This window comes from Paraburkholderia sp. J69-1 (assembly GCF_905220255.1).
GTDB lineage: Bacteria > Pseudomonadota > Gammaproteobacteria > Burkholderiales > Burkholderiaceae > Paraburkholderia.
Window position 1 is genome coordinate 284,702 of record NZ_CAJMZG010000009.1, and the last position, 56,779, is coordinate 341,480.

The window sequence follows — 56,779 nt, forward strand, 5'->3', positions numbered from 1 at the left end:
GACCAGAACCATCCAGTCGACTTTCGAGTTCGGCATCGTCGCACGCGCCATGCCCGCGACGATGGCGGGTTCCGAGCGCAATTGCTCTGAAGCCGGCTTGAGTTTGCCGGCTGACGCATGAACCATCGACATCGAATCTTCGACCGTAATGGATTGACGCCCGGTGCTCTGCATGTCGAGTTCCGTGCGGCCGAGGCACGGAAACAGATACGTTTCCCTGGCGACCAGCAGATGCGTGCGATTGAGTTTGGTGCCGATATGCACGGCCACGTCGAGAGCCGCCATCGCCGGGAACGCCTGTTCAGGATCGGGCAGGGCGACCGCGAAATTGCCGCCCAGGCAAAGCAGCGCTTTCGCCTTGCCTTCGATCATTGCCTGCATGGCTTGCACCGCGTCGTGCCCGTGGGCGGCCGGCGGCGTGAATCCGCAGGCGTCTTCAATCAGTTTCAGAAAAGCGGCCGAGGGCTTTTCGGTAATCCCTACCGTGCGATTCCCCTGCACATTGGAATGGCCGCGCAAAGGGCAGATACCGGCGCCCGGTTTGCCGATGTTGCCGCGCATCAGCAACAGATCGGCAATCAGGCGCACATTCGCGGTGCCCTTGTTGTGCTGTGTCACGCCCATGCCATAGGTGACGATGGTGGCGTTCGATTTCGCGTAGGCGATGGCCACGTGTTCGAGATCGGCGCGCGCGAGTCCGCTGGCCTTTTCGATATCGTCCCATGATGTGGCTTCCAGATCGGCGGCGAAGGCGTCGAAGCCTTTCGTATGGGCGGCAATGAACGCCTTGTCGAGCACGCCGCCTTGTTCCGACTCCATTTGCAGCAGCGATTTCATCACGCCTTTGATCGCGGCGGCATCGCCGCCCGCATCGATCTGGAAATACGTGGAGGCAATGCGCGTCGAGCCGAAGGTCGCCATTTCCATCATGCTTTGAGGATCGGCGAAGCGTTCGAGCGCACGCTCGCGTAGCGGATTGAATACGATGATCGGCACATTGCGTCGGGCCGCTTCGTGCAGCGTGCCCATCATGCGCGGATGATTGGTGCCCGGATTATGGCCAATCGCGATGATCAATTCGGTCGAATCGAAATCGTCTAACGAGACCGTGCCTTTGCCGATGCCGATCGATTGCGGCAGTCCCACGCTGGTGGGTTCGTGACACATGTTCGAGCAATCGGGGAAATTATTGGTGCCGAATTCGCGGGCGAACAATTGATAGAGAAATGCGGCTTCGTTGGACGCGCGCCCGGACGTATAAAACTCCACCTGATCGGGCGAGAGCGAGCGCAGAATCTCGCCGATACGCGCAAAGGCGTCTTCCCAATCCACCGGGCGCAGCGTATCGGTTGCGCGGTCGTACACCATGGGATGCGTGAGGCGGCCCATGTCTTCCAGTTCGTAATCGCTCTTCTGCAATAGCGAGGCGACCGTGTTCGCGGCGAAGAACTCCGGCGTGACGCGTTTCGTGGTCGCTTCCCAGGTGACGGCTTTCGCGCCGTTTTCGCAGAACTGGAAAGTCGAACGATGCTCCTTGTCCGGCCACGCGCAGCCTGGGCAATCGAAGCCGTCGGGCTGGTTGGTACGCATCAGCGTGATGGGCGCCTCGATGCTTTCCATCTGGTCATGCACGGCCTGCGCGGTGGCCTTGAGTGCGCCCCATCCGCCTGCGGGACCGGTGTAGGTATGAACGCCGGGCACATCACGTAGTTTCGTCATGGGAAACTCCTTGGGTCCTCCGCACGCCTGGCGGAGTGTCGGCTATGCGCTGCACCGCGATTGGGCACAAGCGTGGAATGGCAGCGCGGGCGTCAGGGTTTCAGTGTAGATAGTCAATAGATAGAGACAAGCAATAAATGAAAGGAATTTAAATGGGTTCACGCGCTGTGCTTTTTTGAATATATTGGCAATATGTTTATTGAAATATATCGAAATCGGGTTTCGCAAAAGCGATAAGGCCGTGAATCGTCAGTGGAATGCCGCGTGGTGTTGCATGTAAAAAACCGCCACTTCGTTTCATGAAGTGGCGGTTCGCCGTGAGTCTTTTTTGAACCGATACACGGTATCGGCTTCGGCATGAAGCGCCTTAGTGCTTGACCGGTACGACCTTGCCGCGGAACAGGTGATACTGATAGAAGTTGTAGCCAATCATGATCGGAAACACGATGCCGATGCCGAACAACATGAAGGTGAGCGTCGTGGCATCCGAAGCCGCAGCGGCTACCGTGAGTTGTCCCGGCACGATATAGGGGAACATGCTCAGCGCGAGGCCCGCGAATGACAGCACGAACAGCAGCGTTGCGCCCACGAATGGCCCGTGCTCGCCACGCATATGAATCGAATAGAGCACATAGACAAACGCCAGTGCCGCGAGTACGCCGAGCGCGATCAGCAGATGGAACACGCCTTGATCCTGCCAGCGCGTCATGCCAACCGGGCTCAGTTTGAGTGTGGCGATCGACACTACGAGTGCCGCGGCCACGGTCGTGAAGACGGCCACAATGGCGTGACGGCGCGAACGGTTTTCAATCTCGCCGGTTGTCTTTTTCACGAGCCAGGTGGCGCCCAGCAGACAGTAGCCCGACACCACGCCAATGGCAGTTACCACCACAAAGCCGGTGCTGGCGAGGCCCGGCACGAAACCCGTGAGTATCTTGCCAAGCACAATGCCTTGCGAAATCGCCGCAAGCAGGCTGCCGATGCCGAAAACGCGGTCCCACACCGTCTTGCTGGTGCGAGCGGCGTGGCGGAATTCGATTGCCGCGCCGCGCATGATGAAACTGGCGATCAGCATCATCACGGGCACATAGAGATCGGAGAGGATCATCGCGTAAGCGGCGGGGAAGGCGCCGAACAGCGCGCCGCCAAGCGCAACGAGCCAGGTTTCGTTGGCGTCCCAGACGTGACCGATCGACTGGATCATGAGGTCGCGGTCGCCTTCGCGGCGGCGCAGCAGCGTGAGAATGCCGACGCCCAGATCGAAGCCGTCGGTGACGACGTACAACACGAGCATCAGGCCGATAAGCCCGAACCACGCATGGTTGAGCAGGTCCTGAGTTGAAGCGGGATTCATGATGACTTCCTGTGCGATGAATGCGCCAGAGGCGTATTGAATGGAGCGGCGCTCAATAGTCGACGGTGTGGGGCACGGCGCGATGAGCGGTCTCCACCGGCGGCATCAGCGTGAGGTCCGGGCCATTGCGCAGCCAGCGGCGCGCGAATACGAAGAACGACGTAATGAGCACGACAAAGAAGCCGGCGAACATGATCATGCTGCCCGTGATCGCGCCTGCGGGAATGGCGGAGGCGGCGTGATCGGTGCGCAGCAGGCCATACACGACCCACGGCTGACGTCCCACTTCGCGCACGATCCAGCCGCATTCCACGGCGATATACGGCAGCGGAATCGCCAGCACCCAGGCGAGCAGTAGTTTGCGTTGTGCGAGCAGGGCGTCCAGATGGCCACGCGATTTACGCAGTGCATAGAGTGTCCAGAATGCGAGCGCCATGAACAGGAAGCCGATGCCCGCCATCGCGCGGAAGGCATAGTAGAGCAGCGGCAACATGGGCGGCTGGTCGGCCAGGGGAATGTCTTTCATGCCCGTGACTTTGCCGTGCAGGCTGTGCGTGCCCAGAATGCTCAGCATGCCCGGCACTTCGAGCGACCAGTCGTTGCGCTGCTTCGCGGCGTCCGGCCATGCAAGCAGCGACCAGCTCGCGCCGGTGCCCGGCGCATTGGTTTGCCAATGGCCTTCGATGGCTGCGCCCTTGGCAGGTTGCGTTTCGAAAACATCCACACCGCTCGAATCGCCGAGCCAGATCTGCACAGGCGCGACAAAGGCGAGCAGCAGCAGTGCGAGCTTGAACGAACGTACGAAAAACTCTGGGTTACGGCGCCTGAAAAGGTAGTACGCCGAAATACCTGCGATCACGACCAGACCGGTTTCCAGCGCCGCGAACCACATATGCGAGACGCCCCATGCCATATCGGGATTGAAGATCGCTTTCACATAATCGGTCACGACGAGTTTGTCGCCCACAACGGCCACGCCGCGCGGCGTTTGCAGCCACGAATTCGCGACCATGATCCAGAACGCGGAAATCGACGAACCGAGCGCCACCATCGAGGTGGCGAACAGATGCACGCCCTTGGGCACGCGGCCCCAGCCGAGCATCATGATGCCGACAAAACCCGCTTCCAGCATGAAGGCCATTGCGCCTTCAAAGCCCAGAATATTGCCGAAGAACTGGCCGGTGTATTGCGAAAACGGTCCCCAGTTGGTGCCGAACTGGAATTCCATCGGAATGCCGCTTACCACGCCTACGGCGAAATTGAGAATCAGCAGCTTGCTCCAGAAACGCGCGTGGCGATACCAGATTACGTTGCTGGTTTTGACCCAGAGCGTTTCGACGACCAGCAGAAATGCGGAAAGGCTGATCGTTAAAATCGGCCAGAGTATATGGAAGATCGCGGTCATGGCAAATTGACCGCGCGCCAGATTGAGCGCTTCGAAAGACATGGTGATGACCAGGCAAAGGAGAATATCGGCCGCGCGGGTGCGTAGGTGCGCTACGCGCGGCAATGAGGCGTCGAGCGATGCAGCCTTAGAAAACGGGCAGTTCGAGCGGCTCGGAAGAAGCGTGCAACAGCACCGGAATCGACTTTGAAGTCGGCGTATTGCAGACGTCGCCGACGCTGGAAAGCGGCACGAGCGGATTGGTCTCGGGATAATAGGCACCAATGCAGCCACGCGGAATGTCGTATTCCACGAGGCGGAAGTGATCGGCGCGGCGCTTGATGCCGTCTTCCCATACGGTGCTCATATCGACCCAGTCGCCGTTCTTGAAGCCGAGCATGGCGATATCGGCGGGATTGATAAAAACCACGCGGCGCTGACCGAATACGCCGCGATAACGATCGTCGAGCGCGTAGATCGTGGTGTTGTACTGGTCGTGCGAGCGCGTCGTCATGAGCGTCATGAGGCGGTCGCCGTGCTGCGCTTTTGCGCGCGCAATAGGCGTGTCCTGCTGCACCGCATGTACCATGAAATTCGCCTTGCCGGTATCGGTTTTCCAGTCGCGTTCGCGCGAAGCCACACGCAGATGGAAGCCGCCGGGATGCTTGATGCGCTCGTTGTATTGATCGAAACCTTCGATCGTCTGTTCGATGGCATCGCGAACCTTCGCGTAATCGCCTGAATGCGCGAGCCAGTCCACTTTATCGTCGCCGAGCGTGGCGTGCGCAATGTTCGCGACGATGGCGGTTTCCGACATCAGATTCGGCGAGGCCGGCTTGTTCATGCCGTACGAGATGTGCACCATACTCATCGAATCTTCAACGGTCACGCCTTGCGCGACGCCGTTCTGTACGTCGATTTCGGTGCGCCCGAGCGTCGGCAGGATCAGTGCATTTTCGCCGTGGACAAGATGGCTGCGATTGAGTTTGGTGGTGATGTGCACGGTGAGCTTGCACGAACGCAGGCCATCGAAGGTGCGCAGCGTGTCGGGCGTGGCCATGGCGAAATTGCCGCCCAGACCCATAAACACTTTCACGTGGCCTTCGATCATGTGCTCGACGGTTTCGACCACGTCCAGACCGTGTTCGCGCGGCGGTTCGAAATCGAATACCTTGCCGAGGCGATCCAGAAAGGCTTGCGAGGGCTTTTCTTCGATGCCGACCGTGCGATTGCCCTGTACGTTCGAATGGCCGCGCACGGGGCACAGGCCCGCGCCTTCGCGGCCGATATTGCCACGCATCAGCAGCAGATTGGAAAGCATATGTACGGTCTGCACCGAATGCTTGTGTTGCGTAATGCCCATGCCCCATGTTGCGATCACGCGCTTGCCGTTCGCATAGATGCGCGCGAGCCCTTCGATATCTTCGCGCGCCACGCCGGATTCCGTTTCCAGCAGCGGCCAGCTTTCGTTACGCAGGTCTTCGGCGAAAGCGGTAAAGCCCTGCGTGTGCTGCTGGATGAAGTCGAGATCGAGCAGGCGTTCGGTGCCATTTTCGATGGCTTCGTCGTCGAGTTCGATCAGGCGTTTCGCCACGCCTTTGATCAGCGCAAAGTCGCCGCCGAGTTTCGGCTGAATGAAAGTCGAGGCAATCTTCGTGCTGCCGAAGGTAATCATTTCCAGCGGATGCTGTGGGCTGGTGAAGCGTTCGAGACCGCGTTCGCGCAGCGGATTCACCGAAACAATCGTCGCGCCGCGCCGGGCAGCTTCGCGCAGTTCGCCAAGCATACGCGGATGGTTGGTGGCCGGATTCTGGCCGAAGATGATGATGGTGTCGGCCAGTTCGAAATCTTCGAGCGTCACCGTGCCCTTGCCGATGCCGACTGTCGTGGGCAGCCCGCGGCTCGTCGCTTCGTGGCACATGTTGGAGCAGTCGGGGAAGTTATTGGTGCCGTACATGCGCACGAACAACTGGTACAGAAAGGCGGCTTCATTGCTCGCGCGGCCCGAGGTATAGAACGCGGCTTCGTCGGGCGAATCGAGTTCCTTGAGGTGCTTCGCAATCAATGCGAAGGCGTCGTCCCATGCAATCGGCAGATAGCGGTCGGTCATGGCGTCGTACACCATCGGGTCGGTGAGGCGGCCATGCTGTTCGAGTTCGTAGTCGGTCTGCTTCATCAGCGACTCGACGGTATTCGCCTCGAAAAATGCGGGCGTGACGCGCTTGGTGGTCGCTTCGGCGGCCACGGCTTTCACGCCGTTTTCGCAGAACTCGAACGTGGAGGCGTGCTCGCGGTCGGGCCACGCGCAACCGGGGCAGTCGAAGCCGTCGGGCTGGTTCTGTTTGAACAGCGTGCGGTAATTGCCGCCCGACACCCGTTCCTTGATCAGATTGATGGCGACGTATTTGAGCGCGCCCCAGCCCGCGGCGGGATGATGATAGGCCTCGATTTTGCCCTTTGGTTTCAGCTTGTCCATTACGCCTGGCTCCGTTGTCGTTCGCGCGGCCCCGGGAGGGTTCCACAGGGCGTGCCGCGCTCAGTGCTTGGTTATGCGCAAGCGTAAAAGTTAAGGGCTGCGCGCATGACACACAGAATCCGGCGATCACTTAGAGTACAGTTTCGCGCGCCGCAGTACACTGCGCTGGCAGTGCTGTGAGAACGGGGAGAAAGCAGTGAAACTCTATGAAAAGCTCGCGGACGACATTGAAACGTTGATCCATAAGGGCGTATTCCGGCCAGGCGACCGTGTGCCTTCGGTACGCCAGGCCAGCCAGCAGCACCGCATCAGCATTACCACCGTGATTCGCGCCTATCTGCTGCTGGAAAGCCGTGGCGTGCTGGAAAGCCGCCCGCAGTCGGGCTATTTCGTGAGCGCGCGCGTGAGCGAAAGCGCAGTGCATTCGGACGAATTGCGCCCGAGCCGCCCGGTGGCGGCATCGGCGGAAGTGGATGTGAGCCGGCTCGTGCTGTCCACGCTGCGCTCGATTGGCGCTGACGATGCCGTGCCATTGGGTTCGCCCTATCCCGATCCGCAGTTATTTCCTTACGAAAAACTTAATCGTTATGGGGCTGCGGTTGGGCGCAAGAAATCATTGTGGGGTGTAACCAACGCTTTGCCGCCGGGTAGCCCGGAATTGCTGCGACAAATTGCCCGACGTTACCTGGAAAACGGCATGGCCGTGGACCCGAACGAGATCATCGTGACGGTAGGCGCAACCGAGGCGATCAATCTGTGTCTGCAGGCGGTCGCCAAACCCGGCGATGTGATTGCCGTGGAGTCGCCGACGTTCTACGCGATGTTGCACGCCATCGAGCGTTCGGGCATGAAGGCGATCGAGGTGGCGACGCACCCGGAATACGGCATGGATATCGACGCGCTCGCGAGCATCATCAAGGCGCAGCCGGTTGCGGCCTGCATGGCGATGCCGAACTTCCAGAATCCGCTGGGTTTCCAGATGCCGGATGAACGCAAGCGCGAACTGGTCGATCTGCTCGCGAAAGCCAATATTCCGATCATCGAAAATGGTGTGTATAACGAACTGTATTTTGGCGAGTCCCATCCCACTACGCTCAAATCGTATGACAAAAAGGGACTCGTACTGCATTGCGGATCGTTTTCCAAAAGCCTCACAGCCGCTTACCGCATTGGCTGGGCATTGCCGGGCCGCTTTCGCGATCAGGTCGAAAAGCTCAAATTTCTGAATACGCTGACCACCTCGGTAATTCCGCAACTGGCGATCGCCGAATTTCTCGAACGCGATGGCTATGAGCATCACTTGCGACGCCTTCGCAAAAGCTACGCGCAGCAGGCCAATCTGATGAAGGCGATGGTCACGCGCTTCTTCCCCGCAGGCACGCGCATGTCGAGTCCTGCGGGCGGTTACGTGCTGTGGATCGAGTTGCCGGCCAAGGTCGATTCGATGAAACTCTATCAGCTTGCGCTAGCACGCGGCATTACGATTGGGCCGGGGTATATGTTTTCGGTGACGGATAGTTATCGAAATTTTATCCGTCTGAATTACAGCATGCCGTGGTCGCCTGAAATCGAGCAGGCGATCATCACGGTTGGCAAGCTTGCGGCGTCGTGCGCGCGATAGACGCGTTGGGCGCGATGTATTCGACAAAGCCATCGCCACGGCAAAAACTCAGCAGACGGATGCCGGCTTCCTGGGCCACATTGATCGCAAGCGAGGTGGGCGCGGAAATGGTCGCGAGCGTATGCACGCGCACGCGCGCTGCCTTGCGAACCAGCTCGTAGCTTGCGCGGCTGGAGAGAAAGACAAAGCCCTGCACGGTGTCAATGCGCGTGCGCGCAAGCCAGCCGATGAGTTTATCCAGCGCGTTGTGCCGCCCGACATCCTCGAATACCTGCCTGATTTTCCCATCGACATTGCACCACGCCGCGGCGTGAATGCCGCCGGTTTCATGCATCAGGTGCTGATGGTCGCGCAGTTCACGTGAGGCTCGTTCGACCGCGATGCTCGCGATCGTGGGCGTGTTGCAGGACGATGCAACGGGTGCGGGATGCAGATCGAGCAATTCGATGCTTTCGATTCCACAGACGCCGCAGCCCGAGCGACCCGCAAGCGCGCGACGCTTGCCCTTGAGCGCCATAAACGCTTCCTGGGAAACCCGCAAATGCACTTCCGCGCTTTCGGCGTGTAGCAAGCTGTCGATTTCGAACACATCGCTCGCACGTTCGACGATGCCTTCGCTCAAGGCAAAACCCAATGCGAAATCGTCCAGATCAATGGGCGTCGCCATCATGACAGCATGCGAGATGCCGTTGAATACCAGTGCAACCGGGCACTCTTCTACGACATGATCGACGGCCGCAGTGGTTTCGTCACGCCGATGACGCAGTACGTTTCGAACGACGCTGCCGGTTCTATCGGCGCTCACGGGGCTGAACATCATGGTCACTCCGTTCTGTTTCAGGTCAGTTGAAAGTGCGGGCCGGGTTGGACGGGCGGCGGCATGGCTTCGTCGCACAGTTCGAGCACGGCGCGCTCGATCGTGCAGGTCATGGAATCGAGCGCGAGATTATTCGGTGCGAGGCCAAAGGGATCGGAAATCTGGCCGGCGATGGCTTCGAGCGCTAGCAGCGTATAAGAGACGAATACGCAGATGAGTGGCGTGGCAAAACCAATCGAATCGATTAACCCGAAAGGCAGCAGCGCGCAATAGGCATAGACGGTGCGATGCAGCAGCACGCCGTAGGCAAACGGAATCGGCGTGGACAGAATGCGTTCGCAGCCGCCAACCGCTGCGCCCAGATCATTCAGCTGGCGATCCAGCATCCAGAGTTTCGTATCGGAAAGCGCGCCCGAGCGATTGAGTGCGGCCAGATGGCGGCGGGCTTCGTCGAGTAACACAATGGGCTGAAATACGCGTGCCGTGAGATTTGCAGCCTGTTCGAAGCCGAGCAGGCGGTCGAGATCAGCACGCGGATCGGAGTGACGCAACTGGTGTTTCAATGCATAGGCGAACGCAATGAGCAGGCGCGGAATCCGGCGGTTTTCGTACGGCGCGGAACTTGCGGGGACGTAATTGCGAAACTGTGAAATGAGTGCGCGAGCCGCAATCAACACATTGCCCCACAGGCGGCGCGCTTCCCAATAGCGTTCGTAACTGGCGTTATTGCGAAACGCCAGAAAGATCGTTAGCGCTACGCCGCACAACGTAAAAGGCGTCGTATTCAGCGGGATTTTCTCGCCGAAAATGCGGCCGTGCGAGTACATCGCGAGCACGCTTACGAGTGTCATAAACGCCAGTTGGGGAATGATCGCCTTTAGCACGGAGCCGTGCCAGACAAAGAGCATACGAAACCAGTTCGGCGTGGGGCGAATAATCATGAAAGGGCGGTCGAATCAATCGTCGGTACGAGCGGAGTGTGAGTACGAAGCGTACTGGTGCTCGCGTGGCCCGAGGACGCACACTTTGCTGGCGATTCGAAGAGTACAGTTCCGGCGTGCACGGCGCGGCCGCGATCGATTGCCGCTCAGGGCTGGATCGGGATGTGAAGCGCGTAGGCGAGGGATGCCTACTTATGTCACCACCATTCCAGGCGTCCGCCGCCCATGCAGGGACTTGAGGGTGGTGCGAGTGAGTATGCAGTCCACGATCGGTGGACCGCACGCGAATGAATCGGCTTCAGAAAATCACATAGATCTTGCGCAACGTTTCGTCGATCTGCCAAAGGCCTTCGGTATTGGCTTCGAAGAACATCGTGTCGCCGCCCTTGAAATGCAGCGTCTCTTCGCCGTCGGGCGTGAAGCTGCCCGATCCCGCGAGAAAATGCATGACTTCGGCCTCTTTCACCGAGCGGCGATACGTGCCCGGCGAACATTCGAATACACCGGTATCCACGGCTTCGGCACCGGGAATGACCACCTGACGACCGGTGACGCGTGCGGGCTCCGTATCGGGCAAGCCTGCCGTACCCCAATCTTCGAGTCCCGTGATATGCACGGATTGCTGGATCTGCTGAACTTTCACTGAATGAATTCCTGTTGACGTGAAGTGTGATCGAGACGTTGTTCGATGCGGCCGAGTCGCACCACGGTCACGCCGGGCCGCAATTGACGCAGTGAAGGCATGACGAGCATGCAGTCGTCGTAAGGCGTGGTGACAGGCTCGCCATTCGACCAGCCGATGATCGTGCCGGCCTTGTCGAAAGTTTCAAGGCCCGTATAAGGCCCGGCGAAGCGGAAATCCATGCTGGTCGCGACCACCGGTTCGGTTACGCGTACAACCGTCATCTGCGCGGGCAGAGGGGCGAGCCATCCGGCGGGCAGATCATGCACGTCGATGACGCCTGCGTTCAGCAGAAATCGCGCAGTACTGTCGCGCGCGACATCGACGGCACGCTTCTCCCAATGCTGCCCGCACTCGATCAGCAGTGCGTTCTTTGGGCTGTGTTTGTCGCCGAAACCTTCGTAGTCGCGCATGCGCCGGCCTTCAGGATGGCCTTCGTCGCAGATCACGGTCGCGGGCACGCCAAGCTGCGCAGAAAGCGCAATGCCTTTGTCGAGCGGTCCGGCAACGATCAGCGGCGCGCTCTTTTCATGCATCGAATGGAGGTCGAGCAGCAGATCGACGCTGTCGATCACGGGGCGCATCACGCGCGCGCGATCGAGTTCGACTGAACGCCGCGAGGTATCGTCGAGCGTTGCGGCGGTCCAGACGCGGTTGAAATCCTGATCGACAAAGCGGGCCTTGTCGGGGGAGTCGGGATCGAATCGCGCGTAGGCGTCGACGTTCGCGAAGGCCAGCGTGAGACGGCCTCGGCGCGGACGTAGTTGCGCGCGCAACAAGGCATCGACGACGATCGCGCCACAGACCTCATTACCGTGTGTGAGCGCGTTCACCATCACATGCGGGCCGGCCACGCCCGAATCGAACGTATGCACATAGGCGATGCCCGTGCTGCCTTCGGCATGCGCGGAAATATCGGGGAACGCGACTTCGATCGGATAGGCGTCCATGCTCATGCGAGAGTTCTCTGGGAAGGATTTTCAGTCGATAAATGCGCGGCAATGCTGCGCATCAGGCCATGGCCTGATTGATGATGCCGTAGGCGCGCCAGGCGGCGTCGGGCTCGCCACTGTGCTGGGCGGCGCTGGCGTTGCGCACCATCTTGACGACAGCGTCGACCGGCACGAGGCCAACGGTGGGCAGCCAGGCTTCAATACCGGCTCCGCCCGGCACGTCGATACGCACGAAATTGCCCACATGTTGTGCGAGCCAGTGCGAGACGAGTGCTTTGGCGCGCGTATGGTCCGCTGAAGGTGCCGCAACCACGGGGCCAATGGCGTAACCGCGTCCGAAGCGGCGCGCGAGTGCAAAGCCGGTGATTTCGCCGTTGCGCTCGAGCACGACGCCGCCTTGCGCCACATCGAGCAGGGCAGGCAAGGTCGCGCTGCGATCGAGACCACAGCCGCGCGAAGCGAGATCGATTAGCGCGGGCAGATCGGCGGCCGTCGCGGTGCGCAGCGTTTCGCCTTCTGGCAGCACGGGTTCGGGTGCCTGTTCGACGGTGCCTTGATGTTGCGTGAGCGTGCCGCAGGCCGTAAAGCCGAGCTTTTCGTAAAGCGGCTGGCCAGCGGGCGTGGCATGCAGGAAGGTCACGCGCTCACCCAGTTCCTCCACTACGAGTTCCATCAGCTTGCGGCCGATGCCGCGCCCCTGCTCGTCGGGCGAAACGATCACCATGCCCAGCGTTGCGCGGTCCACGCCGAACTTCCAGCACAGCGCCGTGCCGATCACGACGCCATTTTCCTCGGCAACGAAACCGGTACCCGCATCTACGGCGAAGCGCCAGTCTTCCCGGCGATGCGGCCAGCGCACTGCCACGGACAGGCCGTGGGCAGCGTCGATGTCGTCGACAGTGAAGCGGCGGTATTGAGGGGCGGGCTTGACGGCGGTTTCGGACACAGCGGACTCCTGTAGGGCGGCCTGGACGGCTTGTTCAGATTCGACTGTCGCATGGGGCCTGGGGCGCTTCATAGGACAATCTTCCTGTCTTGCGCGAGCGCAACGATTCACGTCGCGCGGCTTTTTTATTGTTCATCGCATTGCGAGAAGTTTCAATATAATGAGTGACATTGTGCGCGCTTTCAATGTTGCGCGCAGGACGCGCCATTGCATTGCCGTGCACCGCGCCGTGCACCGGAATCGTGCGCGAGCGATGGGGCACGAACCGCTTTCGCGCGTCCGGCACCGAATTCAACAGGAATCTCATGCGAACCCAGTCCAGCAAGAAAGTCGCCGCGCTGCCGAGCCATGCCGATGTCGGCGCGCGCCTGAAGGCGCTGCGCAACGCGCGCGGCCTGTCCGTGAATGAACTCGCGTTGCGCGCCGGCGTGTCGGTCGGCACCGTAAGCCAGGTCGAGCGCAATAAGGCCAATCCGTCCGTGCGCATTCTGGAGCGCCTGCGTCAGGCGCTCGATGTGCCGCTGAGCGCGCTGCTGGAAGAGGACGACGCGCCGTCCGATCCGCTCACGGGCGATTTCGTGCGGCGCTCGGCGGAACGGCCGCTTTTCGAAGTCGGCAAGAACGGCATGCAGAAAGAGTTGCTTTCGCCGCATGGCGAGCACGATCTGCAGATGATGGTCATCATGCTGCCGGCTGGGTCGGGGTCGGAAGAAGTGCTGGTGGGCGTTGGCGAGAAATGCGGCCTCGTGATGGAGGGCACGGTCATTCTGAACGTCGGCGATCAACGCGCGGAACTGCGTGCTGGCGATAGCTTCCAGTTCAAGAGCACGGTCCCCCATAGCGTGAAGAATGAAAGCAGCAAGACCGCGCGGCTGTTGTGGATCATGAATACGCGCCCGCCGGTTATCCATCTCTAAGTCGCTTGCCGGCGCTGGCTTTGTGCTTTGCCAGCGCCGCGTCCCTGCTGTTTCTCCCGCGCCGCCTCGCGCTGTTTCTCCGTTCGTTCATTCTTGTAGCCGCAATGCCTGAATGCATTGCGCGACTGCATTCGTCTGCCTATTCCAGTCGCTCGCCAATGAGTTACGGGTAAGCCCTGGCCCGATTCTCGCGTAAGCATCACGCATGAAAATGCAATTCGCAGAATTATTTTTGATCACTAGCCAAGCATCGCTTGTTCACTATAATGAACTTCATCGCGTGGTTGTTCATTCTGCCGCTTGGGCAGAACAGCGCCACTTGCTGAAGCGGCGAAGCCGCACTCGCTGAACATCGCGAGCGCTCCTGCGCCGATATAACCGGGTTTTCGAACAGGCTGAGCATGACTACTCCGTCGCTGGATTTCGATCCGTCCGCCATCGCGCTGCCCCAAGGCCATTTCATTGGCGGCGCGTATTACCAGACCGATGAAACGCCGATCGCCGTGCATCGTCCCTCGGATGGGCGTCTGCTTGGTTACGTGCCCGACGGCACGGCGCAGACGGTCGATTACGCCGTGTCGAATGCGCTGCAGGCATGGAAGACCAGTGGCTGGGGCACGCGTTCGCCGCGCGAGCGTGCTCGTGTGCTGACGCGCTGGGCGCAACTGATCGATGAAAACGTCGTGGCGCTGGCGCAACTCGAAGCGGTTAGTTCGACGCGTCCGGTCGCGGAAGCGTATGCCTCCGACGTTCCGTTCACGGCCGAAGCCATTCGCTTCTTCGCTGAACTCGCCGACAAACTCGGCGGCGATATTGCAGCGACGCGTCAAGGCAGCCTCGGCTTTGTCGCCTCGGAGCCCTACGGTGTGATCGGCGCGATTACACCGTGGAATTTCCCGCTTTCGATGTGCTCGTGGAAATGCGGTCCCGCACTCGCGGCCGGCAACGCCGTTGTGCTGAAAGCCTCGGAAATGACGCCGTTTTCCACGCTGCGTCTCGCGGAACTCGCGATCGAAGCAGGCATGCCGCCGGGCATTTTCAATGTCGTGAACGGATGCGGCGCGACGACAGGTTCGGCCATCACTCGTCACCCCGATATTTCGAAGGTCAGTTTCACTGGATCGACGCGCACCGGTGCGGCGATCATGAGTGAAGCGGCGTTTCATGGCACCAAGCCGGTCACGCTCGAACTGGGCGGCAAGAGCCCGCAACTCGTGTTCGCCCAGGTGCCGGACCTCGCGCATACGGCGCGCTGCGTGGCGCGTGGCTTTATCGCCAATGGCGGTCAGGCCTGCGTGGCCGGCACGCGGCTGATCGTTCACCGCCAGATCGCCGAGCCGTTGATCGACGCGATCCAGAATGAACTCGCGGGCATTGAGCCCGGCGCAATGTGGTCGAGCGCGACGCGCTATTCACCGATCATCAGCGGCGCTCAGGCAAAGCGTATTGAAACGCTGATCGACGAAAGCCGTGCGCAAGGTGCAGAAGTGCTGTGCGGCGGCGGTTTTTTCGAAGGCACCGACGATGGCTGGTTCCATCGCCCGACGCTGCTTGGCAACGTCAGCCAGGACACGCCTGCGGTGCGCGAGGAACTATTTGGCCCGGTGCTCACGGTGCAGACCTTCGAAGACGAAGACGAGGGCATTGCGCTCGCGGCGCATCCGACCTACGGGCTCGCGGCGGGCGTGCATACCAGCGATATCGGTCAGGCCATGCGGGCGATGCGCCGCATTGCAGCGGGCACGGTCTGGATCAATCGCTATGGCCGCAGCGGCGACATGATTATCCCGACCGGTGGTTTCAAGCAGTCGGGCATCGGCAAGGATCTTGGCCGCCAGGCGCTGGAAGCCAGCCTGCGCCATAAGAGCGTGCTGATCGATTTCGACACCGTCTGAGTTTCAATTTCGCCTCAATGGCGCGCAATCCGTACTGGGTTCATTTCAATGAACACGGGTTGAGCGCAGCGCTTCACCGAAACCCCGGGCCGCGCTGATTTCGTCAGCATGACTTATCAGTTGGCATTCATACGCAGCTCGCCGTTCTCACTTGAATAGAACCTGAAAGCAGGTTCGCCACGACGACAGGATGCAGACCATGATCGATTTCGAGCCGAAGTACATCACCTTCGACTGCTACGGCACGCTGACCAACTTCCAGATGGGCGAGACCGCACGCCAGCTTTACGGCGACAAGCTCGACCCGGCGAAGATGAATGAATTCGTCGAATTCTTCCGTGGTTATCGTCTGGATGAAGTGCTCGGCGCATGGAAGCCATATCGCGATGTGGTCGTCAATTCGATTCGCCGTACCTGCGAACGCACCGGCGTGCCGTTCGAAGAAGCCACCGCGTTGAAGATCTACGACGCCGTGCCCACGTGGGGCCCGCACGCCGACGTGCCGGAAGGTCTTGCGCGTCTGGCCACGAAGTACAAGCTGGTGATTCTTTCCAATGCCGCCGATGAGCAGATCGACAGCAATGTGGCGAAGCTTGGCGCGCCGTTCCACAAGGTTTATACCGCCCAGCAGGCTCAGGCATACAAGCCGCTGCGCAAGGCGTTCGAATACATGTTCGACCAGCTCGACTGCAATCCTGAAGACGTGCTGCACGTGTCGTCGAGTTTCCGCTACGACCTCATGACCGCCTACGACATGGGTATCAAGCACAAGGCTTTTGTGAACCGCAATCACGAACCGCTCACGCCGTATTACCAGGTCAACGAAGTGAAGAGCCTGCCGCATCTCGCGGAACAACTCGGCCTGTAAGCGTCGCCACTGTCCGTCATCAGGAACCCATCACGATGAAGCTCGAATCGTACTGGCTCGATACCGCGCCGCGCTTGACGAAGCCCGTCCAGCAGCCGCTAGCCGGCCGCGTGGACGTGGCGGTGGTGGGCGGCGGCTTCACCGGGCTTTCGGCGGCGCTGGCGCTGGCAAAGCGCGGTTTGTCGGTGACAGTGCTGGAAGCGGGGCGCATCGCGGGCCAGGCGTCGGGCCGCAACGGCGGGCACTGCAATACCGGCGTCGCGCAGGATTACGCGGCGCTCAGCGCGAAGCTCGGCAAGGAGAGCGCGTCGATGTTCTATCGCGCTTATGCCGAAGCCGTGAAGTCGGTCGCGCAGATCGTCGCGGAAGAACAGATTGACTGCGATCTGCGCAAGAGCGGCAAGATCAAGCTCGCCGCCAAGCCGCATCACTATGAATCGCTGGCGAGGACGTTCGAAGCGCTCAAGCGCGATGTCGATCAGGATATCGAACTGATTTCTCCTGATCGCATTCGCGACGAGATTGCATCGGACGGCTTTTACGGTGGCCTTGTGCAGCGCGACGGCATGCAGATGCATATGGGCAAATTCGGCGTGGGTCTGGCTGAAGCCGCCGCCCGTCACGGCGCACAGATTTACGAAGAAACCGCGGTTGTAGGCCTCAAACCGCTGGGCGGTCACGCCTATGAAGTGCAGTGCGAAAGCGGCAGCGTGCGTGCCGATCGCGTGCTGCTCGCGACGGGCGCCTCGCAGACCGGTCCGCTGCAATGGTTTCGCCGCCGCATCGCGCCGGTGGGCAGTTTTATCGTCGTAACGGAGCCGCTGGGCAAAGACCGGCTCGATGCGCTGTTGCCCACGCGCCGTTCGTACGTGACGACGCGCCAGATCGGCAATTACTTCCGGCCGACTCATGACGATCGTTTGCTGTTTGGCGGCCGCGCGCGCTTTGCGATGTCGAATCCGCGCTCCGATGCAAAGAGCGGCCGCATTCTGCGTGACGGCATGCTCCAGTATTTCCCGCAACTCGCCGACGTGCGCCTCGATTATTGCTGGGGCGGTCTTGTCGATATGACGGCCGACCGGTTGCCGCGCGCGGGCGAGCATGAAGGTTTGTTTTATTCGATGGGCTACAGCGGCCATGGTGTGCAGATGTCGGTGCACATGGGCCGCGTGATGGCCGATGTAATGTTCGGCGCCGCCTCGCGCAACCCGTGGCGAACGCTTGAATGGCCTGCGATTCCCGGACATTTCGGGCGCGCGTGGTTTCTGCCGCTCGTCGGCGCGTATTACCGGTTGCAGGATGTGCTTCATTGAGCCGATGCCATGCGCCGTATTCATTACGGCGCGACCGCAGAGATAGTCCAGATAGTCCCCAAGGAAACCAGACCATGTCGCGTAACAAATTTGCATTCGCTTCCGCCGCTGCTATTGCTGCTGCAACGTTCTCGCTGCTGAGTGCCGCCGCCCACGCCGATACCCCGACGGTGACCGCCGGCTCGCCGCCGTCGAGCGCACCGACCACCTTCCTCGACGTCAAGACGCAGAAGATCGAAGGCATCATGCCGGATGTCGTGCGCGAGATCGGCAAGCGCGAAGGCTTCGATGTGTCGTATCAGGCCGTGCCGTTTTCGGCGCTGATTCCGGCCGTGACCTCGGGCAAGATCGACATCATCGTGGCGGGCATGACGCCCACGCCCAAGCGCGCCGAAGTGGTGGACTTCTCGCAGCCGGTCACGGCATTCGGCGAAGGCATCATCGTCAAGGAATCGAACAAGACCAACTACAAGTCGGTGCAGGACATGAAGGGTATGTCGGTGGGTGCGCCCACGGGCACCGATTACGGCGACCAGCTCGTCAAGCTCGGCATTTTCAAGGAAGTGAAGATGTACGACAGCCCGGCCGATATGACGCGTGACGTTGCGATCGGCCGCATTGTGGCGGGCTTCAACGATTATCCGATTCTCAAGGCGCAGGAAGCCGCGGGCGCGATGGCCGGCACGCGTGTGGACGACGATTATGTGCCGATGGAGAAGTTCGATATCGCCGTGGGCGTGAAGAAGGGCAACACGGCGCTGCTCGGCAAAGTGAACGATGCGCTCACGAAGATGAAGGCCGACGGCACGCTCGACAAGATCCTGAAGAAGTGGCACCTGGCGGGTTGATCCGCGAGTGAATGACTGGAACGCCGCGCGGGCTGCACTTTCCCGCCGCTGCGTTCCGGCCCGGCCCGCCTTCGTGGCGCGGCGTATGTCCCCGCGAACGCTCCCGCGTTGGCGAACGAAAGCATAAGGCACACCATGCGTTGGCACGACATAGTCGATTTTGTACCGATCCTGCTGCAAGGCGCCGTGATGAGTATCGTCATCACGCTCGGCTGCCTGCTGCTGAGCACCGCCCTGGGTCTTGTCTGGGCGCTGCTCAAGATGTCGCGCTATCCCGCGGTGGTGACGGCGGTCAGCGCGATGATCAATGTGGTGCGCGGCCTGCCGATGATCGTCCTGCTGTTCTATATTTATTTCGTCTTGCCGGACTTTCATATCGAAGTGTCGGCGCTGCAGGCGAGCATTATCGGCTTGAGTTTCGGTTATTCGACCTATGTGGCGGAAATCATCCGCTCGGGCATCGAGGCGGTCGATCCGGGTCAGTATGAAGCGGCGCAATCGATCGGCATGGGCCGCGTGAAAACGATGGTGCGCGTGATTCTTCCGCAGGCGGTGAAAGTGGCGCTGCCGCCGTACAGCAATACGCTGGTGATGATGCTCAAGGATTCGTCGCTCGCTTCGACCATCACGGTGGCGGAAATGACGCGGCAAGGGCAGCTGATTGCAGCCTCGACGTTCCAGAACATCACCGTTTATACGCTCGTGGCAATTGGCTATCTGTTGATGAGCTTGCCGCTCATGAGCATGACGCGTCATCTCGAGCGCCGTTTTGGCAAGCACAAGGCGAAGAAGTGAGGTTGCGATGATCGAAATTACCGATGTCCACAAGAGCTTCGGCACGACGCCCGTGCTCAACGGCATCTCGCTCAAGATCGAACAGGGCGAGGTGGTGTGTCTGATCGGCGCGTCCGGGTCCGGCAAATCGACGCTGCTGCGTTGTATCAATGCGCTGGAATCGTACGATGCGGGCGAGATTAGATTGCTCGACCAGCGTGTCGAACAGCGCTCGCGCAATATCAACCATCTGCGCACGCAGGTGGGGATGGTATTCCAGCGCTTCAATCTGTTTCCGCATCGCACGGCGCTTGAGAACGTGATGGAAGGGCCGCTGCATGTAAAGAAGGAGCCGCTGCATATCGCGAAGCGCGAAGCCGAAGAACTGCTCAACAAGGTGGGGCTCGGCCACAAGCTTCATTACTATCCGCATCAGCTTTCGGGCGGTCAGCAACAGCGCGTGGCCATTGCGCGTTCGCTTGCGATGAAACCCAAGGCGATTCTTTTCGATGAGCCGACTTCGGCGCTCGATCCCGAACTCGTCGGCGAAGTGCTCAATGTGATGCGCACGCTCGCGAAGGAAGGCATGACGATGCTGGTGGTCACGCACGAAATGGGTTTTGCGCGCGAAGTTGCGGATCGTGTGTGCTTTTTGCACGGCGGCCACATCATCGAACAGGGCAGCGCAAAGCAGGTGCTGTGTACGCCGCGTGAGGCGCGCACGCGCGAATTCCTGCGCCATGTACTGGGCAATCACAGCAGCGAAACGGCGCAGAGCGCACCCGAAGGCGCAGCGGGAGCGGCCGCATGAACGGGCGATTCGTGCGGCTTGGCGAAACCGGGCGCGCCAAAGTCGATATCGTGATTGACGGTCAAGCCGTGCAAGCGCTGGAAGGCGATACGCTGCTGACCGCCATGCTGTGCAGCGTGCGCCATGTGCGCCAATCGGAATTCGGCGAGGAAAAGCGCGCCGGTTATTGCCTGATGGGCGCGTGCCAGGACTGCTGGGTCTGGACCGATGCAGGCGAGCGTCTGCGTGCCTGCACGACCGTGGTTGAATCCGGTATGCGCCTTGTGACCACTCAACCGGAGGCGCAATGGGCGAACCTCGCATTGTGATCGTCGGCGCGGGGCCGGCAGGCGTGCGCTGCGCGCAGACGCTGCTGGCCGCCGGTATTCGCCCAACGCTCATCGACGAAAGCCGCCGCGATGGCGGGCAGATTTATCGCCGTCAGCCAGAGGGTTTTACGCGTCCTTATGCAAAACTCTATGGCACGGAGGCGGCGCGCGCTCAGGATCTGCACGAGACTTTCGCACGTGTGCGCACGCAAATCGATTATCGCCCGCATACGCTGGCGTGGAATATCTGGGATCGCAAGCTGCATATCGTGCGCGACGGTCATGCGAGCGCACTCGATTACGACGCGCTCATTTTGTGTCCCGGCGCTACCGATCGTTTGATACCCGTGAAAGGCTGGCAATTCGCCGGGACGTATAGCCTGGGCGCGGCGCAGATCGCGCTGAAATCGCAGGCCTGTTCGATTGGGCGTCGCGTGGTGTTCATGGGTACCGGGCCGCTGCTATATCTCGTCGCGAGCCAGTATGTGCAGGCCGGCGCACAGGTTGCGGCCGTGCTCGATACGTCGGTGACCAGCGCGCGCTTTCGCGCACTGCCGAAGCTGCTTGCGCGTTTCGACGTTTTGCGAAAAGGCAGTGCACTCGTTGCATCGCTCAAACAGGCGGGCGTGAAGCTGTATAACGGCATCGAGCCGGTCGAAATTATCGGCACGCCGGATGAAGGCGTGCAAGCCGTGCGTTTTCGCAATGCGAGCGGCGCGATCGAGCAGATCGAATGCGACGCCATCGGCATGGGTTATCACCTGCGCCCAGAAACGCAGCTTGCCGATCTCGCGCGCTGCGCATTTCGATTCGACGCGCAAACGCGTCAATGGCTGCCGAAAATCGACGAGCTTGGCCGCAGCAGCGAACCCGGTGTTTATCTCGCGGGTGACGGCGTGCGCGTGCTGGGCGCGGACGGTGCGGAAAACGCGGGGCGTCTCGCGGCTTATGCGGCGCTGACCGATCTGGGGCATTCGCCCGATCCCGCCGTGATCGAAGCGCTCAAGCGCGAACAGCGTCGCATGGACCGCTTTCGCGAAGGGCTTGCGCAGGCTTTTGTCTGGCCCGCGCAGCAGGCCGCAAAGCTGCCCGACGAAACGATTGTGTGCCGTTGCGAAGGCATTACTGCTGGCGAATTGCGCCGCGTGATTCGCGACGAAGGCGCGCAGGAAGCCAATCGCGCGAAAGCGTTGAGCCGTGTCGGCATGGGCCGGTGTCAAGGGCGATATTGCGGCCATGCCGGGGCGGAAATCATCGCCGCGGCTGCGTGCGTGCCGCTCGAGCAGGTTGGCCGTTTGCGCGGCCAGGCGCCCGTGAAGCCACTGGCAATTGCGACTGTGGAGGATAGCGAGTGAAACGCGCTCAAGCCGATGTATTGATCGTGGGTGGCGGTTTCATGGGTTCCGCCGCTGCGTTTTTTCTGCGTCGCCGTGGCAAGTCGGTGATTCTGCTTGAACGCCAGTTGATTGGTCAGCAGGCGAGCGGCACCAATTTCGGCAATGTGCGCCGCCAGGGGCGTTTGCTCGCGCAATTGCCACTGGCGAATCGCTCGCGCGAAATCTGGCTGCGAATGCCCGAATTGATCGGGCACGATGCCGAGTTTTTGATGTCGGGACATTTGCGTGTCTGTTACCGCTCCGAACAGGCCGATATGTTCGAGACCTACGCTCAGGACGCGAAGCATTACGGTCTCGATCTGGAGATGCTGCACGGCGATGCCTTGCGCAAGCGCTTTCCGTTTATCGGCCCTGAAGTGCTGGCCGGTTCCTATGCGCCGATCGACGGACATGCAAACCCGCGACTCGCGGCGCCGGCTTTCGGGCGCGCGGCCGCAAAGATGGGCGCGCAGATCTTCGAGAATACGGATATCGTTGCGGTCGAAAAAGAAGGCAATGAGTTTCGCGCAACCAGCGCCGATGGCCGCACGTTTCACGCGCCGGTTCTATTGATTACGGCGGGCGCGTGGGGCAGTACCTTGAGCGAGCAATTTGGCGAGCCGGTGCCGATTGCCGTGCACGGTCCGCAAATGGCCGTGACCGAGCCGGTGCCTTATAGCATTGCGCCAGCCGTGGGTGTGTCGTCGCCGCAAATTGCGGAAGTGGTGTATTTCCGCCAGGTGGCGCGCGGCAATATCGTGATTGGCGGTTGCGCGCGGGGTCCCGCGTTTCTTGATGCACGTCGCGCGAAAGTGCTGCCACAAAGCACGTTGCTGCAGTTTCGTCAGGCGCAGCGCGTCGCGCCCGCGCTCAAGCGGCTCAATATCATTCGCGTCTGGAGTGGCGTGGAAGGCTATATGCCCGACGATCGGCCGATCATGGGCGCGAGCGGTACGACGAGCGGACTGTTCTACGCATTCGGTTTCTGCGGGCATGGATTCCAGCTTGGGCCGGGCGTGGGCGATACGATGGCCGAATTGATCGATACGGGCGCGACATCCACGCCCATCGACCTGTTCGATATCCGGCGCTTTGCGGCGTTCCAATCGCCTGCAGGCGATGCGCAAGCGGTGCCGCAGTCCGTACCGGCGACCTGATTGCCATGCATGCGATGCTGACTGCTTCGGGCTTGCACGGTTTGCCAACGGCGCGCCGCGCCGACGATCCGACTACCGCCACGCAGGATGCCGGCACGACGCGCGCTGTCCAGCGCGCGCTCGATTTTATCGACGCCAGCTTCGCGGAGACGATCAGCCTGACCGATCTCGCCGATGTTGCGGGCCTTAGCGTCTCGCGTTTTGCGGCACGCTTCAGTCAGGAAGTGGGCATTTCGCCGCAGCAATATGTGCGCATCGTGCGCGTGCGTCATGCGCAGCGTCTGTTGCGACGCGGCGTTTCGCCTTCGCTCGTGGCCGCTGAAGTGGGCTTCTTCGATCAAAGTCATTTGTGCCGCCATTTCAAGCGCGTGCTGGGGCAAACGCCAGTCGAATGGCTCAATGCACGCGCACCTAACGCGTAAATCGGCCGGGCACATCGCCACCTCAAACTCAATTTGCTCGATTCAAAAACGCCGCGAAACTCTTAGAGAATTTCGCGGCGTTCGGCATTTTATTTCGAAAGCGCGGCGCGCACTTCGCTATCTTCGAGAACGTCGTCGAGTGTGCGCTTCAGGCGCGTAAAGAGTTGCTCGAATTCGTCCTCGCCATAGCAGAGCGCGGGCGCGAAACCCAAGATGTTGTCGCCGAATGCGCGGAATACCAGGCGGTTTTTATATGCCGCAGCGGCAATACGATCCGAAAGCTTGAGCGTCGCATCGAAACGTGCGCGGGTGTGTTTATTCGCCACGAGTTCGAGCGCACCGAGCAATCCGCGATGACGCGAATCGCCCACCAGCGGATGATCGAGCAAGGCGTCGAGTCCAGCGGAAAAGCGCGGTGCAAACGCCTGCGCATTCGCGAGCAAACCGCCTTCGTGATATAGACGCAGCACTTCAAGGCCAATCGCTGCACTCACCGGATGTGCCGAATAGGTTTGGCCGTGACCGACAATCGCCGTATCGCTTTTGTCGCCCGCGATGCCTTGATAAATGGCATCGGACATCAGCACGGCGCCCATTGGCGCATAACCCGCAGTGAGTCCTTTGGCGACCGTCATCAGATCCGGTTCGACGTGCTCCGCTTCGCAGGCGAACAGCGGGCCCGTTCGGCCAAAACCGGTAATGACTTCATCGGCGACAAACAGGATATCGAGGCGGCGGCACGCATCACGCATCGCCTTGAGCCAGCCGCGCGGCGGCACGATCACACCGCCGGAGCCTTGAATCGGCTCGCAAAAGAACGCGGCGACGTTTTCCGCACCGAGTTGCGCCACCTTCGCTTCGAGTGCGGCAACTGATGCGGCGATGAGAGCGGCATCATCGGCACCCTCTTCGCGACGATAGGCATAAGGCGAGGGCAGGTGATGCTGGTTCGGCAGCGGCAGATCGAAATTGCGGTGGAATGCGGGCAATGCGGTCAGTCCCGCTCCCACCGACGACGAACCGTGATACCCGCGTTCGAGCGCAATCATCTGCTTCTTGGCCGGGCGGCCGGTGGCATTGAAATAGTGCGTGATAAAGCGGATGGCCGAATCGATTGCGTCCGATCCGCCTAGCGTGAAATAGACGTGCTGCAGCGAGGCCGGCGCCACATCGACCAGTTTCTGCGCCAGTTCGATGGCCGGTTCGGAGGAAAAGTGAAAATAGGTTGTTGCGTACGGCAGGCGCGTCATCTGGCGCGTGGCGGCTTCCACGATGCTCTGCTGGCCATAGCCGACATTCACGCACCAGAGCCCGGAAAACGCATCGAGCAATTCATGACCGTCGATATCGCGAAGCCACGCACCGTGCCCCGATTCGAGCACGGTGGCGCCGCGCGCCTCGTGAGCGCGGTAATTGATGACGGGGTGAATCAGATGCTTACGATCGGCTTCGATGAGCGGTGAGCTGGACATGGCGTAATGGCCCTGTTGAGTGACGTGAGAGATGAGTGGATTCAGCGTTGAATCCTTCAAGGACTGTCGCTCGATAGTAGCCATACACATGGCGCAACGCACAGCGATTTGCGCGTCCAAACAGCACGTAGACGTTATTTTTGACGCGCGGACAGCATCTTCTACCGCTTATTTTTCGCGCATGAAAAGGCCCGCCTGCGTAGCTGGAAATCAGGCGCGACAAACCGCCTGATCGATCGTGCCGAATGGCGTAACGCCATGTTCGGTTCGTGCCGCCATGCGTACCCGGTCGCCGAATTGCATGAAAGATGTGACAGGTGCGCCGCGGTCGAGAATTTCAATAACACGACGCTCGGCAATACATGCCGAACCGGCCGTGCGATCGGCATTGGAAACCGTTCCCGAACCGATAATCGTCCCTGCCGACAGCCGGCGCGTGCGGGCCGCGTGAGCAACCAGCGCACCGAAATCGAAATTCATTTCGGCTCCCGACGGATTGCCGAACCATTGCCCATTCCATTCGACGTGCAGGTCCAGCGTGACGCGCCCGCTTTGCCAGTTCGCGCCCAATTCATCGGGCGTAATGGCAACAGGCGCAAAACTGGTTGACGGCTTTGCCTGCAAAAAACCAAAGCCCGTCTTCATTTCACGCGGACCGAGTGCACGCAAACTCCAGTCGTTCAATTGCACGATCAGACGGATATGGGTCAGCGCGGCGCTTGAATCGATTGCCATGGGCACCGCGCCGGTCACCACGCCGAATTCGCCTTCGAAATCGATACCGTGCGCCTCGTCGGGCAAAGGCACCGCTTCATGCGGCCCGAGAAAGTCGTCGCTCGCGCCCTGGTACATCACCGGAATCGTATCGAAATCGGGAATGGGTTCGGTATTGAATGCGCGCTCCATCAGGCGCCCATGATTGAGAAAGGCCGATGCATCGCACCATTGCGGGCAGCGCGGCAAAGGCGCGGCACAAGCGTGCGGATCGAACGCAAACGCATCTTGCGCGCGGTTTGCGTTCAATGCGTCATAGCGGGCGGCGAGTTGCGGCTCGACTGCATCCCAGCGTTCGAGCGCGTCGAGTAGCGTCGGCGCGATATCCTGCGCCGAAACGGCTCGTGTGAGGTCGCGCGAAACGATCAGCAATTCGCCGTCGCGGTGTGCGTTGCGTCGGGTGGCGAACTTCATGCTGCATCCTCTTCGACGATGGCAACGGCGCGCGTCCAGCCCGCCGACGCCTTGCGGATCTTGTGCGGAAAACAACTGATCGTGAAGCCGTGTGGCGGCAACGCTTCGAGGTTGTGCAGTTTCTCCAGATGGCAATAGCCGATTTCGCGGCCCGCCTTGTGACCTTCCCAGATCAGCGAGGCGTCGCCGTTTTCGGCTACGCGCTGTGCCGTGTACGAGAACGGCGCGTCCCAGCTCCATGCGTCGGTGCCCGTGAGGCGCACACCGCGTTCGAGCAGATAGAGCGTCGCTTCGCGGCCCATGCCGCAACCCGCGCCGAGGTAATCGTTATGGCCATAGCGCGAGCCCGCGCGCGTATTGACCACGACGATATCGAGCGGCTCCAGCGTGTGACCGATGCGCGCGAGTTCGGCTTCGACATCGGCGGCAGTCGCGACGTAGCCATCGGGAAAGTGGCGGAAATCGAGCTTCACACCGGATTGAAAGCACCATTCGAGCGGCACTTCGTCGATGGTGATCGAGGGACGCGGCTCGCCGAAACGGGCATCCATCGTCGAATGAAAATGCCAGGGCGCGTCCAGGTGGGTGCCGCTGTGCGTCGTGAGCGTGACCCACTCGGCGGCTGCCGCTTCGCCATCGGGATAATCTTCCGCACGTGTGCCAGGCAGCATGGCCATGAATTCGGGCAGCGTATCGGCGTGATTTTGATAGGTGATTTTGGGCGCGAGCGGCGGCGGATCGGAAAGAACGTCGTTCTCAAGATAGATCGACAGATCGATAAAGCGGCGCACGGGTTTCATCAGGCATGTCCTTTGGTATGCGAAGTATTGTTCGCAGTTAAGTCGATTGCGCGCGGTACGCGCGCGAAGCAGAGGCAGGCGAGCGCGCTGACCGCGAGCGCCGCGCAGCCCAGGCTGCCATAGCCGAGGTGCTTGACCAGTGCGCCGCCAAGCAGCGGGCCAGCGGCCGCACCGGCCATCACCATCGCGGGCGTGGCGGCTGCGGCGCGCCCGCTCGAGTCGAGACGCGCGAGCAGGCCGAATGCATAGGTGTGGCAGAAGATCATCACGGCGGGGAACATCGCGGTGGCCGCAGCGTAGGGCGCAAAGCCGCTGCCGAACGTGATCGTGAGCGCCAGTGCGGATTGCGCAAGCGGTCCGACAAGCACGACGCTGCGCGCATTCAGGCGGCGCTGCGTGAGCACAGCGAGCGGCGCGGGCAACAGATTGACGAGGCCCAGCGCGATCAGCACGGCTGTGACCGCCTCAAGCCCAAAGCCGCGTTCGACGCCGATGCGCGCCACGAAGCTGGCGATCATCGCCTGCGTGAGCGCCATGCAGATCACGCCTGCAATCGCGAAGTACACCGGCGCAGCGAGACGCGTTTTCGCGGCATGGTGCGCGCTTGCCTGCGCGGCGCGCAAGGTGGGAAACGCCACTGCACTGATCAACGCCGCCACCGCCATCACGGCCGCCACGATCGTGAAGAATGCGCGCGCGCCGTAGGCCGCGACTGCGTGCGGCGTGCCACCGAGAAACGCAATCGAGAACACGCCGAGCGCGAAGCCCGCGAAAGCGAACAGCCGGTGCGGATTCGCGCTGCGCCCGATCGTGCCGTGTGCGATGCTCAGGCTGCAGCCCACCGCAAGACCGGCCAGCAGATGCAGTCCCGCCATCGCGGCGTAACTGGATGCCGCGCCCGCGTTGTAGAAGGCGAGCGCCGCCAGTGCAAAGCCGGCCGCCACCCATGCGCGCGCGGAAAAACGCGCCGAAAGCCGCAGCAGCAACGGCGAGCACATCGCGCTGCTCGCCACCACGCCCGCAAGAAATAGCGTGGGCAAGGCACCCGCGTGCTGCGCGTCGAGTTGCATGCCGCCGATCAGCGTCGCGACCCAGACCGGCAGCGCGACGAGATCGACCATGCCCGCGCAATGCGCCACCATCAGCGCGGCCAGGGCTGAACGGCCGTAGCCGGTGCGCGTTCGCGCCGAAGCGGATGCAGCGACTTCGGGCGTCAGCATGGCGTCATGATCCATGGCTGGTCTCCGCTCAGATCGCGCGCGCGAGATAGTGATGCGTCTCGTGCATGATGCGCGCATGTTCGGCGCGGTCGCCGTTGGCGATTTCAATCTCGCCCAGACGCCCCGAATTCTCGACCACCACGCGGCAGCGCTCGAAGCGGCGCGACTCGAACGCCGCAAGGGCTTCGGCGAGGGTGTCGTGACGCGCGATCTCTTCTGCCAGCACGATGCCATCCTCGATGCCGATACCCGCGCCCGAGGCCATATGCGGCGTAGTCGCGTGCACGGCGTCGCCGACCAGCACGATGCGTCCGTTCGACCACGGGCGTTGCATCAAGAGACTTTCGAGCGGGCGATAGATCACGCTCGACTGCGCGCCGATCTGCGCACGCACCGTTTGCAGCACCGGTGCGCTGAATCCCGCGAGCAGGTCGCGCAGCATCTCCGGCGCATTGGCGGCTTCCACGTATGCGCGTGTGGGGCGGTCTTCGGTGACGAACAGATACATCTCATCATCGGAAACGGGATTCAGGCCGGCCTTGACCTTATGGCCGAGCCACATCGAGGCGCACACGATTTCCTGCGGACGCGGCAACACCGCGCGCCAGACCCCCTGGCCCGTATAGCGCGGCGTGGGCGCGTCGGCGAAGGTGGCGGCACGGACCTTGGAGTAGAGACCATCGGCGCCTACAACGAGGTCATAGCGCGCTTCGCTGCCATCGGTGAGCGTGACGTCGACGTGATCGGCGTGTGCGTCCAGACGCTCGAACGTATAGCCGAGCTTGACGTTGACGCCCGCCGCGCGCGTGGCCTGCGCGAGGATATCCGCAAGCACGGGGCGCATGATCGCACCGCCGCCGGGCACATCGTCGCCGGCCACGCGCGGTGTCGGCAGGGTGCCGAGCGGCGTGCCGTCGGGCGCGAACAGATTGACGCCGTCACCCGCAAAGCCGCGCGTGAGAAAGGTATCGAGTACGCCCACGGTGCGCAGCGCGCGCAGCGTCGGGCCGCCGATGCTGATGCCCGCGCCGTACGAGCGCCAGCCCGCGTCGATTTCGACGAGATCGACTTCGAAGCCGCGTTTTGCGCATTCGATTGCGGTCGTCATGCCGGAAAATCCGCCGCCCACGACGAGTACGCGACGCATTGGCTGGTTCATGATGATGTCTCCTGGTCTTGCTGTTTAATGTTCGATATTGATTCGGCATCGTGCATAAAAACGCGACCTTGCGCGTCGATATGCAGTGCGACCGGCGTCAGTCGCTGGCCCATGCAGGGGCCTTTCACGCACACGCCGCTCTCGATGTCGAACCATGCGCCGTGCGCATGGCACACGATGCGCGTGCCGCCCGCATCGAGCCAGGCGTCCTTGCGCCAGGCCATCGGCGTATCGCCGTAATGCGGGCAGGCATCGCGCCAGGCGCGCACGCCGCTCGCGTGACGCACGACAAAAATCGTCGCGCGGCCCGTGTTATGCGGGTCGAATCCGCGCGAGCACGGTTCGGGCAGCGCGTCGAGATCGGTCAGATAGATCACGCCGGCGGGCCGCCCGGCGCCCACTTTTCGCGATGCTGCAGCAGGAAAAGCTGCGAAGCATCCGCGCCCATCGGTGCCGAGCGGGCCTGCCAGGCGTCGTCGTGCAGGTCCATATCGGCGTCGTATTCCACGTGGCAACCGAGCGGGCTGTTGAAGTACCAGAACCAGTTCGAACCAAAGCGATGACGACCCGGACCCCAGAACGACTGATAGCCCTTTTCGACGAAGCGCGTGCCTGCCTGCACGACTTCGCTCGGCCCGCCCATATGGAACGTGAAGTGCTCGCAGCCCTTCATGAACGGCGGCGTTTCGATCAGGAACAGCGTGTGATGATCGAGCGTGCCGGCAGGGCGCAGGAAGGGGCCAACGCCTGCGAAGCGGTCGGTGCAGCGAAAGCCCAGACGTTCGACGTAGAACGCTTCGGCGCGTGCGGCATCAGGTACGAAGTACACGACATGCGAGAGCGTGCGCGGCGTGAGCACGGCCGCGTCGTTCGCGGCGACCACGTTGGGCGCGCGCTGTGCAGGCGCGCCGGGCGCGTTGATGGTTTCGGCGGCGAGATCGAGCGGGCGGCGCACGCTGATCTGAAAACCGAGCGTGAACCCCATGTCGTCGGTACTTTCGATCGAACCGTCGGCGAGCGTGCGGACTTCGCGATCCTTGCGCAGTTCCGCGGCGATCTGTTCGAGCGCCGCTGCATCGGCCACGCCGTAAATCGTTTTGCGCAGCATGCTCGCGGTCCCGAGCGGAGGCGGCAGGCGTGCGTCGTCAGCGCGGCGGATCTCGATGGATGTCCCATCGAGCGCTTCGAATCGACCGCCTGCGCTGGCGCCATCGGTGTCCTTCGCGTCCGTCACGACCGGCAGCAGGCCGTAATCGACGAGATACTGGCTGCATGCAGCGACATCGTCCACGCCAAAGACCAGTCGATCCGGGCCAATAATATTCATTTCGTAATCCTTTGTATTTAATTTTATGAATGGCGGAATTTAAAGGCGGGTATTGCCGCCAAGCGTTTCCGCCACCCAATCGGCGATGTAATGGCCGGCGTTGATCGAGTTATCGAAACTCGCGTGCTGCGCGCCGCCTTCGCGATCGGTGAAAATCTTCAGTTCGCGTTGCGGACTATTGATCAACTGCTCATAGGTGCGATGGGCCCAGGCGAGCGGAATCTGCGTATCCTTTTCACCGTGCGTGACCAGGAAGGGCACGCGAATGCGATCGAGCACACCGTCCAGATGCACGTCTTCGGCAATGCGCATGAAATCGTCGATATCTTTTGCGCCCCAGACCCAGCACACGTGCTTCCAGTAATGCGGAACCGGGAAATCGCCTTCGCGTTGCAGGCGTTTTTTCTGCACGTCGCGCCAGTCGTGATTTGCGCCCCAGACTACGCCGCAAGCAAAGCGCGGTTCGAAGGCCACCGCGCGCGGGCAGTAGTAGCCGCCGAGCGACACGCCTTCCATGCCGATACGCTTCGGGTCCACGTCGTCGCGCGTTTCCAGCCAGTCGACGATGCGACTCGCCCAGCGCTCGCTGTCATAGACGGCGGTCAGATCGTGCAGACGCAGCGCTTCGCCCGTGCCCGGTTGATCGACGATCAGCGACGATACGCCGCGTTCCGCGAGCCACGCGGGCAGGCCGACGAAATATTTCATCTCCTTGGTCGAATCGAGGCCATTCACCTGGACTAGCAGCGGCGCACGTGCCGGGGCATTTTTTGCGCGGACATAGAGCGCTGAGAGATGGCCATCGCCGTATGGAATCTCCACGCGTTCGCAGTTGTCGCCGGCCAGTGCAATGCCTTTTGCAAACAGATCGAGTTCGCGGCGATACAGGTCCATGCGTCCCGGCGAATCGTGCGCGAGCATGCGTTCGCTCGTGATCAGATAGGCGCTCGCTCGTTTGTATTTCGCACCGGCGGACAGCAATCGCCCATGTGATTCGTCATCCTGAGCAAGTTCGCAGAGTGTGTCGGCCATCTTGACCCAGGCTTCGCGGAACGCGCGCGTACCCTCGGCATCGGGTTGCTTTGCGGCTTCATGAAGCGGGGCGCACATCGCCTCGATTTCGCCGATGCGCGCACCCATTTCGATCGCGAGATCGATCGACAGATTCCAGACGTAATTGGTGGGGAAATAACGGAACATATCTTCAACGTTTCCTTGCTGACGGTTGAAACTCTGCGGCACGTCTTGCGACGGGTATCACATCAACGGGACCGCGATGTTGAGCCAGACGTTGTTGCTCTTCGAGGTATTGGCCGCGTAGAGGCCTTGCTGGTAATTCAGATTGATCTTCACGGGACCGGCGTCGTACACGATCGACGGACCGAAACCGAAGCTGCGCGTGCGGTAGCCGGCGCTCACAGTTGCGCCGTTCTGGGTGTCGTCGCTGTATTGATTGAGGTAGGAGCCCACCACGCCGAGCTTCCAGCGGCCGAGATGCCAGCCGGCTTCGAATTCGCCGAGCCAGGCATCGCCGGACGTGTAATTCGTCGTCGAATTGCGCTGGTTGAGCAGGAAGCGGTTCGAGATGCCGATATCGAGTCCGCCGGGCTGGTCGTAACGTACGGCGAATACCGGCTGCAAGGACGTGTAACCCACGGCCACGCTGGCTTTGGTCGCGCTGTACGAGCCGGTTTCGAGCGCGATGTCGAGACCCGCGGCGAACGAGAGTTCGCGCGTCGGCCGCCAGTCGACGATCACCGGCGAGACCGTGATATTCGACAAGCCGTTTTGCGACGAATGCTGGCCGGCCACGGTCGTATGCAGCGAGACCACCGGAATCACGACCTGCGAATAAAAGCGCGCGCCGTAGATCTCGAACGGATAGGACGCAAGCAGACGCGTCACCGATGTCACAACCGACGAGTGAAACGGCACCGCCAGTTTCTGGCCGTCGTTGCCGTAGAGGCCATTCGAAAAGCTGTAATTGAACTGCTGCAGCGCAAACAGGCCCGGGAACGGCGGCATCGACGCGATGTTGTCGCCGGTCGCGCTCGCGGGATAAGGCGAAATGCCGCCTTCGAATGCCTGCGCGTGCTGCGGCATCGACATGATCGCCGCGAGCGTTGCCAGCGCGCACGCGCCGCCGATGCGTTGGATAGTGCCTTGCATGGTGTCTCCTGAGCGATTCTGTGAACCGCTTCGTGTTGGTTTTTGTTGTGGGTGCGGCTAGGTTAAGATGCGTCGATCTATATGAAAAATGGATTCGATCCATTCGGCGAATCGATTTGCTGAATACCAAGGGTGAACCCTGGTCGAATCGGGAAGACTATTCGGAGACGGAACGCATGCGTTTCAACAAGCTGGATCTCAACCTGCTGGTGGCGCTGGACGCGCTGCTCAGCGAGCGCAGCATCAGCCGCGCGGCGGAACGCGTGCATCTGAGCCAGTCGGCGATGAGCAATGCGCTCGCGCGTCTGCGCGAGTATTTCGACGACGAACTGCTCGTGCAGGTCGGTCGCAAGATGGAGCCGACGCCGCGCGCGGAAGGACTCGCCGATGCGGTGCGTGACGTGCTGGTGCGCGTGGAGGCGACGATCTCGACGCAGCCCGCGTTCGTGCCCGCCGAGTCGACGCGCGCATTCCGGCTACTGGTGTCGGACTACACCTTGACCACGCTGATGCCGCATGTGCTGGCGCGTGTGTATGAAGCGGCGCCGCATATCCGCATCGATCTACGGCCGCAGGTTCAGCATCCCGAGCGTGCGCTCGAACGCGCGGACGCCGATCTGCTGATCATTCCGCGCGAGTATTGCTCGGCGGATCATCCAGCGGAGACGCTGCTCGACGAGGCGTTTTGTTGTGTGCTGTGGGAGGGTTCGCCGCTTGCCGACGTGCCGCTCACGCGCGAGGCTTATCTGGATGCTGGGCATATCGTGGTGCTCCCCGGCCAGGGGCAGCCGGCGCTGGAGGACTGGTTCGTGCAGCGGCTAGGCGTTGCGCGGCGTGTCGAGGTGACGACGTATAGTTTTGCGGCCGCGGCGCAACTGGTGGTGGGGACGCAGCGGATCGCTACGGTGCATCGCAGGCTGGCGAAGCTCGCGCAAAGGCATGAGCCAATTGTGATTCGCGATGTGCCGCTGCATATGCCGGAAATGCATCAGACGGTGCAGTGGCATAAGCATCGATCGGCGGATGCGGGGCTGGTGTGGCTGCGGGAGCAGTTGATGGCAGCGGTGGGGGGGATGGATGGGGTGATCAGCGCGGTGGGGTCATGCTGACTGGTTGCGCTAGCAACGTTATGTGGGCTTCATGCAGATGTAGACGAGCTGCCGTGATCGACGAAATCGACGCACGATTGCGGCCAGCGCTGTCACATCGATCGGACGATACACCAGCGTCTGGAAGCGCGGGTTGAAAGTGCGCCACGAGTTGCGGGTGAATGGCTTCCTGAAGCGCAGACTGGGCGATGTCCGGCCTATCGTTCGTGACTTCGTCTATCACCGCACTGCCGAGATTCGACGTCATGAGAATCACGCAGTTGCGAAAATCGATCTCTCTGCCTTCTCCGTCACGCATCGCGCCACGGTCGAACACCTGATAAAAGATGTCCAGCACATCGCGGTGGGCCTTTTCCACTTCGTCGAGCAGCACGACACTATACGGTCGCTGACGTACCGCTTCGGTCAGCACGCCGCCGCGGCCGTAGCCTACGTAGCCCGGTGGCGAGCCTTTGAGCTGCGAAACCGTGACGATCGTCCCGTTGCAAGTAATGGCTCGCCCGAAGGGCAGGCCCGCAACAGGCGCACCGAGATTGTGATCGTTGGCGAAACAGAAGATCGCATTCTCGGAAAATAGTGCCGTGCGGCTGATCGTGCGCCCATTGCGGCCACAGTCAGATTGGGATTCGATAGATCGGATTACGGCAGTCCAGCGTCGACTGCATCACCCGCTCATTTACCGATCCCGATCTCTACTGCCTACGCTTTAAACCAGCTCCCTCAGCGCCCCAGGCTCAAACCCCTTCAACCCATCAACATCCCCATCCCGCACTTTCGTGACCCAGTGCGAATCGGTGATCAGCGCGCGGCCCACAGCGATCAGATCGAACTCATCGCGCTCCATGCGTTCGAGCAAACGATCGAGGCCAACGCTCTTCGACGTTTCCCCACCAAACGCCGCCATAAAATCGCCGGAAAGCCCGACCGAGCCCACGCTGATCGTCGCCGCGCCGGTCAGCTTCTTCGCCCAGCCTGCAAAATTCAGCCCGGATTCACCGTCGATTTCAGGAAACTCCGGCTCCCAGAAGCGGCGCTGCGAGCAATGCAGCACGTTTGCGCCGGCCCCGACGAGCGGCTCGAGCCACTGCGCCATTTCCTGCGGCGTATGCGCGAGGCGCGCCTTGTAATCCTGCTGTTTCCACTGGCTCACGCGAATGACGATCGGGAAATCCGGCCCAACCGCCGCCCGCACGGCAGCCACGATTTCCGCCGCAAAGCGCGCGCGCTCACCGATGCTCGGGCCGCCATAACGATCGTCACGCTGATTGCTGCCGGCCCAGAAAAACTGGTCGATCAGATAGCCATGCGCGCCGTGCAGTTCGATCGTGTCGAAACCGAGCCGTTTGGCGTCGGCGGCCGCCTGGGCGAAAGCGGCGATGGTATCGGCGATATCGGCATCGGCCATTGCGACGCCGCGTTCCACGCCAGGCGCATCGAAACCCGACGGGCTTTCGAGCGGCGCATCGGGCGTCCAGTCGCTCATGAAGCTCTTGACCGCGCCCGTGTGCCAGAGCTGCGGCCCCATCTTGCCGCCCGCTGCATGCACTTCGTCGATCACGTGCTTCCAGCCCGACAGCGCTTCGTCGCCGTGGAAGAACGGAATGCCGGGATCGTTGCGCGAGGCCGGGCGATTCACAACCGTGCCCTCGGAAAGGATCAGGCCCACGCCGCCTTCCGCGCGTCGGCGATAGTAGGCGGCGTTGTGCGCGCCGGGAATGCCTTCAGGCGCGAACGAGCGCGTCATCGGTGCCATGACGATGCGGTTCGGCAAGGTCAGCGAGCCAACCTTGAACGGTTGAAACAGGATATCGGTCGAAAACGACGGCATGGAAAAGTGGACTCCGTGTCGATTGAATCGGGTTGAATCGGGTTGTATCGAGTGGAATTGGCTGAAATCCAGCGGAATTCCGTGAAATTCAGCCAGAACCCGAATGGTATATTCTGGATACCAGACGTCAATAACGCACTTTGTTTCGCCCAGGTATCTTTGAGGAAACCATGCCCGACTGCCGAGAGCATTTTTCTGTGAATTGTCCAAGCCGGTTGCTGTTCGACCAGATAGCCGACAAGTGGTCGATGATGATCCTGACCGTGCTCGATGGCGGTCCGATGCGCTTCAATGCCATCAAGCGCCATCTGGAAGGCGTGACGCAAAAGGCGCTCACGCAATGTCTGCGTCGGCTGGAGCGCAATGGGCTGGTCTCGCGCCGCGTGATTCCGGTGTCGCCGGTTGCGGTCGAGTATGAGATCACGCCGCTCGGGCGTTCGTTGCAGGCGCCGTTCAAGGCGCTGTATGGCTGGACGCTGCGCAATATGGACGCCGTCGAGGCCGCGCGCGCCGAGTTCGATGCGCGGATGGAAAGCGCCGCTTAGTGCCGTGTGATGCCGCGTCGCGTCCCAGAAACATGCGTAATGCGGCAAGCGGTTTTTCTGTCCACGAGCGCCATCGGCATGCGTGCTGATCGCACGGGAAGACTCTTACGGCAACATCCTCAAATTCCGGCCTTCGCCGGTGTTCCGGCGCGCTGGGCCCCAAGCGAAGGCACGCTTGATCCGCTTAGCGCGCAATCCCTTCGCACAGAACCGTGAACACCTTGCGCATGTACTCGCCATGCGCGGCCATATCCGGCTCGTCCTGCGCAGCGAGGCGGACAAACGCGATGTTCGCCCAGTCGTTGATCATGCGCGCGACCAGTTCGACATCGAGATCCTTACGTAGGACGCCATTCGCGCAGAAGTGCTTAAGCAGCACCTGCGCGCCCGCCACGACCGCATCGTTCCACGCACGGAACACCTCGGGCGCGTCGCCGTTGAGCCAGATCGGGATGATCTCGCGCCAGAGCGAGGCGGGCATCGACTTGACCTGATTGCCCGTGACCGTCATTTCGAGATCGCACAAGGCATCGACCGGGTTGGTGAAGTCGCGCACACGCAGGCTGGATTCCTCGATCGAACGATGGTCCGGCTCCTGGAGCAGCGCGAGCAGCACGCCCTGTTTGCTGCCGAAGTAGTTCACCACGGTCGGCGGGGAAACGCCCGCTGCATTGGCGATGTTCTCGACCGTCGTCGCGGCAAAACCGTTCGACTTGAATTCCGCAAGCGCCGCGCCGGCAATCAACGCCCGGCGTTCCTGCTTCTGTCTTTCTCGCAGACCGCTCATCGGTCCCTCTGCAAAGTTTCCTGAAGCGTAAGGATAAGGGAGGGGCTTGCGTCGAACAAATATTTCATTGACAAAAATATTTTAGAAGTAAAAACTTATCGACATTCAAGGAGACAGTCTTGCAGGCGGGCCATGGTTCGGTGCGGCTGCGGGCTTCGCGCGATTTCCATCAAAACACTTCAGGATGCTTTATGAACGCTCCCCAGGCCGGGCTTCGTACGACCCGTGATTTCCAGCGCGCCGACGCGGCGCACCACATCCACGCGTTCGTCGACCAGAAGGCGCTCAATGCCGAAGGCCCGCGCGTGATGGTGCGCGGCGAGGGCAGTCATCTTTGGGATTCCGATGGCAACCGCTATCTCGATGGCATGTCGGGTCTGTGGTGCACGAACGTGGGCTATGGCCGTCCCGAACTGATCGAAGCCGCCGCGCGCCAGATGAAGGAACTGTCGTACTACAACATGTTCTTCCATACGACACATCCTTCGGTCATCGAGTTGTCGGAGCGGCTGTTCGGTCTGCTGGGCGATCCGTTCAGCCACGTCGTCTATACGAACTCGGGTTCCGAGTCCAACGAAGTGCTGATCCGCACCGTGCGCCGTTTCTGGGACGTCGTCGGCAAGCCGAACAAGAAAGTCCTGATTGGCCGCGTCAATGGTTATCACGGCTCGACGGTGGGCAGCGCGTCGCTGGGCGGCATGAGTTTCATGCATGAAATGGGCGATCTGCCGATTCCGAACATCACCCACGTGGACGAACCGTACTGGTTCGCCAACGGCGGCGATCTCACGCCCGAAGCGTTCGGTCTGAAAGCTGCGCAATCGCTCGAGCGCAAGATTCTGGAACTGGGCGCGGATAACGTCGGCGCTTTCGTTGCGGAGCCGTTCCAGGGCGCGGGCGGCATGATTTTCCCGCCCAAGGGCTACTGGCAGGAAATTGAGCGCATCTGCCGTCAGTACGACGTGCTGCTGTGCGCCGACGAAGTGATCGGCGGTTTTGGCCGCACCGGCGAATGGTTCGCGCATCGCTATTTCGGCTTCACGCCCGATCTGATCTGCGTCGCCAAGGGCTTGACGTCCGGCTATGTGCCGATGGGCGGCCTGATCATGAGCCGCCGCATCGGCGAAGCGCTGGTCGAGAAGGGCGGCGTCTTCGCGCACGGCCTGACGTATTCGGGGCACCCGGTTGCCGCAGCCGTGGCGCTGGCCAATCTGGACGTGCTGCAGAACGAGCAACTGGTCGAGCGCACGAAAACGGATACCGGTCCTTACCTGCAAAAGCTGCTCGAAGAAACCTTCGCGGATCATCCGCTGATCGGCGAAATCCAGGGCGGTGGGGCGGTCGCGGCGATCCAGTTCGTCAAGGACAAGAGCACGCGCGAGCGTTACGCCAATGAAGCCGATATCACCTGGCATAGCCGCTCGGTGGCGTTCGAGCAGGGCGCGATCGTGCGCTCGACCAATGGCCGCCTGATCGTGGCGCCGCCGCTGGTGATGACGCATGCGCAGATCGACGAACTGGTCGCAACGATGCGCAAGGCCGTCGATGCAACGGCGGACTGGATCGTGCAGCAGGGTTTCTGAGCGACCGAGTCGACGTTCTAGCCATTTAGCCGCGCCCATAGCGCGCGGTTTTCGCCGCTATTTCTCCGGCGTTTTGCAATTGAGCCCATCTCGTCATCGACGTCGTGTTCTGGAATTGCTCGAACGCGCACGCCGATGCCTTATCCGCATGGCGGTCTGCGCCATGTCTCGCAACCTTGCAGGTGCCAGTCAATGTCAGACACGATCTACCACAATGCCCGGGTGTACACGGTGAACGACGACCAGCCGTGGGCCGAAGCCATCCATGTGCGGGACGGCAAGATTCTCGCGATCGGCAGCAGCGCGGAGGTGCTCAAGGCGGCGGGTAACGCGCAGACGATCGATCTCGCCGGGCGCATGGTCATGCCCGGCATCCACGATGCGCATTCGCACCTGATCTGGGCCGCGCGCCGGCAACTGGAACATTCGTGTCAGCTCGACGATCCGCAGACGCTGGACGAACTCGCCGCCCAACTGCGCGCTTACTGGCACAAACGCGGGGACAAACACGGGGGCAAACACGGACATAAGCATGCGGATCGCGGCTGGCTGTTCGGCAGCGTGTATAACCCGCTGGTGTTCACCGCCGATGTGCTGACGCGGCAATGGCTGGACGACGTGCTGCCGGGCGTGCCCATCGTCATCCACGATTTTTCGTATCACAACGTCATGGCCAACAGCCTGGCGCTGGCGGCGGCGGGCATCGATCGCGACACGCCGAGCACACCGCGCGGCACCGTCGTCAAGGACGCGGTGAGCGGCGAACCTACCGGCGTGCTGCGCGAGCAGGCGTGGGCGCCGCTCTACATGGTGGCGCCGGAATTCACGGCGCAGGAGAACGCGCTCGCGCTGCACAAGGCCGCGGCCATCTGCAACGCTTATGGGATTACGTCGGTGCAGGAGGCCTCGGCGAACCGGCCGTTTCTGGCGGCGGCGAAATGCCTCGACGATGCCGGCAATCTCAACCTGAACCTGACCTGCCATATCCCCTGGGGCTCGCTGATCCTCGCGCAATGCGAGCGCGACGAACAGGAGCGCGTGATTGCCGAACGCGCGCAGTACGCGGGCAAGCGCGTCAACGTGAACGCGATCAAGGTCGCGCTGGACGGCACCTCGATGGCGCCCACCTTCAGCCACGTGCCGCTCGATCCGCACACCGATGTGCCCATCACCTACAACCTGCTGCTCGATTCTGACGAACTGAGCGCGAAGATCAGGGAGTGGACGGCGGACGGCATGATCGTGAAGTCGCACTGCACCGGTTACGGTTCGGTGCGTATCGGGCTCGATAACTACGAGCGCGCCAGCAGCGTCGAACGCAAGCCGGGCCAGATGCACGATATCGCGCACGCGCACTACGTTTCGAACGCCGACCGCGAACGCTTTGCCGAACTCGGCGTGATCGCCGAAATGTCGCCGGCGATCTGGCACATCCCCGAGTATCAGGAAGCGCTGGGCCGCGCCTATGACTTTCGCACCTTGCACGCGCATGGCGCGACCATGACAGTGGGATCGGACTGGCTGCTGCCGCCCACGCCGAACCTCTTCCCGGCGCTGGCGGGCATGCTCGAACACGGCGACGAAAGCGTGCCCTTGTCGGTGGGCGTGCGCATGCTCACGCACAACGGCGCGATTGCCGTGGGCCGCAGCGCGCAGTGCGGCAGTCTCGAACCCGGCAAGGACGCCACTTTCATCGTGCTCGATCGCAACATTTTCGAGGCGTCGCCGGAGCAGATCGCTGGCACGCAGGTGCTGACCACCGTGCTGCAGGGGCAGCGCGTGTTCGAACGCAACCAGGCCTGCCAAGCCTGATTAGGGCCACCGATCGTCTGGAGCCCACGAACATGTTCGCCAATCGCGTTCCCGTCACCTTGCTGACGGGCTTTCTGGGCAGCGGCAAAACGACCTTGCTCAGCCGCCTGCTCGCCGATCCGCGCATGCAGCGCACCGCCGTCGTCATCAACGAGATTGGCGAAATCGGCCTCGATCATCTGCTGGTCGGCCGTCCGGACGACGACACCTATCTGCTCAAAAGCGGCTGCGTGTGCTGCAACATGAAAAGCGATCTGTCGGAAACGCTGAAGTCGCTGCGCCGCCGGGCGGCCAGCGGCGAGTTGCCTGCGTTCGATCGCATCGTGGTCGAAACCACCGGTCTCGCCGATCCGGTGCCGATGCTGCGCCATCTGCTGGCGGACGAAACGTTGAACGCCGCGTTCCGCCTGCAGACCGTGCTGGCGACCGTCGACAGCGTGCTGCCGCTCGATGCATCGCGCGACCGGCCGGAGCGCCATCGGCAGATCGGCGTCGCCGACAAGCTCATCGTGACCAAGACGGACCTGTCCGGCAGGTTCGAGGTGATGAGAGCGGCACTGGAAGCGCTGAATCCCGGCGCGCAGATTCTGGATTCGCAGAATCTGGATGCGGTCATGCAGGCGATTTTCGATCACGAACGTTATGCGGTCGTGCGCCATTTGCCCGATGTGTGCTGGGAAAAGCCCACGAAGGGTTTCGGGCGCGAAGGGCAGGCGCCGCACGATTCGGTTTCCACGCTCGCGCTGCGCGTGGACGAGCCGCTTTCCTGGCCCGACGTGGCGGCGTTCCTGCAGCAACTCGCGCGGCGGCATGGCGAAAAATTGCTGCGTACGAAGGGCATTCTCAACGTAAAAGAGTCATCGAAGCCCATCATCATTCACGGCGTACAACAGTATCTGTACCCGGAAACGTATCTCGACGCGCACGAAGCAGGCGATACGACTTCGCGCATCGTCTTTATCTTCGAAGGCTCCATCGAAGCGGAAATCCGCGAACTGTTCGCGCGCTGCGTGTCTCGATCGGCCGAAATCATGCCCGCGTAAACCGATGCTGCCCGATAAAAAACGTACTACAACGGCGCGCTTAGTCAGTCATCCTGTTTAAGGAGGTTTATGGAGGATACGAAAAAGTCCTCTGGCCGGCGGCACAAGTTCCAGCCGATGCCGGTCGGGCGCACCGACCGTCAGGCAGCCGACCGCTTACCCAGCGCCTCTTCGACAATGCGACGCCCCACGCTATAACCGCGCATCAACGCATCGACTTCCGTCCTGAACCAGCGGTCGCCGAGATCCATCAGGCGCATGTCGGGAAAGCAGGGCGTCGCGCTGTCCGGCTTGAAAATCGAAACCATGGCGATATAACCGCTATCGCTCATCCGCATTTGTCTGAGCACAGGTTCCGAAATCGAATCCGTGCTGACGCGAATCGCATAGCCCATGTAGTCGTAATTGCGTTCCATGCCTGTTTGCTCCCCGTGAAGCGAATATCAGCCAACGATTGAGTCCCGTTCCCCGGACTGGGGAGCGCTATTGACCTCGCGGCGGCCATGCCCTGTTGGGTCTTGCCATGGTTAACGAGCGCCGCCAGCAAAAATTAAGAGCAAGGACCGTGCCCTGATATTTGTTTTTCTTGAGTTGTCCCTTGCGGGCAAGCCGATATTGGGGAACGGGCCGCAACGCGATGCTAGTATGTGCGCCGAAATCGTAACTTCGACGTACTCATGAGCCACGAAAGCATCGACCGCGCCGAGGGTCTGGCGCGCGCATCGAATTCTCCGCGTTTCCTGCTGATCCTGATCTGCCTCTTCGCCTCGGCCGGCCAGTTCGCCATCGACGTTTATGTGCCCGCGCTCCCCGCGATGGCGCATTACTTCTCCACCTCGTCACAGGCCATCCAGTCCAGCGTGTCCGGCTATATGGCGGCCTACGCGCTCGGCCAGCTGATTTTCGGCCCGATCGCCGATGCCTACGGGCGCAAGCGCGTGCTGGCCGGCGGCCTCGTGATCTACACGATCGGCTGCGTGCTGTCGCTCGCCGCGCCCAATATCGGCCTGTTTCTCGCGGCCCGCTGCCTGCAGGGCTTCGGGATCGCCACCACCAATCTGCTGGCAAAAGCGATCATCACCGATTCCTTTACCGGCCTCGCGCTGATGCACGCCTTCACCTATATGTCGATCGCGTGGGGCCTCGCGCCGATCGTCGCGCCGGTGATTGGCGCGCATCTGCAGACGTGGTTCGGCTGGCAGGCGTGCCTCGTTTTCCTGCTCGCCTGTTCGGTGGTGATGTGGGTGTTTTTGTGGCGCTACCGCGAAACCCTGCGCCAGCCCGTGCACCTGGAACCGCGCTCGCTGATGCACAACGCAGGCAAGGTGCTGTCGAGCCCGGTGTTTCAAAGCTGCTTTCTCGCCCAGGGACTTTGCTACAGCATCCTGCTCGTTTTCAACATCGTCGGCCCCTTTATGGTGCAAAACACGCTCCACAAACCGCCGACCTTTTTCGGCTACCTCGCACTGGGCATCGGCATGATGTACTTTCTGGGCGGACTGTCGAACCGCCTGCATGGCCCGCGCCTGCCGACGCCGGAGCAGCGCCTGCGCATCGGCACGCGCGTGATGGCCGGCGCGGCGATCGCCATGCTGATGCTCGCGCTCACGGTCGGACTGAAGGTCTGGACGCTCGCCGTGCCCGTTCTGGTGATGGGTCTGTGCGCCGGCGCGATGTATCCCACGCTGATGGCCAAAGGCAATTCACTGTTTCCGCACATTGCCGGGCTGACCAGCGCCATCCTGGGCTGCGCGCTCCTGCTGGTTTCATCGGCGATGATGGGGCTGGCCGGTTTCGTGTCCGTGCAAACCTTGACGCCGCTCGCGATATTTTTTGTGATTCTCTCGCTCGTCGTCTCCGTCATGGTGACCAAACTGCTGCGGCATCTCGCGCAGATGCAGGCCGCGGCCTGAGCGCGGAAATAATCAGTAAGCCAGCCTGGCAGTCTTTGTCGCATCATCGGTCGCTCGGTCGATGATGCGATCGCCATCGATCGGCAAGCCGGACGCTTTCCGACATCAAGCAGTCAACAATAACTTCTCGCACCCTTGGCATTCTTATGAAGGCAAATCACTCTCTGCGGCAAAGGGCAGCGCGGCCACGCGTTGCCATCAGGACGTGCGCCATCCTCGTTGGCGCGTGCATTGCGGCGCTGGCCGGCTGCAGCAAGCAGCAGGCGCCCATGGCGGCTCCGGCTGCCGAAGTCGGCGTGCAGACCGTGCAGCCGACCCATATCGTGCTGACCACCGAACTTTCTGGGCGGCTCTCGTCGCTCAAGGTGTCGGACGTGCGCCCGCAGATCAGCGGCATCGTGCAGAAGCGACTGTTCGTCGAAGGCTCCGACGTGAAGGCCGGGCAGCAGCTTTATCAGATCGATCCGGCCTCCTATCAGGCGAGCTACGACGAAGCGCGCGGCACGCTGGCCAAGGCAAAGGCGACGCTGGCATCGGCGAAAACCAAGGCCGACCGCTACGTCGATCTCGTCAAGATCAAGGCCGTGAGCCAGCAGGACTATGACGACGCGATCGCCGCCGTGCGCGAAGACGAAGCCGATGTGATCGCCGACCAGGCCTCGCTGGAGTCGGCGCGCGTCAATCTCGACCGCACGCGCATTACCGCGCCGATTTCCGGGCGCATCGGCGCCTCGTCGGTCACGGAAGGCGCGCTCGTCACCTCCGATCAAACCACGGCGCTGGCAACCATTCACGCCTTCGACCAGATGTATCTGGACGTCACGCGCTCGAGCGCGGAGTGGCTGAAGCTGCGCCGGGCGCTGGCGTCCGGCAAGCTCAAGCGCTCGGGCGAGAACGGCGCGGAAGTCAGCCTCGTGCTGGAAGACGGCACGGCTTACGCACACATGGGCACGCTGCAGTTCTCCGGCATTTCGGTCGATACGACTACGGGTTCGGTCACGCTGCGCGCGATCTTCCCGAATCCCGAACGCGAATTGCTGCCGGGCATGTTCGTGCGCGCGAAGCTCGAAGAGGGCGCCGACGACAACGCGATCCTCGTACCGCAGATCGCCGTCACGCGTGGCTCGGACGGGCAGGCGAGCGTCTATGTGGTCGATGCATCGTCGACCGTGCGCCAGGCCAGCGTCAAGGCCGACGATGCGTACGGCGATCAATGGATCGTCACCGACGGCCTGCACAGCGGCGAGCGCGTCGTGGTGAGCGGCCTGCAGGGCGTGAGCGTGGGCGCGAAGGTGAAGGTCGCGGCAGATACGGCTTCGGCTTCTGCTGTGCCTGCGGCTTCCTCCGCATCGGCGGCATCGGCAGCCTCGGCAGCCGCCGCCCCGGCAGCCCAATAAGGAGCGGCGCATGGCGGACTTCTTTATCAAGCGGCCGATCCTCGCATGGGTGATCGCCATCGTCATCATGCTGGTGGGCGCGGCGGCCCTGACCACGCTGCCCATCCAGCAATATCCGACGATCGCGCCACCTTCCGTGCAGGTGACGGCGACCTATCCTGGCGCCTCGGCCGACACCGTTGCGGCCACCGTCACGCAGGTGATCGAGCAGAAACTGAGCGGCATCGACAACCTGCTCTATATGTCGTCGACCAGCAGTTCGGCCGGGCAGGCGACCATCACGCTCACCTTCAATGCGGGCACCGATCCCGACATCGCCCAGGTCCAGGTGCAGAACAAGGTGAGCCAGGCGACGTCCTCGCTGCCCGAGACCGTGCAGGAGCAGGGCATTCAGGTTGCGAAGGCGTCGAACAACTTCATGATGATCGTCGCGCTGTCCTCGCCTGGCGGCAGCTATAACTCGATCGACCTGGGCAATATCATCGCCACGCAGATCGAAGATCCGATCTCGCAGTTGAACGGCGTGGGCGACGTGACGCTGTTCGGCGCGCAGCATGCGATGCGCATCTGGCTCAATCCGGTCAAGCTGCGCAGCTTCGGGCTGATGACTTCGGACGTCACCACCGCGATCACCAATCAGAACATCCAGCTTTCGGTGGGTCAGGTGGGCGGCGCGCCCGCGACGGACTCGCAGGCGATCAACGCGACGATCCGCTCGTCCAGTCTGCTGACCACGGCCGACCAGTTCAGCGACATCCTGCTGCGCGTGAATACCGACGGCTCGAAAGTGCGCCTGAAGGACGTCGCGCGCGTGGAAGTGGGCGGCGACAGCTATGACACCTCGTCGCGCTACAACGGCCAGCCGTCCTCGGCAGTGGCGATCAAGCTCGCGACCGGTGCGAACGCCATGGAAGTGGCGCGCGAAGTGCGCGCGAAGCTCGCGGAAATCCAGCCGCAACTGCCGCACGACGTAAAGATCAATTACCCGTACGACACGACGCCGTTCGTGCGTATCTCCATCGAGGAAGTCGTCAAGACGCTCTTCGAGGCGATCGTGCTGGTGTTCATCGTCATGTATCTGTTCCTGCAGAACGTGCGCTCGACGCTGATTCCGACCATCGTCGTGCCGGTCGCGCTGCTGGGCACGTTCGGCGTGATGGCGGTGATTGGCTTCTCGATCAACGTGCTGTCGATGTTCGCGATGGTGCTGGCCATCGGCCTGCTGGTCGACGATGCGATCGTGGTGGTGGAAAACGTCGAACGCCTGATGAGCGAGGAACGGCTTTCGCCGCGCGAAGCCACCCAGAAGGCGATGAAACAGATCACCAGCGCGCTGGTGGGCGTGACCACGGTGCTGACCGCCGTGTTCGTGCCGATGGCGTTCTTCTCCGGCTCGACCGGCGCGATCTATCGCCAGTTCTCGATCACGATCGTTTCGGCGATGGTGCTTTCGGTGCTGCTCGCGCTGACGCTCACGCCCGCCCTGTGCGCGACGCTGCTGCGTCCGGTCGAGGAAGGCGAACACGAGAAACGCGGCTTCTTCGGCTGGTTCAACCGCAAGTTTGCTTCGGGCAACGACCGTTACAGCAGCGTCGTCGGGCGGGCGATTTCGCGGCCGGTGCGCTGGATGCTGGTCTATGCGTGCATGGGCGGCCTCGTCGCGTTGCTGTACGTGACGCTGCCTTCGTCGTATCTGCCCGATGAGGATCAGGGTTACTTCCTCGTGTCGATCAGCACGCCGGTAGGCACGCCTGCATCGCGCACGCTCAAGGCTGTGGAAGCGGCGGAAAACTACTTCCTGCACGACGAGCCCGGCGTCGCCCAGATGATTACCGTGAACGGCTTCAGCTTCAACGGGCAAGGGCAGAACAACGCGCTGGCCTTCGTCGCGCTGAAGGACTGGAGCGAGCGCGGCGCGCACGATAGCGCGGCCGAGATCATCGCGCGTGCCAATCGCAAGCTGGGCGCGAATCGCGATGCGCAGACGTTCGTGCTGAATCCGCCCGCGATTCAGGAACTCGGCACGCAAAGCGGTCTGGACTTCGAAATCGAGGATCGCGCGGGGCAGGGCCACGACAAGCTGCTGGCCGCGCGCAACCAGTTCATGGCGCTGGCCGCGAAGAACGGCGCGCTGGCGATGGTGCGGCCTTCGGGGCTGGAGGACACGCCGGAACTCACGGTCGATATCGATCGTGAAAAGGCTTCCGCGCTGGGGCTTTCGGTATCGGATATCAACGACACCCTGCAAACGGCGTTCGGCTCCTCGTATGTCAATAACTACATCGACACGGGGCGTATCCAGAAGGTCTATGTGCAGGGCGAGGCGCAGTACCGCATGATGCCGTCCGATATCAACAACTGGTTCGTGCGCGCGAGTTCGTCTTCATCTTCTTCGTCGAGTTCGTCGTCCTCTTCGACGTCTTCTTCGAGCAGTTCGTCGACTTCGGATTCGTCGAGCAGCACGTCGAGCTACGACGGCCAGATGGTGCCGTTCTCGGCGTTCGCGACCAGCCGCTGGTCGTTCGGCCCGCCGCAGATCGAGCGCTATAACCGGCAACTCGCGATGGAAATGTCGGCGCAGGCCGGCGGCAGTTCGAGTACCGGCGAGGCGATGACCGCCGTGAAGGAGATCGCGAAGAAGTTGCCGGCCGGTTTCGGCGTGGAGTGGACCGGGCAATCGTTCCAGGAAGTGGAGGCGGGTTCGCAGGCGGCGTATCTCTATGCCATCTCGATCGTCGTCGTGTTCCTGTGCCTGGCCGGTCTCTACGAGAGCTGGTCGGTGCCGCTTGCGGTGATTCTGGTGGTGCCGCTCGGCGCGCTCGGCGCACTGGCGGCGGCGCATCTGCGCGGGCTCGACAACGATATCTACTTCAAGGTGGGCCTGCTTGCGACCATCGGCCTGTCGACCAAGAACGCGATTCTGATCGTCGAATTCGCCAAGGATCTGCAGGACGAAGGGCACTCGTTGCTCGATGCCGTAATCAAGGCCGCGCATATGCGTTTGCGGCCGATCCTGATGACCTCGCTGGCCTTCATCTTCGGCGTGCTGCCACTCGTGATCAGCTCGGGCGCAGGCGCGGGCGCGCGTCACGCGATCGGCACCGGCGTGACCGGCGGCATGATTTCCGCGACCGTGCTGGCGATCTTCTTCGTGCCGGTGTTTTTCGTCGTGGTGCGTCGCCTGTTTGGCGAGCATGGCCACGCTGCGCAAGACGATCAGGCGCAAAAGGGGGAAGCATGAAATTCAAATGGATGAGCGCCTTGATCGCGAGCACGCTCTGCGCGTGTTCGCTCGACCCGGCGTATCAGCGGCCCGCCGCGCCAGTCGATAACGGCTGGCCGACCGGCGACGCGTATCGCAGCAGCACGACGCAAGGCGCTACGCAGAACAACCCCGCGAACGCGCAAGCGCCGCTCGCGGCGGACATGGGCTGGCGCGACTTTTTCCGCGACGCGCGCCTGCAGCGCCTGATCGAACTGGCGCTGGAGAACAACCGCGATCTGCGCGTGGCCGCGCTCGACGTCGAGGAATACGAAGCGCAGTACCGCATTGCGCGCGCGAATCTCGGACCGACGATCGAGGCCTCGGGTTCGCTGACGCGCGAGCGATCGGCGGGCGTGATCAGTTCGTCGAGTTCGGTGAGCGTGGGCATGTCGTCATGGGAGATCGACTTTTTCGGCCGCCTGCGCAGTCTGAAGCGCCAGGCGCTCGAACAGTACCTCTCGACCGATGCCGCGCGCACGAGCACGCAGTTGAGTCTGGTCGCCACGGTGGCGACGGACTATCTGCAACTGCTCGCCGATGAAGCCAGCCTCGAAATCTCGCAACGCACCGTCGATGCCGATCAGCAGACCTTCGAGCTGACGCTGAAAATGATGGATCGCGGCAGTTCGTCGATCCAGGACGTGCAGCAGGCGCGCACGACGCTTGCGAGTGCGCGTTCGGATCTGGCGGCGTACACGCGTGCCGTGGCGCAGGATCGCAACAATCTGGTGGCCGCCATCGGCTGCCCGTTGCCCGACGATCTACCGCCGCGCACGACGCTGATGCAAAGCCAGTCGATGCTGGCCGATATCGGCGAGGGCGTGCCGTCAGATCTGCTGACGCGCCGGCCCGATATCGTCGAAGCCGAGCATACGCTGAAGGCGGCGAATGCGAATATCGGCGCGGCGCGCGCGGCATTTTTCCCGAAGATCGAGTTGACGGCGACGGCGGGGACGTCGAGTACCGGTTTGTCGGGGCTGTTCAAGGCGGGCAGCGGCGCGTGGGCGTTCGCGCCGACTATCAGCGTGCCGATTTTCGAATGGGGCTATAACCAGGCGACGCTCGATGTGGCGAACGTCGAAAAGAAAATCGAGATCGCCAATTACGAGCAGGCCATTCAGACGGCCTTCAAGGAAGTGGCGAATGCGCTGGCGGGACGCAGCACGTATGTCGCGCAGACGGCCGCCGACCGTGAATACGTGACGGCTGCGCAGGAGTATTACGACACTGCGCAGGCGCGATATCAGCGCGGCACGGATAGCTTTCTGACTTTGCTCGATGCGCAGCGTTCGCTGTATACGGCGCAGCAGCAGCTCGTGACGGACACGATGTCCCAGCTTTCGAACCTGATCACGCTTTATAAGGTGTTGGGCGGCGGCTGGAGCGAGACCAGTGTGCCGGCGCAAGCGGCGATGAATAAGTGATGTCGACGGCGCGGTGCCTGCCTAGTGTGGGGACCGCGCCGTTTTGTTTTAGTTTTTTGGCGTCACCCATAATTTAACATAATCTTAAAACTAGTCTTTTGAAGCGGCTAACTTAGCTGGCGTTACACCTGTGGGAACCAAGCCCCACAAGCGTTAGCGGGTAGCGCCAGCAGGCGAAAACCCTTGGAAAATTTTTCCAGAAGGCCAGACCAAACGGCTCGTGTTTCGTCACTTTTCGCACGCTCAACTTGCATCGCGAAAAGAATTTCCGCCGGTTCGATCTCACACAGGTAGGCGATCTTGATCGCCATGGTGTCGTCGAAATGACTACGACCTTTCCGATAGTTGGTGATGCCGGACGGGCTCACGCCAAGCAATTTGGCGAGTGCGTAGTCGGACGGCAGATCGCGCTTGATCTTCGCAAGATCAAGGTAGTGATCGCAGTTCTTCATTTGAAAAACCCCTTTTGATTCAACCCGCTGCAAAGGTACTGCAAGCGCCTTGCTAGTGCAACATGCATGAAACTTGCAATTGCAAGGGTCTTGCATAGTGCAAGCTTCTTGCAATATGATCCGGCTGTCGCCTCGGCAACTGGCTCTCAACCCCGTCAGTGCTGGATTTGCTACCCGGCCGCCGGGGCGATGTTTTTTCAAACATCGCACTCGGGGTTGAGCAGGGGGTCGGAAAATGCAGGTTTCACAGCAACAATCCGTTACACGTCTCACGGGTTCGCAACGATTCGCGTCACGCAAACAGGGCTCGATCGCCTCGATTCGAAACCGTCGCAGTCCCTCTTTGAAGACCGTCGCGCCGGTTCATCCGGCCTCGCTTGGCGGCTATACCATCGAAGGGCCATTTCATCGCCGCCCCTCACGCGTAGCTCGCGCGCTCGACCGATTTTTCTACTGGCTCGGCGCGTGATCGCTATGCGCATATCAGCCGCTTTCGGGGAAATCGGTTATCGCGTAGATGATGGCGATATCGGCTATGCAGGCGATTCGCACCTGTCGTTCAAGCCGCAGACGGCGCCCAGCGTCGCGCATATCCGTGCAACAGCGCGCGGCGACGCGGAGCTGTCCCGCATCAAGTCCATTCTCACCACAGCGAAAGCCACGCACGTCGCGGAGCAAGACAAGCCGCAGCGTCGGCTGAATGTGACGCCTGACGCTTATTGGGCTGCAATCTCCCGCACGGTGCGGGGCTTCGCGTAATGTCGGGCGCTAACGAAGTATGGGCCGCTGGCCTCGTTGCGCCGTTTCCGCGTCGCTGGCAGGCGAACATGATGCGCGAATGGGATCGTCGCCGCGCGTCATTCAACCCGAAGAAAGCCACGGCCGAAAACGACGCGCAGCGATTCGCGAACATTGACCTGCGCGAAACGGTCACCGCGCTCGCGGGCCACGCGGTTAGTGACGAACTGCCGCTCGATGCGGCCGACCATGACGTAATCGCCCATGCACGCGAATGCTCGGAACAGGCGCGCACGCGTCTGCTCTCGATTGAGGCATGGCAGGAAGCAGGGCGCTGCGCCGCACGCGCGGCGGGCGTCACTGCGCTTGAGCTGGCGTCGCTGGAAATGCTGGAGGCGCGTGCGGTACTCGCCGGCTTCTGCATCTCGCGCGGCGTCCTGCCCGCCACGGGCCGCATTACGGATGCAGGCGCCGTGCGCCGCATGATCGCGCCGAAGTGGTGGACGATGCGCATGCGCCGCGCTCATGCGCGCGCGGTTGAGGCTGCCGCTATCGATTTCGGTCTGGTGAACCGCATGCGCGACGTGTACGTGTCCAATGAAGGCCTCGCGGCGCGCGATGCGCAAAACGCCCGCAACGCCGCGATGCTCGAAACCACGATCGCGCACAACCTCGATACCGACCAGGAATTCACGCTTGCCGAACTGTCGGCGAAAGGCCCGGCAAACAAGTCCGTCCGCCGGGCTGAGCTGATGACGCGCATCGCAGGATTCGAGCGCATCGCAGTGGCCTCGGCACATGCGGGCCTCTTTCTGACCATCACGTGCCCGTCGAAGATGCACGCGTTCAAGATGGTCGGGCCTAAAGGCCGCGAAAAGGCTATCCGCAACAAAAACTACGACGGCACGAAGCCAGACGAAGCGCAGGTTTATCTGCGAGGCATCTGGGCACGTATCCGCGCAGCGCTCGCACGCCGCGGAATCTCGTTGTACGGCTTTCGCATTGCCGAGCCGCAGCACGACGGCACGCCGCACTGGCACCTGCTCGTGTTCTACGCGCCTGAGCACGATAAGACCGTCGAATCGACGGTTCGCCGCTACGCGCTCGAAATGGACGGCGACGAAGCCGGTGCGCAGGAGAAACGCTGCGACTTCAAGCGGATGGACGCCGCACTTGGCACGGCCGCCGCCTATATCGCGAAGTACGTCGCGAAGAACATCGACGGTTACAAGCTCGACAAGGATCTGATCGGAAACGATGCGCTGGAAACGTCGGCGCGCGTGGAAGCGTGGGCGTCGCGCTGGCGCATTCGCCAGTTCCAGCAGATTGGCGGCCCGCCTGTCACGGTATGGCGCGAGCTGCGCCGCGTCGAATCCGTTCCGGCCGATGCGCCTGCCCATGTGCGGGCGGCACATAACGCCGTGAATCGCGTTGCGAAGATCGAAGGGCGCGATAACGCGTCTGTCGCATGGGATCACTACGTCAACGCGCAGGGCGGCGTGCATTGCGGGCGTGGCTACCTGGTGCGCCTCGCGACATTCCGCGATGGCTCGCGCACGGCCTACGGCGAAGAGTCGGCCGCCAAACCCGTTGGCATTGAATATTTCGAAGTCGCAAAGGTGCGCGACGCAATTGGCAACTGGATCGACGTTTTGCCGCGCACGGTCACGATCGACTCGAAACGCTTTCGATGGGAAGTCGTTCGCGCAGCAACGCGCGCGGAGGCTGCGGGTTTCGAGCGCGCGCAGCGCGCGCCTCGGACTCGTGTGAATAACTGTACGCGACCGGCCGCAGAGCCGGTATTCAAACACCACGCGGGCGCGCCGATCGAACCCGATTTCGACGGCGCGGCCCTGAATTTCGCCGGGGGCGGCGCTATTCGTACTGACCGGAGACCGGAATGACGACCATGAAAATCGATTGTCCTTGCTGCGACGGCGAAATCGACGCGCGGCACACCGAAGGCCTGTCCGACACGATGCGCCGTATGTACTTCGTCTGCGACGACTGCGGCTATCGCACGCCCGCCGGATTCGAAATCCTGTACTCGCTGTCGGCGTCGGCGAAACCGCGCGCCGATATTGCGCTCGAAGTGCGGCCGTCGCCGATGCTGCGCGGCAGCGTCAACGCGCGCACGACCGTCGCACTCGCGAGGGCGGCATGAGGTTCACCATCAAATGCCCGCACTGCGGCGCGCGCGGCATCGCGCGGTCGATTGAAAAGGTCTCGCGAACGTCGTGGCTGCTCGATTTCCAGTGCGATGACGTGACATGCGGCCACACGTACCGCACGCAGCTCGATATGTATCCGCCTGAGACGCCGATACCGCGCCGCGAGCGGCGCGATACGGGCGAGCTCCAGTTCGACGAATAGGCGGGCCGTTTCATTGCAATCAGGCCGCTATCAAGTCGATATCGGCAGTCTGTTTCAAAATGCTCGGGGGAGCAAATGGCAAAAATCGTAGTGGTCGGAAATTCGAAGGGCGGCACGGGCAAATCGACGAGCTCGTTGCAGTTCGAGATCAGGCTCGCGCGCGAAGGCGCGCGCGTGTGGCTGGTCAACGGCGACCGGCAGGAAACGAGCGTGACCGCGATCAACACGCGGGCTCAAAGCGGACGGGCGCCGATCGCCGCGCGGCCTACGCTAACGGCGCCACGCTGCGCGCCCAGGTACTCCAGCAGCGCGGCGCATACGATTTCGTCGTGATCGACGCGGGCGGTCGCGATTCGAGAGCACTGCGCGCAGCACTGACCGTCTGCGATGCTGTCGTGATTCCCTGCCTGCCGCGCACGTTCGACGTGTGGGCGATGCAAGACATGGTGCAGCTCGTCGATGAGGCGCGCGCCGTTCACGACCTGAAAGCCTACGCCTTCCTCAATTCAGCAGACGCCAATGGCGCCGACAGTCGCGACGCGGCGGCCGCCATAGCGGATTTCAAACAGGTCGAGCTACTGCCGTATCGCCTCGGCCGCCGCAAGGTCTATGCGAACGCGAGCGGCGCAGGGCTGCACGTCGAAGAAATGCCGCGACGCCCTGGCGTGCGCCGAAACAGACAGGAATACAACAGCAATATTTCGCGTTTAGCCTGTCGTTGATGAGCCGGCGACTCGATGTCGAGTCAATATCATGTAAAATATCGACTTGATATCGACATGATATCGAAAGGGGAAGGTATGACGATCACGAAGCGGCCGGCGGCCGGCGGCGCACGAAGCGCGGATAGATTCATCTCACGCGCGCCAGACGGAGCGTACGAGCAGGCAGCCGAACCGGCGCGGCGCCGAAAGGACGTAATCAGCCTTGGCGTTGATGGAACGTTGCTGAAACGACTTGACGCGCGCGCCGCCAAACTCGGAATTTCACGCGCTGCAGCGATCAATCTCGCAATGGCGCGATTTCTTGATTCCGACTGAGGGCAAGTATTGAGCTGACGAAACACTTCAGCTCCAACCTAGGGCGTTGTCAGATTACGTGTTTGCGAGATGCGGAGAAAGACGATGACCCAGGATGCTACAGGTCGTAGTGAACTCATGAAACGCGTGAAGCGCGCCAATACCGCACCCGAAATGGCTGTGAGAAGGCTTCTACATGCAATGGGTTACCGATACGTTGTTCATCATCCGAACCTCCCTGGTCGACCTGACATTGTTTTCACCCGCCGTAAGAAGGTTATCTTTGTGCACGGATGTTTCTGGCACGGGCACGATTGCAAGCTCGGCCGTCTACCTAAGTCCAACGTCGAGTTTTGGCACGCGAAACTTGAGCGAAATAAAGAGCGCGACCAACGCGTCGAAGCAGAGCTTCGTAGCGATGGCTGGGACGTTCTTGTGCTATGGCAGTGTGCTTTGGTCAATGCAGATTGCATATCAAACACACTTCGGAATTTCCTCGGACCGGTAGCCGTGGGGCGGCCGGATAGCGTGGTAGGATCGCGCGAGCAAGATTTTGTCAAGAACTAATATGAAAATAGACGCTGTAGATCTTTTCTGTGGCGCCGGCGGACTGTCGTTTGGACTTAAGAAGGCGGGGATTACCGTCCGGGCTGGCGTGGACTTTGATCCTGCATGTGAATACCCGTACGATGCTAATTTGGGAAAAGGAAAGTTCATCCGTAAGGATGTTTCAAAGGTTGCATCGGGTGATGTTGAAGCCTTCTTCAACGAAGGGCGCTATTCGCTGCTGGCCGGTTGCGCACCGTGCCAACCTTTCTCGACCCTTCGCAACGGCACCGAACGCGAGAAGAGCGACAAATGGCCGCTTTTGAGCCACTTCGGCCGATTGGTCCGGGATATTCAGCCAGATTTTGTAACGATGGAAAACGTGCCAGCACTTCGGACACAGTCCATCTTCGATGACTTTCTAAGCGTACTACGTCGCAGTGGGTATTTTGTTACTCACCAGATCGTAAATGCTGCTGACTACGGTGTTCCACAACGACGCAAGCGCCTCGTGTTGATCGCATCTAAGCATGGTAATGTTCGCCTGCTTTCGCCGGAAGAGCTCGGTTGCGAAACGAAGACAGTTCGATCTGCGATCGCGGGTCTTCCGAAACTTAAAGCGGGAGAATCAGACGCGACCGATTTGCTGCATAAAGCACGCTCGCTCACAGCCGTCAATTTAGCCAGAATCAAAGCGTCAAAACCAGGCGGCACATGGCATGATTGGCCTGTAGCCCTAAGGGCGCCGTGTCATCAGCGTGCCAATGGTCAAAGCTTCAAGAGTGTTTATGCGCGCATGGAATGGGATAAGCCTGCGCCGACGATGACTACCCAGTGTTTCAACTTTGGCACAGGGAGGTTTGGCCATCCAGTGCAAGACCGTGCCATTACCCTGCGGGAAGCCGCGATTCTCCAATCGTTTCCAGATAACTATAAATTTGTCAAATCAGGTGAGGAGATAAAAATGTCTACACTAGGCCGACTTATAGGGAATGCGGTGCCCGTCGATCTGGGTTACGCGATTGGTATGTCAATCTCTAAACATGCAAAATACATTAAACGGGGAAATAGTGGGGAAGCATAATTTTCAATTTAACGTTGACGTCAATGTGATCAACCATTTAGGTGTCGGGCTGTACAGCTCGACGCCTGCAGCGCTTACCGAGCTAGTAGCGAACGCTTGGGATGCAGATGCAAAAAACGTAGAAATTACTGTTGACCCTGCTAAACGGACCATTACTATCGAAGATGATGGTCACGGAATGACTGCGCATGACATTAAGAGTAAGTTTCTTAAGGTCGGTTACTCGCGTCGAGTTCACTCAAAGAACAAATATTTCAGTGACTCAGGCCTCCGAAGAGTAATGGGGCGGAAAGGCATCGGGAAGCTTGCAATATTCGCACTTGCCGACCGGGTAGAGATTTCATCTCAGGCAAGAGATAGTGAAATCGTCGGATTTGAAGTTAACGTTCCAGAATTCAAAAAGAGCCTTGAGGATAATAAGCCATACCCTCTACTGGAGTTCGATCCAAAACCATTCAAAATGGGACATGGCACACGTATCGAGCTTCAACAAGTGCTGACGGGTCTAGATACGACGGAAGCTTTTCTGCGCGTCAAATTGGCGCGACGATTTAGTGTGCTTGATGACGGAAATGATTTCAATGTTTTCCTTAATAAAAAGGAAATTACTAAATCAGATCGCGGATTTTATCAACACGTTCAATTTTTGTGGACCTTCGATGATGCGAGTGGAGACGCAGTTCGTCAGCTGGCAAAGAACATCAGTAACCTACCGCTGACTGATGAAGAGGGAGCCGAAAAAGTACCGTGCATCGAGAGACTTCCCAATTTAGTTTCTTTTGGGAGTCAAGAATTCACTGTCAAAGGCTACGTCGCAAGTGTGTTCTTGCCTCGACAACTTGGCGCGAAAGAGGATAGCGCCAATATGCTATCCATTTTTGCGAACGGGCGAGTATTTGCGGAAGATGTCTTGCCCGAGGCAAACAGCGCAAAAGTCTATCAAA

At 61.2% G+C, this 56,779-nt stretch carries 53 protein-coding genes and 2 pseudogenes (2 of these 55 cut by a window edge); 30 read left to right on the forward strand and 25 right to left on the reverse strand.

All coding sequences use genetic code 11. The features are described from left to right. From U5A67_RS18635 to U5A67_RS18650, 4 genes are all read right to left on the reverse strand, one after another. Window positions 1–1,719, reverse strand: the 5' portion of a protein-coding gene (locus U5A67_RS18635) for an FdhF/YdeP family oxidoreductase (RefSeq protein ID WP_321815632.1). It extends 561 nt beyond the left edge of the window; only the first 1,719 of its 2,280 coding nucleotides appear in the window; the start codon lies at window positions 1,717–1,719; the stop codon falls past the left edge of the window. Between the two features lie 367 nt (window positions 1,720–2,086). Continuing rightward, on the reverse strand, window positions 2,087–3,073 hold the full coding sequence (gene cydB / locus U5A67_RS18640) for a cytochrome d ubiquinol oxidase subunit II (RefSeq protein ID WP_205980890.1): 987 nt from the start codon (window positions 3,071–3,073) through the stop codon (window positions 2,087–2,089). Between the two features lie 52 nt (window positions 3,074–3,125). Next, on the reverse strand, window positions 3,126–4,520 hold the full coding sequence (locus U5A67_RS18645; protein WP_321815633.1) for a cytochrome ubiquinol oxidase subunit I: 1,395 nt from the start codon (window positions 4,518–4,520) through the stop codon (window positions 3,126–3,128). Between the two features lie 85 nt (window positions 4,521–4,605). After that, window positions 4,606–6,933, reverse strand: a complete 2,328-nt coding sequence (locus tag U5A67_RS18650) for an FdhF/YdeP family oxidoreductase (RefSeq protein WP_321815634.1) — start codon at window positions 6,931–6,933, stop codon at window positions 4,606–4,608. Between the two features lie 196 nt (window positions 6,934–7,129). Between U5A67_RS18650 and U5A67_RS18655 the strand changes: the two genes are divergently transcribed. Further along, entirely contained in the window at window positions 7,130–8,554 is a 1,425-nt protein-coding gene (locus tag U5A67_RS18655; RefSeq protein ID WP_205980895.1) for a PLP-dependent aminotransferase family protein, read from the forward strand. On the opposite strand, the gene fdhD is transcribed toward U5A67_RS18655, so the two are convergent. The 6 genes from fdhD to U5A67_RS18685 form a co-directional block, all read right to left on the reverse strand. Next, complete coding sequence (gene fdhD / locus U5A67_RS18660) at window positions 8,517–9,371, reverse strand: formate dehydrogenase accessory sulfurtransferase FdhD (RefSeq protein ID WP_321815722.1); 855 nt, start codon at window positions 9,369–9,371, stop codon at window positions 8,517–8,519. The genes U5A67_RS18655 and fdhD overlap by 38 nt on opposite strands. 20 nt (window positions 9,372–9,391) lie before the next feature. Beyond that, entirely contained in the window at window positions 9,392–10,312 is a 921-nt protein-coding gene (locus tag U5A67_RS18665) for a bestrophin family protein (protein WP_321815635.1), read from the reverse strand. Window positions 10,313–10,610: 298 nt separating this feature from the next. Beyond that, window positions 10,611–10,955 carry a cupin domain-containing protein gene (locus tag U5A67_RS18670; RefSeq protein WP_321815636.1) on the reverse strand — a complete coding sequence of 115 codons (345 nt, stop codon included), beginning with the start codon at window positions 10,953–10,955 and terminating at the stop codon, window positions 10,611–10,613. Then, the gene (locus U5A67_RS18675) at window positions 10,952–11,944 is read right to left on the reverse strand and encodes a M14 family metallopeptidase (protein ID WP_321815723.1); all 993 of its coding nucleotides are present in this window, start codon (window positions 11,942–11,944) and stop codon (window positions 10,952–10,954) included. The genes U5A67_RS18670 and U5A67_RS18675 overlap by 4 nt, the downstream gene beginning before the upstream one ends. Before the next feature lie 61 nt (window positions 11,945–12,005). Continuing rightward, window positions 12,006–12,893: a GNAT family N-acetyltransferase gene (locus U5A67_RS18680; RefSeq protein WP_321815637.1), complete on the reverse strand. Its 888-nt coding sequence runs from the start codon at window positions 12,891–12,893 to the stop codon at window positions 12,006–12,008. A 34-nt stretch (window positions 12,894–12,927) separates the two neighbouring features. Beyond that, window positions 12,928–13,200: a hypothetical protein gene (locus U5A67_RS18685; RefSeq protein WP_321815638.1), complete on the reverse strand. Its 273-nt coding sequence runs from the start codon at window positions 13,198–13,200 to the stop codon at window positions 12,928–12,930. Between U5A67_RS18685 and U5A67_RS18690 the strand changes: the two genes are divergently transcribed. Further along, window positions 13,199–13,810 (forward strand): helix-turn-helix domain-containing protein, encoded by a 612-nt coding sequence (locus U5A67_RS18690; protein WP_205980901.1) that lies wholly within the window; start codon window positions 13,199–13,201, stop codon window positions 13,808–13,810. The two genes, U5A67_RS18685 and U5A67_RS18690, sit on opposite strands and share 2 nt — an antisense overlap. 226 nt (window positions 13,811–14,036) lie before the next feature. On the opposite strand, the gene U5A67_RS18695 is transcribed toward U5A67_RS18690, so the two are convergent. Further along, window positions 14,037–14,213 carry a hypothetical protein gene (locus tag U5A67_RS18695; protein WP_321959733.1) on the reverse strand — a complete coding sequence of 59 codons (177 nt, stop codon included), beginning with the start codon at window positions 14,211–14,213 and terminating at the stop codon, window positions 14,037–14,039. On the opposite strand from U5A67_RS18695, the gene U5A67_RS18700 reads away from it, so the two are divergent. From U5A67_RS18700 to U5A67_RS18745, 10 genes are all read left to right on the forward strand, one after another. Further along, entirely contained in the window at window positions 14,212–15,705 is a 1,494-nt protein-coding gene (locus tag U5A67_RS18700; protein ID WP_321815639.1) for an aldehyde dehydrogenase family protein, read from the forward strand. The genes U5A67_RS18695 and U5A67_RS18700 overlap by 2 nt on opposite strands. Before the next feature lie 199 nt (window positions 15,706–15,904). Next, window positions 15,905–16,573, forward strand: a complete 669-nt coding sequence (locus tag U5A67_RS18705) for a haloacid dehalogenase type II (protein ID WP_205980903.1) — start codon at window positions 15,905–15,907, stop codon at window positions 16,571–16,573. A 35-nt stretch (window positions 16,574–16,608) separates the two neighbouring features. Then, on the forward strand, window positions 16,609–17,886 hold the full coding sequence (locus U5A67_RS18710; protein ID WP_321815640.1) for an FAD-binding oxidoreductase: 1,278 nt from the start codon (window positions 16,609–16,611) through the stop codon (window positions 17,884–17,886). 74 nt (window positions 17,887–17,960) lie between these two features. Continuing rightward, complete coding sequence (locus U5A67_RS18715) at window positions 17,961–18,734, forward strand: transporter substrate-binding domain-containing protein (protein WP_205980905.1); 774 nt, start codon at window positions 17,961–17,963, stop codon at window positions 18,732–18,734. Window positions 18,735–18,869: 135 nt separating this feature from the next. After that, window positions 18,870–19,529 carry an amino acid ABC transporter permease gene (locus tag U5A67_RS18720; protein WP_205980906.1) on the forward strand — a complete coding sequence of 220 codons (660 nt, stop codon included), beginning with the start codon at window positions 18,870–18,872 and terminating at the stop codon, window positions 19,527–19,529. 7 nt (window positions 19,530–19,536) lie between these two features. Next, complete coding sequence (locus U5A67_RS18725; protein WP_321815641.1) at window positions 19,537–20,319, forward strand: amino acid ABC transporter ATP-binding protein; 783 nt, start codon at window positions 19,537–19,539, stop codon at window positions 20,317–20,319. Continuing rightward, entirely contained in the window at window positions 20,316–20,627 is a 312-nt protein-coding gene (locus U5A67_RS18730; RefSeq protein WP_321815642.1) for a (2Fe-2S)-binding protein, read from the forward strand. The genes U5A67_RS18725 and U5A67_RS18730 overlap by 4 nt, the downstream gene beginning before the upstream one ends. Continuing rightward, entirely contained in the window at window positions 20,606–21,982 is a 1,377-nt protein-coding gene (locus U5A67_RS18735) for an FAD/NAD(P)-binding oxidoreductase (protein WP_321815643.1), read from the forward strand. Before U5A67_RS18730 ends, U5A67_RS18735 begins: the two co-directional genes overlap by 22 nt. Continuing rightward, window positions 21,979–23,160 (forward strand): FAD-binding oxidoreductase, encoded by a 1,182-nt coding sequence (locus tag U5A67_RS18740; RefSeq protein WP_321815644.1) that lies wholly within the window; start codon window positions 21,979–21,981, stop codon window positions 23,158–23,160. Before U5A67_RS18735 ends, U5A67_RS18740 begins: the two co-directional genes overlap by 4 nt. Window positions 23,161–23,165: 5 nt before the next feature. Next, window positions 23,166–23,582: an AraC family transcriptional regulator gene (locus U5A67_RS18745; protein WP_321815645.1), complete on the forward strand. Its 417-nt coding sequence runs from the start codon at window positions 23,166–23,168 to the stop codon at window positions 23,580–23,582. Between the two features lie 89 nt (window positions 23,583–23,671). Here the strand turns inward: U5A67_RS18745 and U5A67_RS18750 are convergent, their stop codons facing one another. The 9 genes from U5A67_RS18750 to U5A67_RS18790 form a co-directional block, all read right to left on the reverse strand. Then, window positions 23,672–25,054, reverse strand: coding sequence for an aspartate aminotransferase family protein (locus U5A67_RS18750; RefSeq protein WP_321815646.1), 1,383 nt, complete (start codon window positions 25,052–25,054; stop codon window positions 23,672–23,674). A 210-nt stretch (window positions 25,055–25,264) separates the two neighbouring features. After that, window positions 25,265–26,242, reverse strand: a complete 978-nt coding sequence (locus U5A67_RS18755; protein WP_321815647.1) for a fumarylacetoacetate hydrolase family protein — start codon at window positions 26,240–26,242, stop codon at window positions 25,265–25,267. Continuing rightward, window positions 26,239–27,042, reverse strand: a complete 804-nt coding sequence (locus U5A67_RS18760) for a cyclase family protein (protein ID WP_321815648.1) — start codon at window positions 27,040–27,042, stop codon at window positions 26,239–26,241. The genes U5A67_RS18755 and U5A67_RS18760 overlap by 4 nt, the downstream gene beginning before the upstream one ends. After that, window positions 27,042–28,277 (reverse strand): MFS transporter, encoded by a 1,236-nt coding sequence (locus tag U5A67_RS18765; RefSeq protein ID WP_321815649.1) that lies wholly within the window; start codon window positions 28,275–28,277, stop codon window positions 27,042–27,044. Before U5A67_RS18765 ends, U5A67_RS18760 begins: the two co-directional genes overlap by 1 nt. 13 nt (window positions 28,278–28,290) lie before the next feature. After that, window positions 28,291–29,421 carry an FAD-dependent oxidoreductase gene (locus tag U5A67_RS18770; protein ID WP_321815650.1) on the reverse strand — a complete coding sequence of 377 codons (1,131 nt, stop codon included), beginning with the start codon at window positions 29,419–29,421 and terminating at the stop codon, window positions 28,291–28,293. Then, on the reverse strand, window positions 29,418–29,798 hold the full coding sequence (locus tag U5A67_RS18775) for a Rieske (2Fe-2S) protein (protein WP_415767870.1): 381 nt from the start codon (window positions 29,796–29,798) through the stop codon (window positions 29,418–29,420). Before U5A67_RS18775 ends, U5A67_RS18770 begins: the two co-directional genes overlap by 4 nt. Continuing rightward, entirely contained in the window at window positions 29,795–30,748 is a 954-nt protein-coding gene (locus U5A67_RS18780; protein WP_321815651.1) for a VOC family protein, read from the reverse strand. The genes U5A67_RS18775 and U5A67_RS18780 overlap by 4 nt, the downstream gene beginning before the upstream one ends. A gap of 39 nt (window positions 30,749–30,787) precedes the next feature. Further along, window positions 30,788–31,948: an alpha/beta hydrolase family protein gene (locus U5A67_RS18785; protein WP_321815652.1), complete on the reverse strand. Its 1,161-nt coding sequence runs from the start codon at window positions 31,946–31,948 to the stop codon at window positions 30,788–30,790. Between the two features lie 57 nt (window positions 31,949–32,005). Next, window positions 32,006–32,917, reverse strand: coding sequence for a transporter (locus tag U5A67_RS18790; RefSeq protein WP_415767871.1), 912 nt, complete (start codon window positions 32,915–32,917; stop codon window positions 32,006–32,008). 176 nt (window positions 32,918–33,093) lie between these two features. On the opposite strand from U5A67_RS18790, the gene U5A67_RS18795 reads away from it, so the two are divergent. Continuing rightward, window positions 33,094–34,026 (forward strand): LysR family transcriptional regulator, encoded by a 933-nt coding sequence (locus U5A67_RS18795; protein WP_321815653.1) that lies wholly within the window; start codon window positions 33,094–33,096, stop codon window positions 34,024–34,026. 69 nt (window positions 34,027–34,095) lie between these two features. Here U5A67_RS18795 and U5A67_RS18800 read toward each other — a convergent pair. Both U5A67_RS18800 and U5A67_RS18805 read right to left on the reverse strand, forming a co-directional pair. Then, window positions 34,096–34,495: pseudogene (locus U5A67_RS18800) on the reverse strand (AAA family ATPase); the annotation flags it as partial. Window positions 34,496–34,732: 237 nt separating this feature from the next. Beyond that, entirely contained in the window at window positions 34,733–35,854 is a 1,122-nt protein-coding gene (locus tag U5A67_RS18805) for an NADH:flavin oxidoreductase (RefSeq protein WP_321815654.1), read from the reverse strand. A 170-nt stretch (window positions 35,855–36,024) separates the two neighbouring features. Between U5A67_RS18805 and U5A67_RS18810 the strand changes: the two genes are divergently transcribed. Beyond that, window positions 36,025–36,399 carry a winged helix-turn-helix transcriptional regulator gene (locus U5A67_RS18810; RefSeq protein ID WP_205980934.1) on the forward strand — a complete coding sequence of 125 codons (375 nt, stop codon included), beginning with the start codon at window positions 36,025–36,027 and terminating at the stop codon, window positions 36,397–36,399. 184 nt (window positions 36,400–36,583) lie between these two features. On the opposite strand, the gene U5A67_RS18815 is transcribed toward U5A67_RS18810, so the two are convergent. Further along, window positions 36,584–37,186, reverse strand: coding sequence for a TetR/AcrR family transcriptional regulator (locus tag U5A67_RS18815; protein ID WP_321815655.1), 603 nt, complete (start codon window positions 37,184–37,186; stop codon window positions 36,584–36,586). A 191-nt stretch (window positions 37,187–37,377) separates the two neighbouring features. Here U5A67_RS18815 and U5A67_RS18820 point away from each other — a divergent pair, with 191 nt between their 5' ends. The 3 genes from U5A67_RS18820 (at window position 37,378) to U5A67_RS18830 (ending at window position 41,624) form a co-directional block, all read left to right on the forward strand. Beyond that, window positions 37,378–38,769 carry an aspartate aminotransferase family protein gene (locus tag U5A67_RS18820; protein ID WP_321815656.1) on the forward strand — a complete coding sequence of 464 codons (1,392 nt, stop codon included), beginning with the start codon at window positions 37,378–37,380 and terminating at the stop codon, window positions 38,767–38,769. Window positions 38,770–38,961: 192 nt separating this feature from the next. Continuing rightward, the gene (locus tag U5A67_RS18825; protein WP_321815657.1) at window positions 38,962–40,581 is read left to right on the forward strand and encodes an amidohydrolase; all 1,620 of its coding nucleotides are present in this window, start codon (window positions 38,962–38,964) and stop codon (window positions 40,579–40,581) included. Between the two features lie 32 nt (window positions 40,582–40,613). Further along, the gene (locus tag U5A67_RS18830) at window positions 40,614–41,624 is read left to right on the forward strand and encodes a GTP-binding protein (RefSeq protein WP_321815658.1); all 1,011 of its coding nucleotides are present in this window, start codon (window positions 40,614–40,616) and stop codon (window positions 41,622–41,624) included. A gap of 140 nt (window positions 41,625–41,764) precedes the next feature. Here U5A67_RS18830 and U5A67_RS18835 read toward each other — a convergent pair whose 3' ends face one another. Next, complete coding sequence (locus U5A67_RS18835) at window positions 41,765–42,040, reverse strand: hypothetical protein (protein WP_321815659.1); 276 nt, start codon at window positions 42,038–42,040, stop codon at window positions 41,765–41,767. A 261-nt stretch (window positions 42,041–42,301) separates the two neighbouring features. On the opposite strand from U5A67_RS18835, the gene U5A67_RS18840 reads away from it, so the two are divergent. The 4 genes from U5A67_RS18840 to U5A67_RS18855 all read left to right on the forward strand — a co-directional run bounded on the left by U5A67_RS18840 (window position 42,302) and on the right by U5A67_RS18855 (window position 49,623). Beyond that, window positions 42,302–43,537 carry a multidrug effflux MFS transporter gene (locus U5A67_RS18840; RefSeq protein WP_321815660.1) on the forward strand — a complete coding sequence of 412 codons (1,236 nt, stop codon included), beginning with the start codon at window positions 42,302–42,304 and terminating at the stop codon, window positions 43,535–43,537. 146 nt (window positions 43,538–43,683) lie between these two features. Beyond that, complete coding sequence (locus tag U5A67_RS18845) at window positions 43,684–44,934, forward strand: efflux RND transporter periplasmic adaptor subunit (RefSeq protein WP_321815661.1); 1,251 nt, start codon at window positions 43,684–43,686, stop codon at window positions 44,932–44,934. Window positions 44,935–44,944: 10 nt separating this feature from the next. Continuing rightward, entirely contained in the window at window positions 44,945–48,175 is a 3,231-nt protein-coding gene (locus tag U5A67_RS18850; protein WP_321815662.1) for an efflux RND transporter permease subunit, read from the forward strand. After that, the gene (locus tag U5A67_RS18855) at window positions 48,172–49,623 is read left to right on the forward strand and encodes an efflux transporter outer membrane subunit (protein ID WP_321815663.1); all 1,452 of its coding nucleotides are present in this window, start codon (window positions 48,172–48,174) and stop codon (window positions 49,621–49,623) included. Before U5A67_RS18850 ends, U5A67_RS18855 begins: the two co-directional genes overlap by 4 nt. A 122-nt stretch (window positions 49,624–49,745) precedes the next feature. On the opposite strand, the gene U5A67_RS18860 is transcribed toward U5A67_RS18855, so the two are convergent. After that, a complete protein-coding gene (locus tag U5A67_RS18860) occupies window positions 49,746–50,075 on the reverse strand; it encodes a helix-turn-helix domain-containing protein (protein ID WP_321815664.1) in 330 nt (109 codons plus the stop codon). Between the two features lie 465 nt (window positions 50,076–50,540). On the opposite strand from U5A67_RS18860, the gene U5A67_RS18865 reads away from it, so the two are divergent. From U5A67_RS18865 to U5A67_RS18910, 9 genes and pseudogenes are all read left to right on the forward strand, one after another. Continuing rightward, window positions 50,541–50,834: a hypothetical protein gene (locus tag U5A67_RS18865; RefSeq protein ID WP_321815665.1), complete on the forward strand. Its 294-nt coding sequence runs from the start codon at window positions 50,541–50,543 to the stop codon at window positions 50,832–50,834. After that, the gene (locus U5A67_RS18870) at window positions 50,834–52,717 is read left to right on the forward strand and encodes a replication endonuclease (RefSeq protein ID WP_321815666.1); all 1,884 of its coding nucleotides are present in this window, start codon (window positions 50,834–50,836) and stop codon (window positions 52,715–52,717) included. The genes U5A67_RS18865 and U5A67_RS18870 overlap by 1 nt, the downstream gene beginning before the upstream one ends. Beyond that, on the forward strand, window positions 52,714–52,977 hold the full coding sequence (locus U5A67_RS18875) for an ogr/Delta-like zinc finger family protein (RefSeq protein ID WP_321815667.1): 264 nt from the start codon (window positions 52,714–52,716) through the stop codon (window positions 52,975–52,977). Before U5A67_RS18870 ends, U5A67_RS18875 begins: the two co-directional genes overlap by 4 nt. Beyond that, window positions 52,974–53,186: an ogr/Delta-like zinc finger family protein gene (locus U5A67_RS18880; protein WP_321815668.1), complete on the forward strand. Its 213-nt coding sequence runs from the start codon at window positions 52,974–52,976 to the stop codon at window positions 53,184–53,186. The genes U5A67_RS18875 and U5A67_RS18880 overlap by 4 nt, the downstream gene beginning before the upstream one ends. A 75-nt stretch (window positions 53,187–53,261) precedes the next feature. After that, window positions 53,262–53,908: pseudogene (locus U5A67_RS40725) on the forward strand (AAA family ATPase). 78 nt (window positions 53,909–53,986) lie between these two features. Then, entirely contained in the window at window positions 53,987–54,226 is a 240-nt protein-coding gene (locus U5A67_RS18895; protein ID WP_321815670.1) for a hypothetical protein, read from the forward strand. An 84-nt stretch (window positions 54,227–54,310) separates the two neighbouring features. Further along, entirely contained in the window at window positions 54,311–54,772 is a 462-nt protein-coding gene (locus U5A67_RS18900; protein WP_321815671.1) for a very short patch repair endonuclease, read from the forward strand. Window position 54,773: 1 nt separating this feature from the next. After that, window positions 54,774–55,835 (forward strand): DNA cytosine methyltransferase, encoded by a 1,062-nt coding sequence (locus tag U5A67_RS18905; protein WP_321815672.1) that lies wholly within the window; start codon window positions 54,774–54,776, stop codon window positions 55,833–55,835. Continuing rightward, window positions 55,795–56,779: the 5' end (the start) of an ATP-binding protein gene (locus tag U5A67_RS18910; RefSeq protein WP_321815673.1), read on the forward strand. It continues 1,049 nt past the right edge of the window; 985 of the gene's 2,034 nt are visible here — the first part of the coding sequence; it begins with the start codon at window positions 55,795–55,797; its stop codon lies off the right edge, out of view. The genes U5A67_RS18905 and U5A67_RS18910 overlap by 41 nt, the downstream gene beginning before the upstream one ends.

What these genes read in the sequence shown, in the direction of transcription:
- cydB (WP_205980890.1), bottom strand. Translation starts at nt 3,073, where the DNA reads ATGAATCCCGCTTCAACTCAGGACCTGCTCAACCATGCGTGGTTCGGG.
- U5A67_RS18645 (WP_321815633.1), bottom strand. Translation starts at nt 4,520, where the DNA reads ATGTCTTTCGAAGCGCTCAATCTGGCGCGCGGTCAATTTGCCATGACC.
- U5A67_RS18690 (WP_205980901.1), top strand. Translation starts at nt 13,199, where the DNA reads ATGCGAACCCAGTCCAGCAAGAAAGTCGCCGCGCTGCCGAGCCATGCC.
- U5A67_RS18825 (WP_321815657.1), top strand. Translation starts at nt 38,962, where the DNA reads ATGTCAGACACGATCTACCACAATGCCCGGGTGTACACGGTGAACGAC.
- U5A67_RS18675 (WP_321815723.1), bottom strand. Translation starts at nt 11,944, where the DNA reads ATGGACGCCTATCCGATCGAAGTCGCGTTCCCCGATATTTCCGCGCAT.
- U5A67_RS18850 (WP_321815662.1), top strand. Translation starts at nt 44,945, where the DNA reads ATGGCGGACTTCTTTATCAAGCGGCCGATCCTCGCATGGGTGATCGCC.
- U5A67_RS18685 (WP_321815638.1), bottom strand. Translation starts at nt 13,200, where the DNA reads ATGAGATTCCTGTTGAATTCGGTGCCGGACGCGCGAAAGCGGTTCGTG.
- U5A67_RS18805 (WP_321815654.1), bottom strand. Translation starts at nt 35,854, where the DNA reads ATGCCGTCGTTTTCGACCGATATCCTGTTTCAACCGTTCAAGGTTGGC.
- U5A67_RS18870 (WP_321815666.1), top strand. Translation starts at nt 50,834, where the DNA reads ATGTCGGGCGCTAACGAAGTATGGGCCGCTGGCCTCGTTGCGCCGTTT.
- U5A67_RS18765 (WP_321815649.1), bottom strand. Translation starts at nt 28,277, where the DNA reads ATGGATCATGACGCCATGCTGACGCCCGAAGTCGCTGCATCCGCTTCG.
- U5A67_RS18875 (WP_321815667.1), top strand. Translation starts at nt 52,714, where the DNA reads ATGACGACCATGAAAATCGATTGTCCTTGCTGCGACGGCGAAATCGAC.
- U5A67_RS18650 (WP_321815634.1), bottom strand. Translation starts at nt 6,933, where the DNA reads ATGGACAAGCTGAAACCAAAGGGCAAAATCGAGGCCTATCATCATCCC.
- U5A67_RS18820 (WP_321815656.1), top strand. Translation starts at nt 37,378, where the DNA reads ATGAACGCTCCCCAGGCCGGGCTTCGTACGACCCGTGATTTCCAGCGC.
- U5A67_RS18735 (WP_321815643.1), top strand. Translation starts at nt 20,606, where the DNA reads ATGGGCGAACCTCGCATTGTGATCGTCGGCGCGGGGCCGGCAGGCGTG.
- U5A67_RS18855 (WP_321815663.1), top strand. Translation starts at nt 48,172, where the DNA reads ATGAAATTCAAATGGATGAGCGCCTTGATCGCGAGCACGCTCTGCGCG.
- U5A67_RS18790 (WP_415767871.1), bottom strand. Translation starts at nt 32,917, where the DNA reads ATGCAAGGCACTATCCAACGCATCGGCGGCGCGTGCGCGCTGGCAACG.
- U5A67_RS18815 (WP_321815655.1), bottom strand. Translation starts at nt 37,186, where the DNA reads ATGAGCGGTCTGCGAGAAAGACAGAAGCAGGAACGCCGGGCGTTGATT.
- U5A67_RS18835 (WP_321815659.1), bottom strand. Translation starts at nt 42,040, where the DNA reads ATGGAACGCAATTACGACTACATGGGCTATGCGATTCGCGTCAGCACG.
- U5A67_RS18840 (WP_321815660.1), top strand. Translation starts at nt 42,302, where the DNA reads ATGAGCCACGAAAGCATCGACCGCGCCGAGGGTCTGGCGCGCGCATCG.
- U5A67_RS18880 (WP_321815668.1), top strand. Translation starts at nt 52,974, where the DNA reads ATGAGGTTCACCATCAAATGCCCGCACTGCGGCGCGCGCGGCATCGCG.
- U5A67_RS18900 (WP_321815671.1), top strand. Translation starts at nt 54,311, where the DNA reads ATGACCCAGGATGCTACAGGTCGTAGTGAACTCATGAAACGCGTGAAG.
- U5A67_RS18720 (WP_205980906.1), top strand. Translation starts at nt 18,870, where the DNA reads ATGCGTTGGCACGACATAGTCGATTTTGTACCGATCCTGCTGCAAGGC.
- U5A67_RS18795 (WP_321815653.1), top strand. Translation starts at nt 33,094, where the DNA reads ATGCGTTTCAACAAGCTGGATCTCAACCTGCTGGTGGCGCTGGACGCG.
- U5A67_RS18845 (WP_321815661.1), top strand. Translation starts at nt 43,684, where the DNA reads ATGAAGGCAAATCACTCTCTGCGGCAAAGGGCAGCGCGGCCACGCGTT.
- U5A67_RS18700 (WP_321815639.1), top strand. Translation starts at nt 14,212, where the DNA reads ATGACTACTCCGTCGCTGGATTTCGATCCGTCCGCCATCGCGCTGCCC.
- U5A67_RS18730 (WP_321815642.1), top strand. Translation starts at nt 20,316, where the DNA reads ATGAACGGGCGATTCGTGCGGCTTGGCGAAACCGGGCGCGCCAAAGTC.
- U5A67_RS18860 (WP_321815664.1), bottom strand. Translation starts at nt 50,075, where the DNA reads ATGAAGAACTGCGATCACTACCTTGATCTTGCGAAGATCAAGCGCGAT.
- U5A67_RS18665 (WP_321815635.1), bottom strand. Translation starts at nt 10,312, where the DNA reads ATGATTATTCGCCCCACGCCGAACTGGTTTCGTATGCTCTTTGTCTGG.
- U5A67_RS18830 (WP_321815658.1), top strand. Translation starts at nt 40,614, where the DNA reads ATGTTCGCCAATCGCGTTCCCGTCACCTTGCTGACGGGCTTTCTGGGC.
- U5A67_RS18785 (WP_321815652.1), bottom strand. Translation starts at nt 31,948, where the DNA reads ATGTTCCGTTATTTCCCCACCAATTACGTCTGGAATCTGTCGATCGAT.
- U5A67_RS18745 (WP_321815645.1), top strand. Translation starts at nt 23,166, where the DNA reads ATGCATGCGATGCTGACTGCTTCGGGCTTGCACGGTTTGCCAACGGCG.
- U5A67_RS18770 (WP_321815650.1), bottom strand. Translation starts at nt 29,421, where the DNA reads ATGAACCAGCCAATGCGTCGCGTACTCGTCGTGGGCGGCGGATTTTCC.
- U5A67_RS18695 (WP_321959733.1), bottom strand. Translation starts at nt 14,213, where the DNA reads ATGCTCAGCCTGTTCGAAAACCCGGTTATATCGGCGCAGGAGCGCTCG.
- U5A67_RS18760 (WP_321815648.1), bottom strand. Translation starts at nt 27,042, where the DNA reads ATGAAACCCGTGCGCCGCTTTATCGATCTGTCGATCTATCTTGAGAAC.
- U5A67_RS18895 (WP_321815670.1), top strand. Translation starts at nt 53,987, where the DNA reads ATGACGATCACGAAGCGGCCGGCGGCCGGCGGCGCACGAAGCGCGGAT.
- fdhD (WP_321815722.1), bottom strand. Translation starts at nt 9,371, where the DNA reads ATGTTCAGCCCCGTGAGCGCCGATAGAACCGGCAGCGTCGTTCGAAAC.
- U5A67_RS18705 (WP_205980903.1), top strand. Translation starts at nt 15,905, where the DNA reads ATGATCGATTTCGAGCCGAAGTACATCACCTTCGACTGCTACGGCACG.
- U5A67_RS18750 (WP_321815646.1), bottom strand. Translation starts at nt 25,054, where the DNA reads ATGTCCAGCTCACCGCTCATCGAAGCCGATCGTAAGCATCTGATTCAC.
- U5A67_RS18810 (WP_205980934.1), top strand. Translation starts at nt 36,025, where the DNA reads ATGCCCGACTGCCGAGAGCATTTTTCTGTGAATTGTCCAAGCCGGTTG.
- U5A67_RS18755 (WP_321815647.1), bottom strand. Translation starts at nt 26,242, where the DNA reads ATGAAGTTCGCCACCCGACGCAACGCACACCGCGACGGCGAATTGCTG.
- U5A67_RS18725 (WP_321815641.1), top strand. Translation starts at nt 19,537, where the DNA reads ATGATCGAAATTACCGATGTCCACAAGAGCTTCGGCACGACGCCCGTG.
- U5A67_RS18780 (WP_321815651.1), bottom strand. Translation starts at nt 30,748, where the DNA reads ATGAATATTATTGGCCCGGATCGACTGGTCTTTGGCGTGGACGATGTC.
- U5A67_RS18715 (WP_205980905.1), top strand. Translation starts at nt 17,961, where the DNA reads ATGTCGCGTAACAAATTTGCATTCGCTTCCGCCGCTGCTATTGCTGCT.
- U5A67_RS18710 (WP_321815640.1), top strand. Translation starts at nt 16,609, where the DNA reads ATGAAGCTCGAATCGTACTGGCTCGATACCGCGCCGCGCTTGACGAAG.
- U5A67_RS18905 (WP_321815672.1), top strand. Translation starts at nt 54,774, where the DNA reads ATGAAAATAGACGCTGTAGATCTTTTCTGTGGCGCCGGCGGACTGTCG.